This is a genomic window from Kineosporia succinea (assembly GCF_030811555.1).
Lineage (GTDB): Bacteria > Actinomycetota > Actinomycetes > Actinomycetales > Kineosporiaceae > Kineosporia > Kineosporia succinea.
This window is the reverse complement of record NZ_JAUSQZ010000001.1, coordinates 1,198,912-1,256,582: the sequence shown is the minus strand read 5'-3', so window position 1 is coordinate 1,256,582 and position 57,671 is coordinate 1,198,912. Positions and strand designations below refer to the sequence as shown.

At 69.1% G+C, this 57,671-nt stretch carries 50 protein-coding genes and 1 other RNA gene (2 of these 51 only partly in view); 35 read left to right on the top strand and 16 right to left on the bottom strand.

Going from position 1 to position 57,671, the window contains the following annotated elements; all coding sequences use genetic code 11:
- Positions 1 to 445 carry the 3' end of a winged helix-turn-helix domain-containing protein gene (locus J2S57_RS05680; protein WP_370882435.1) on the top strand. Its footprint begins 821 nt before the window's first position, so the window shows 445 of its 1,266 coding nt (coding positions 822-1,266); its start codon lies beyond the left edge, outside the window; the stop codon is at positions 443 to 445.
- A 46-nt stretch (positions 446 to 491) separates the two neighbouring features.
- Here the strand turns inward: J2S57_RS05680 and J2S57_RS05675 are convergent, their stop codons facing one another.
- Complete coding sequence (locus tag J2S57_RS05675; protein WP_307239098.1) at positions 492 to 1,043, bottom strand: GNAT family N-acetyltransferase; 552 nt, start codon at positions 1,041 to 1,043, stop codon at positions 492 to 494.
- Complete coding sequence (locus tag J2S57_RS05670; RefSeq protein WP_307239096.1) at positions 1,040 to 2,140, bottom strand: GNAT family N-acetyltransferase; 1,101 nt, start codon at positions 2,138 to 2,140, stop codon at positions 1,040 to 1,042. Before J2S57_RS05670 ends, J2S57_RS05675 begins: the two co-directional genes overlap by 4 nt.
- 218 nt (positions 2,141 to 2,358) lie before the next feature.
- Between J2S57_RS05670 and secA the strand changes: the two genes are divergently transcribed.
- Positions 2,359 to 5,091 (top strand): preprotein translocase subunit SecA, encoded by a 2,733-nt coding sequence (secA, locus tag J2S57_RS05665; protein WP_370882574.1) that lies wholly within the window; start codon positions 2,359 to 2,361, stop codon positions 5,089 to 5,091.
- Between the two features lie 640 nt (positions 5,092 to 5,731).
- Here secA and J2S57_RS05660 read toward each other — a convergent pair.
- Entirely contained in the window at positions 5,732 to 6,190 is a 459-nt protein-coding gene (locus J2S57_RS05660; protein ID WP_307239092.1) for an Rv3235 family protein, read from the bottom strand.
- 206 nt (positions 6,191 to 6,396) lie between these two features.
- Positions 6,397 to 7,458: a LysM peptidoglycan-binding domain-containing protein gene (locus J2S57_RS05655; protein ID WP_307239090.1), complete on the bottom strand. Its 1,062-nt coding sequence runs from the start codon at positions 7,456 to 7,458 to the stop codon at positions 6,397 to 6,399.
- Positions 7,459 to 7,622: 164 nt separating this feature from the next.
- Here J2S57_RS05655 and J2S57_RS05650 point away from each other — a divergent pair, with 164 nt between their 5' ends.
- Positions 7,623 to 8,165 (top strand): hypothetical protein, encoded by a 543-nt coding sequence (locus J2S57_RS05650; RefSeq protein ID WP_307239087.1) that lies wholly within the window; start codon positions 7,623 to 7,625, stop codon positions 8,163 to 8,165.
- A gap of 91 nt (positions 8,166 to 8,256) precedes the next feature.
- Here the strand turns inward: J2S57_RS05650 and J2S57_RS05645 are convergent, their stop codons facing one another.
- The gene (locus tag J2S57_RS05645; RefSeq protein ID WP_307239085.1) at positions 8,257 to 8,478 is read right to left on the bottom strand and encodes a helix-turn-helix domain-containing protein; all 222 of its coding nucleotides are present in this window, start codon (positions 8,476 to 8,478) and stop codon (positions 8,257 to 8,259) included.
- A 255-nt stretch (positions 8,479 to 8,733) separates the two neighbouring features.
- Here J2S57_RS05645 and J2S57_RS05640 point away from each other — a divergent pair, with 255 nt between their 5' ends.
- The 5 genes from J2S57_RS05640 to J2S57_RS05620 are packed head-to-tail and all read left to right on the top strand — an operon-like array spanning position 8,734 to position 13,043.
- Entirely contained in the window at positions 8,734 to 9,408 is a 675-nt protein-coding gene (locus tag J2S57_RS05640) for a CpaB family protein (protein ID WP_307239084.1), read from the top strand.
- Positions 9,405 to 10,730, top strand: coding sequence for a CpaE/TadZ family protein (locus J2S57_RS05635; RefSeq protein ID WP_307239082.1), 1,326 nt, complete (start codon positions 9,405 to 9,407; stop codon positions 10,728 to 10,730). The genes J2S57_RS05640 and J2S57_RS05635 overlap by 4 nt, the downstream gene beginning before the upstream one ends.
- 18 nt (positions 10,731 to 10,748) lie before the next feature.
- Complete coding sequence (locus tag J2S57_RS05630; RefSeq protein ID WP_307239080.1) at positions 10,749 to 11,381, top strand: HAD family hydrolase; 633 nt, start codon at positions 10,749 to 10,751, stop codon at positions 11,379 to 11,381.
- A 51-nt stretch (positions 11,382 to 11,432) separates the two neighbouring features.
- Positions 11,433 to 12,521, top strand: coding sequence for a patatin-like phospholipase family protein (locus J2S57_RS05625; RefSeq protein WP_307239078.1), 1,089 nt, complete (start codon positions 11,433 to 11,435; stop codon positions 12,519 to 12,521).
- Between the two features lie 15 nt (positions 12,522 to 12,536).
- A complete protein-coding gene (locus J2S57_RS05620) occupies positions 12,537 to 13,043 on the top strand; it encodes a DUF6912 family protein (protein WP_307239076.1) in 507 nt (168 codons plus the stop codon).
- A gap of 82 nt (positions 13,044 to 13,125) precedes the next feature.
- Here the strand turns inward: J2S57_RS05620 and J2S57_RS05615 are convergent, their stop codons facing one another.
- Complete coding sequence (locus tag J2S57_RS05615; protein WP_307239074.1) at positions 13,126 to 13,623, bottom strand: DUF2505 domain-containing protein; 498 nt, start codon at positions 13,621 to 13,623, stop codon at positions 13,126 to 13,128.
- 215 nt (positions 13,624 to 13,838) lie between these two features.
- On the opposite strand from J2S57_RS05615, the gene J2S57_RS05610 reads away from it, so the two are divergent.
- Positions 13,839 to 18,785: an NAD-glutamate dehydrogenase gene (locus J2S57_RS05610; RefSeq protein WP_307239072.1), complete on the top strand. Its 4,947-nt coding sequence runs from the start codon at positions 13,839 to 13,841 to the stop codon at positions 18,783 to 18,785.
- A 118-nt stretch (positions 18,786 to 18,903) separates the two neighbouring features.
- Positions 18,904 to 20,403 carry a sensor histidine kinase gene (locus J2S57_RS05605; protein WP_307239070.1) on the top strand — a complete coding sequence of 500 codons (1,500 nt, stop codon included), beginning with the start codon at positions 18,904 to 18,906 and terminating at the stop codon, positions 20,401 to 20,403.
- Positions 20,404 to 20,899: 496 nt separating this feature from the next.
- On the opposite strand, the gene J2S57_RS05600 is transcribed toward J2S57_RS05605, so the two are convergent.
- Positions 20,900 to 21,148 (bottom strand): WhiB family transcriptional regulator, encoded by a 249-nt coding sequence (locus J2S57_RS05600; RefSeq protein WP_052535954.1) that lies wholly within the window; start codon positions 21,146 to 21,148, stop codon positions 20,900 to 20,902.
- Between the two features lie 755 nt (positions 21,149 to 21,903).
- On the opposite strand from J2S57_RS05600, the gene J2S57_RS05595 reads away from it, so the two are divergent.
- The gene (locus J2S57_RS05595; protein WP_307239068.1) at positions 21,904 to 22,317 is read left to right on the top strand and encodes a hypothetical protein; all 414 of its coding nucleotides are present in this window, start codon (positions 21,904 to 21,906) and stop codon (positions 22,315 to 22,317) included.
- A gap of 84 nt (positions 22,318 to 22,401) precedes the next feature.
- On the opposite strand, the gene J2S57_RS05590 is transcribed toward J2S57_RS05595, so the two are convergent.
- The 4 genes from J2S57_RS05590 to J2S57_RS05575 form a co-directional block, all read right to left on the bottom strand.
- The gene (locus J2S57_RS05590; RefSeq protein WP_307239065.1) at positions 22,402 to 23,478 is read right to left on the bottom strand and encodes a SigB/SigF/SigG family RNA polymerase sigma factor; all 1,077 of its coding nucleotides are present in this window, start codon (positions 23,476 to 23,478) and stop codon (positions 22,402 to 22,404) included.
- Positions 23,475 to 23,897 (bottom strand): ATP-binding protein, encoded by a 423-nt coding sequence (locus J2S57_RS05585; protein WP_307239063.1) that lies wholly within the window; start codon positions 23,895 to 23,897, stop codon positions 23,475 to 23,477. The genes J2S57_RS05590 and J2S57_RS05585 overlap by 4 nt, the downstream gene beginning before the upstream one ends.
- A gap of 390 nt (positions 23,898 to 24,287) precedes the next feature.
- Positions 24,288 to 24,503: a hypothetical protein gene (locus J2S57_RS05580; RefSeq protein ID WP_307239061.1), complete on the bottom strand. Its 216-nt coding sequence runs from the start codon at positions 24,501 to 24,503 to the stop codon at positions 24,288 to 24,290.
- 12 nt (positions 24,504 to 24,515) lie between these two features.
- The gene (locus J2S57_RS05575) at positions 24,516 to 28,691 is read right to left on the bottom strand and encodes an FtsK/SpoIIIE domain-containing protein (RefSeq protein WP_307239060.1); all 4,176 of its coding nucleotides are present in this window, start codon (positions 28,689 to 28,691) and stop codon (positions 24,516 to 24,518) included.
- Positions 28,692 to 28,890: 199 nt separating this feature from the next.
- Between J2S57_RS05575 and J2S57_RS05570 the strand changes: the two genes are divergently transcribed.
- The 7 genes from J2S57_RS05570 to J2S57_RS05540 all read left to right on the top strand — a co-directional run bounded on the left by J2S57_RS05570 (position 28,891) and on the right by J2S57_RS05540 (position 33,723).
- On the top strand, positions 28,891 to 30,120 hold the full coding sequence (locus tag J2S57_RS05570; protein WP_307239058.1) for a TadA family conjugal transfer-associated ATPase: 1,230 nt from the start codon (positions 28,891 to 28,893) through the stop codon (positions 30,118 to 30,120).
- Between the two features lie 4 nt (positions 30,121 to 30,124).
- A complete protein-coding gene (locus tag J2S57_RS05565) occupies positions 30,125 to 30,988 on the top strand; it encodes a type II secretion system F family protein (RefSeq protein ID WP_307239056.1) in 864 nt (287 codons plus the stop codon).
- The gene (locus J2S57_RS05560) at positions 30,988 to 31,902 is read left to right on the top strand and encodes a type II secretion system F family protein (RefSeq protein ID WP_307239054.1); all 915 of its coding nucleotides are present in this window, start codon (positions 30,988 to 30,990) and stop codon (positions 31,900 to 31,902) included. The genes J2S57_RS05565 and J2S57_RS05560 overlap by 1 nt, the downstream gene beginning before the upstream one ends.
- A 259-nt stretch (positions 31,903 to 32,161) precedes the next feature.
- Positions 32,162 to 32,347 carry a hypothetical protein gene (locus tag J2S57_RS35290; protein WP_370882573.1) on the top strand — a complete coding sequence of 62 codons (186 nt, stop codon included), beginning with the start codon at positions 32,162 to 32,164 and terminating at the stop codon, positions 32,345 to 32,347.
- Between the two features lie 43 nt (positions 32,348 to 32,390).
- Complete coding sequence (locus J2S57_RS05550; protein WP_307239050.1) at positions 32,391 to 32,765, top strand: TadE family protein; 375 nt, start codon at positions 32,391 to 32,393, stop codon at positions 32,763 to 32,765.
- Positions 32,766 to 32,819: 54 nt separating this feature from the next.
- Entirely contained in the window at positions 32,820 to 33,254 is a 435-nt protein-coding gene (locus J2S57_RS05545; RefSeq protein WP_307239048.1) for a GNAT family protein, read from the top strand.
- Positions 33,232 to 33,723, top strand: coding sequence for a pilus assembly protein TadG-related protein (locus J2S57_RS05540; protein WP_307239046.1), 492 nt, complete (start codon positions 33,232 to 33,234; stop codon positions 33,721 to 33,723). Before J2S57_RS05545 ends, J2S57_RS05540 begins: the two co-directional genes overlap by 23 nt.
- Positions 33,724 to 33,726: 3 nt before the next feature.
- Here the strand turns inward: J2S57_RS05540 and J2S57_RS05535 are convergent, their stop codons facing one another.
- Positions 33,727 to 33,948, bottom strand: a complete 222-nt coding sequence (locus tag J2S57_RS05535; RefSeq protein WP_307239044.1) for a hypothetical protein — start codon at positions 33,946 to 33,948, stop codon at positions 33,727 to 33,729.
- Between the two features lie 920 nt (positions 33,949 to 34,868).
- Between J2S57_RS05535 and J2S57_RS05530 the strand changes: the two genes are divergently transcribed.
- From J2S57_RS05530 to J2S57_RS05485, 10 genes are all read left to right on the top strand, one after another.
- Positions 34,869 to 35,111, top strand: a complete 243-nt coding sequence (locus J2S57_RS05530; protein ID WP_307239042.1) for a helix-turn-helix domain-containing protein — start codon at positions 34,869 to 34,871, stop codon at positions 35,109 to 35,111.
- Between the two features lie 618 nt (positions 35,112 to 35,729).
- A complete protein-coding gene (gene prfB / locus J2S57_RS05525; protein WP_307239040.1) occupies positions 35,730 to 36,839 on the top strand; it encodes a peptide chain release factor 2 in 1,110 nt (369 codons plus the stop codon).
- A gap of 214 nt (positions 36,840 to 37,053) precedes the next feature.
- On the top strand, positions 37,054 to 37,743 hold the full coding sequence (gene ftsE / locus J2S57_RS05520) for a cell division ATP-binding protein FtsE (RefSeq protein ID WP_307239038.1): 690 nt from the start codon (positions 37,054 to 37,056) through the stop codon (positions 37,741 to 37,743).
- 51 nt (positions 37,744 to 37,794) lie between these two features.
- Positions 37,795 to 38,709, top strand: a complete 915-nt coding sequence (ftsX, locus tag J2S57_RS05515; RefSeq protein ID WP_307239036.1) for a permease-like cell division protein FtsX — start codon at positions 37,795 to 37,797, stop codon at positions 38,707 to 38,709.
- Positions 38,710 to 38,778: 69 nt separating this feature from the next.
- On the top strand, positions 38,779 to 40,110 hold the full coding sequence (locus tag J2S57_RS05510) for a M23 family metallopeptidase (RefSeq protein ID WP_307239034.1): 1,332 nt from the start codon (positions 38,779 to 38,781) through the stop codon (positions 40,108 to 40,110).
- Between the two features lie 104 nt (positions 40,111 to 40,214).
- On the top strand, positions 40,215 to 40,685 hold the full coding sequence (gene smpB / locus J2S57_RS05505) for an SsrA-binding protein SmpB (RefSeq protein ID WP_307239032.1): 471 nt from the start codon (positions 40,215 to 40,217) through the stop codon (positions 40,683 to 40,685).
- A gap of 97 nt (positions 40,686 to 40,782) precedes the next feature.
- Positions 40,783 to 42,597: a DUF2207 domain-containing protein gene (locus J2S57_RS05500; RefSeq protein WP_307239030.1), complete on the top strand. Its 1,815-nt coding sequence runs from the start codon at positions 40,783 to 40,785 to the stop codon at positions 42,595 to 42,597.
- Positions 42,598 to 42,743: 146 nt separating this feature from the next.
- Positions 42,744 to 43,118: a transfer-messenger RNA gene (gene ssrA / locus J2S57_RS05495) on the top strand.
- 185 nt (positions 43,119 to 43,303) lie between these two features.
- Positions 43,304 to 46,078, top strand: coding sequence for a DUF8616 domain-containing protein (locus J2S57_RS35505; protein ID WP_307239028.1), 2,775 nt, complete (start codon positions 43,304 to 43,306; stop codon positions 46,076 to 46,078).
- Positions 46,075 to 46,470: a hypothetical protein gene (locus J2S57_RS05485; RefSeq protein ID WP_307239026.1), complete on the top strand. Its 396-nt coding sequence runs from the start codon at positions 46,075 to 46,077 to the stop codon at positions 46,468 to 46,470. The genes J2S57_RS35505 and J2S57_RS05485 overlap by 4 nt, the downstream gene beginning before the upstream one ends.
- A 39-nt stretch (positions 46,471 to 46,509) precedes the next feature.
- On the opposite strand, the gene J2S57_RS05480 is transcribed toward J2S57_RS05485, so the two are convergent.
- A complete protein-coding gene (locus J2S57_RS05480; RefSeq protein ID WP_307239024.1) occupies positions 46,510 to 47,256 on the bottom strand; it encodes a hypothetical protein in 747 nt (248 codons plus the stop codon).
- Between the two features lie 364 nt (positions 47,257 to 47,620).
- On the opposite strand from J2S57_RS05480, the gene J2S57_RS05475 reads away from it, so the two are divergent.
- The 3 genes from J2S57_RS05475 to J2S57_RS05465 all read left to right on the top strand — a co-directional run bounded on the left by J2S57_RS05475 (position 47,621) and on the right by J2S57_RS05465 (position 49,837).
- Positions 47,621 to 48,088: a hypothetical protein gene (locus J2S57_RS05475; RefSeq protein ID WP_307239022.1), complete on the top strand. Its 468-nt coding sequence runs from the start codon at positions 47,621 to 47,623 to the stop codon at positions 48,086 to 48,088.
- A 121-nt stretch (positions 48,089 to 48,209) separates the two neighbouring features.
- A complete protein-coding gene (locus J2S57_RS05470; RefSeq protein WP_307239020.1) occupies positions 48,210 to 48,449 on the top strand; it encodes a hypothetical protein in 240 nt (79 codons plus the stop codon).
- Positions 48,450 to 48,598: 149 nt separating this feature from the next.
- The gene (locus tag J2S57_RS05465) at positions 48,599 to 49,837 is read left to right on the top strand and encodes a hypothetical protein (protein WP_307239018.1); all 1,239 of its coding nucleotides are present in this window, start codon (positions 48,599 to 48,601) and stop codon (positions 49,835 to 49,837) included.
- A gap of 99 nt (positions 49,838 to 49,936) precedes the next feature.
- Here the strand turns inward: J2S57_RS05465 and J2S57_RS05460 are convergent, their stop codons facing one another.
- A complete protein-coding gene (locus tag J2S57_RS05460) occupies positions 49,937 to 50,662 on the bottom strand; it encodes a hypothetical protein (protein ID WP_307239016.1) in 726 nt (241 codons plus the stop codon).
- 250 nt (positions 50,663 to 50,912) lie between these two features.
- Between J2S57_RS05460 and htpG the strand changes: the two genes are divergently transcribed.
- The 3 genes from htpG to J2S57_RS05445 are packed head-to-tail and all read left to right on the top strand — an operon-like array spanning position 50,913 to position 54,629.
- Positions 50,913 to 52,841: a molecular chaperone HtpG gene (gene htpG, locus J2S57_RS05455; protein WP_307239014.1), complete on the top strand. Its 1,929-nt coding sequence runs from the start codon at positions 50,913 to 50,915 to the stop codon at positions 52,839 to 52,841.
- The gene (locus tag J2S57_RS05450; RefSeq protein ID WP_307239012.1) at positions 52,838 to 53,446 is read left to right on the top strand and encodes a mycothiol transferase; all 609 of its coding nucleotides are present in this window, start codon (positions 52,838 to 52,840) and stop codon (positions 53,444 to 53,446) included. Before htpG ends, J2S57_RS05450 begins: the two co-directional genes overlap by 4 nt.
- Before the next feature lie 31 nt (positions 53,447 to 53,477).
- Positions 53,478 to 54,629, top strand: coding sequence for a D-alanyl-D-alanine carboxypeptidase family protein (locus J2S57_RS05445; RefSeq protein ID WP_307239010.1), 1,152 nt, complete (start codon positions 53,478 to 53,480; stop codon positions 54,627 to 54,629).
- Positions 54,630 to 54,710: 81 nt separating this feature from the next.
- Here J2S57_RS05445 and J2S57_RS05440 read toward each other — a convergent pair whose 3' ends face one another.
- A complete protein-coding gene (locus tag J2S57_RS05440) occupies positions 54,711 to 55,424 on the bottom strand; it encodes a dienelactone hydrolase family protein (RefSeq protein WP_307239008.1) in 714 nt (237 codons plus the stop codon).
- Between the two features lie 189 nt (positions 55,425 to 55,613).
- On the opposite strand from J2S57_RS05440, the gene J2S57_RS05435 reads away from it, so the two are divergent.
- Complete coding sequence (locus J2S57_RS05435) at positions 55,614 to 57,542, top strand: DUF6345 domain-containing protein (protein WP_307239006.1); 1,929 nt, start codon at positions 55,614 to 55,616, stop codon at positions 57,540 to 57,542.
- 45 nt (positions 57,543 to 57,587) lie between these two features.
- Here J2S57_RS05435 and J2S57_RS05430 read toward each other — a convergent pair whose 3' ends face one another.
- A protein-coding gene (locus tag J2S57_RS05430; protein WP_307239005.1) for a CG0192-related protein crosses the window boundary here: on the bottom strand, positions 57,588 to 57,671 show its 3' portion. The gene runs 552 nt beyond the window's last position; 84 of the gene's 636 nt are visible here — the last part of the coding sequence; its start codon lies beyond the right edge, outside the window — the gene reads right to left on this strand; the stop codon is at positions 57,588 to 57,590.

Sequence of the window (57,671 nt, the reverse complement as noted above, 5' to 3'; positions counted from 1 at the left end):
GGTCGACGGCTGGGGACGCCAGGCCTACCTGCACCCGGCCGCCCGGGTACCGCGCCGGATCACGGCGCGGGCGCTGCTCAGCCCGTTCGACTCGCTGGTCTGGGAACGGCCGCGCACCGAGGTGCTCTGGGACTTCCGGCTGCGGCTGGAGATCTACACCCCGGCCGCGAAACGCGAGTTCGGTTACTACGTACTGCCGTTCCTGCTCGGCGAGCAGCTGGTGGGCCGGGTCGACCTGAAGGCCGACCGGGCGACCGGTGGGGGAGGACGCCTGCTGGTGAAGGCGGCGTACGCCGAGCCCGGGGTGCCGGCGGCGGCCGTGCTCGGTGAGCTGGCCGACGAACTGCGCCTGATGGCCGCCTGGCTGGAGCTCGACGGGGTGACGGCCGAGCCGAAGGGTGACCTGGGCCCGGCCCTGGCCAAGGTGTTCCGCTCACCCCGGTGAGCCCGGGAGACCGACCCGACCGACGCGTCCTCAAGCCGGATCGGAATCAATCAGGGTCGGGATCGGACACCAGCCGCGCGTGCAGGTGCTCGTCGGACCGGCGCCCGTCGTCGGGGTAGCGCATGGCCTCACGCATGACGCCCTCGAGCGGGTAGCCGGACCGGCGGGCCACGCCACACGACCGCGTGTTCTCGACGGCGTGGTAGAGCTCGACCCGGTGCCAGCCCAGCCGCTGGAAGACGATGCCGGAGGCCCTGGCCACGGCCTGGGTGGCGAGGCCCCGGCCCCGCGCCTCGGGCAGCAGCCAGTAGCCGACCGAGGCGGTGCCCAGCCCGGAGTCGAACAGGCCGAAGCGGATCTGGCCGATCACCTCGTCGCCCGGCGTGGTGATCGCCCAGGCCGCCCCGGTGCCGTCCTGCCACTGGCCGTTCCAGTCGTGCACGGCGCCCAGCGCGGTGTCGCGGTCGTCGAGAAGGACGGACGCGTAGTGGCGCACCAGCGGGTCGCGCAGCGCCAGCACGAGTACCGGGGCGTCGGACGTCGTCCACGACCGCAGCCGGTGCCCGTACGCCAGCGACTGCCCGGGCTGACGGCTCATGACGGGTATCCGAGGGTGGCCAGGTCGGCCGGGGTCATGTCGTACTTCACCAGGTCGACGCGGGCGCTGCGGTCGGGCGGGAGCCGGATCCCGCGCTCGAGACCGGTGCGCCGGAAGCCCGCCTTCTCGGCCACCCGCTGCGAGGCCACGTTGTCAACGCTCGCCCGCAGACCCAGGTTGTTCCAGCCCAGCCCACCCTCTGCGAGGGGGAGCAGGGCGTGGCGGGCCGCCAGGAACGTCGCCTCGGTGGCGAGCCCCCGGCCCCGGCCCTCGGGATGCATCCAGTAGCCGATCTCGCCCTGACCGTCCCGCGCGCTGCGGACGAACACCAGCACCTCGCCGAGCATGACGTCGAGTTCGGGATCGGTGATCACCCACGACAGCGCCTCGCCGGAGGCGGCCTTCTCGGCGTCGCGGCGCAGCTGGTGACGGGCGTCCGCCTCGGTGTAGGTGGCCGGGAGCCCGGGCAGCCACCAGCGGTTGTGCGCGTCGGCCATGCCCTGCACGTAGCGCGGCACGTCGCTCTCGCGGGAGGTGCGCAGCCGCACCGAACGGCCGGTGAGCGTGACCGGGTCGAACCAGGGATGGGCGGGCGTGAAGACGGTGTCCGCGTTCAGGCGCATCGAGGCCAGCCAGCCGTCGACGATCCGGCCGCGGTGCTCGAGCAGCCCGGCGATCGGGCCCTCCACCGTGAAGCCGACCGACCAGGCGGCCCGGCGGCTGGCCCAGTTGCCGGCGTTGGCGCGCCACTGCACGACCTCGATGCCCTGGCGGGCGCCCCACGGGAGCACCAGGCGCAGGGCCCGGGACATCACCCCACGACCCCGGGCGGCGGGGGCGAGGGCGAAACCGACCTCGGCGAGGGCCGGCAGCACCGGCCGGCGCAGATCCACCGCCCCGACCAGGCGGCCCTCGTACTCGATGCCGAAGTCGAAGCGGGAGCCCTCGGCCCAGGCCCGGCGCCCGGCGTGCACGTACTCGAGGGCATGTTCGCGGCGATAGGGCCACGGAACCGTGGTCCAAACCTCCATGGCCGGGTCGTTGCAGTAGGAGACGATCGTGTCGACGTCGTCCTCACGAAGGTCGCGCAGGGTCACCAAACCGTCTGTGAGCTGCGGAACAAGGCTGCTGGACGACGACCCGGGACCCGACACACCAGCGAGCCTGACCGATAAGGCAAGGTGTAGCAAACACGTTTGGCCCTCCAGCCTGTCTACGATGGAGGGCACGGCGCGGTACTGCCGTTCGTCATGCCTAGAAGCGGCAACGTCGTTGCCTCACACAAGCACGGTTGAAGGATCTGGGAGAGCGCCCCGTGGTGAAGATCGTCGAGAAGCTGCTGCGAGCCGGTGAAGGCCGCACCCTGAAGCGGCTGCAGAACCAGGCCGCGCAGGTCAACGCGCTCGAGGATGACTTTGTCCGGCTGAGCGACACCGAGCTGCGGGAAGAGACCGAGCGCTTCAAGGCGCGGTTCGCCGACGGCGAGAGCCTCGACGCCCTGCTGCCCGAGGCGTTCGCCACCGTTCGCGAGGCGGCCAAGCGCACCCTCGGCCAGCGGCACTTCGACGTGCAGCTCGTCGGTGGCGCCGCGCTGCACTCCGGCAACATCGCCGAGATGAAGACCGGTGAGGGCAAGACGCTGGTGGCCACCGCCCCGGCCTACCTCAACGCGCTGGCCGGCGGCGGGGTGCACGTCGTCACGGTCAACGACTACCTCGCGGAGTACCAGTCCGACCTGATGGGCCGCGTCTACCGGTTCCTCGGGCTGACCACCGGCAACATCCTGTCGCAGATGACGCCCGCGCAGCGGCGCGAGTCGTACGCGTGCGACATCACCTACGGCACGAACAACGAGTTCGGCTTCGACTTCCTGCGTGACAACATGGCGTGGAACGGCGACGACCTGGTGCAGCGCGGCCGGCACGCGTTCGCCATCGTCGACGAGGTCGACTCCATCCTCATCGACGAGGCCCGCACGCCGCTGATCATCTCCGGCCCGGCCGACCAGCCCACCAAGTGGTACGTCGAGTTCGCCAAGCTGGCCAAGGTGCTCAAGCGCGACGAGGACTACGAGGTCGACGAGAAGAAGCGCACCGTCGGTGTCCTCGAGACCGGTATCGAGAAGATCGAAGACCACCTCGGCATCGACAACCTCTACGAGAGCGTCAACACGCCGCTGATCGGCTACCTGAACAACGCCGTCAAGGTGAAGGAGCTGTTCAAGCGCGACAAGGAGTACGTGGTCGCGAACGGTGAGGTGCTCATCGTCGACGAGCACACCGGCCGTATCCTCGCCGGCCGCCGCTACAACGAGGGTCTGCACCAGGCGATCGAGGCCAAGGAGGGCGTGGAGATCAAGAGCGAGAACCAGACGCTCGCCACGATCACCCTGCAGAACTACTTCCGCATGTACGACAAGCTCTCCGGCATGACGGGTACCGCCCAGACCGAGGCGGCCGAGCTGATGTCGATCTACAAGCTGGGCGTGGTCAGCATCCCGACCAACCGGTCGATGCAGCGTAAAGACCAGTCCGACCTGATCTACAAGACCGAGGAGGCGAAGTTCGAGGCGGTCGTCGAGGACATCGCCGAGAAGCACGCCACCGGTCAGCCTGTGCTCGTCGGCACCACCAGCGTCGAGAAGAGCGAGCACCTCTCCGAACTGCTGCGCAAGGCCGAGGTGCAGCACGAGGTGCTGAACGCCAAGCAGCACGAGCGTGAGGCCTCGATCGTGGCCCAGGCCGGCCGCAAGGGTTCGGTCACCGTGGCCACCAACATGGCCGGCCGCGGTACCGACATCATGCTCGGCGGCAACGCCGAGTTCACGGCGGTCGCGACGCTGAAGGCCCGTGGGCTCGACCCGGTCGAGACGCCGGAGGCCTACGAGGAGGCCTGGCCCCAGGCGCTCGAGGAGGCCAAGCAGTCCACCAAGGACGAGCACGAAGAGGTCATCGAGCTCGGCGGTCTGTACGTCCTCGGTACCGAGCGGCACGAGTCTCGCCGTATCGACAACCAGCTGCGTGGTCGTTCCGGCCGTCAGGGTGACCCGGGCGAGAGCCGCTTCTACCTGTCGCTGCAGGACGACCTGATGCGGATGTTCAACTCCGGCATGGTCGAGTCGTTCCTCACCGCGGCCAAGGTGCCCGACGACATCCCGATCGAGTCGCGCATGGTCACCCGCGCCATCCAGAGCGCGCAGAGCCAGGTCGAGGGCCGCAACTTCGAGATCCGCAAGAATGTGCTCAAGTACGACGACGTGCTGAACCGTCAGCGCGAGGTCATCTACGCCGAGCGCCGCCGCGTGCTGGAGGGCGCCGACCTGCACGAGCAGATCGGCCACTTCATCGACGACGTGCTGAAGAGCTACATCCAGGCCGCCACCGCCGAGGGCTTCGCCGAGGAGTGGGACCTGGAGCAGCTCTTCGTCGAGATGAACCGTCTCTACCCGGCCACGGTCTCGCTGTCCGACGTCATCGATGAGGCGGGCGACCGGGGTTCGGTCACGCAGGACATGCTGATCAAGGAGCTCACCGCCGACGCGCGGCTGGCCTACGAGAAGCGTGAGCAGGAGCTCGGCGAGGACACGCTGCGCGAGCTCGAGCGCCGGGTCGTGCTGTCGGTGCTCGACCGCAAGTGGCGTGAGCACCTGTACGAGATGGACTACCTGCAGGAGGGCATCCACCTGCGGGCCATGGCTCAGCGTGACCCGCTCGTGGAGTACCAGCGCGAGGGCTACCAGCTCTTCCAGGCCATGACCGAGGCCATCAAGGAAGAGTCGATCGCCTACCTGTTCCACGTCGAGGTCGAGGTGCAGCAGCCGGAAGACAACGGCCTCGCCGCCGATGCGCCCGTGCTCGTCGCCAAGGGGCTGGTCGCCGGGCAGCAGCGTCCGGCGCAGCTGCAGTACAGCGCTCCCAGCGAGGACGTCGGCGGTGGGGTCGAGGTGCACCAGGAGAACCCCAACGGCACGGTCACCCCGACCGACGAAGACGGCACGCCCGTCAACCGGGCTTCGCGGCGGGCGGCTCGTAAGAAGGGACGCCGCTGAGCTTCCTTCTCTTGCCCTCCTTTTCGGGTGGTCACCTGGTGGTCATCCGGAAGGGGCGGGCGAGGGTCTGGTCTCCTGGACGAGACAGGTTCCTTCTCGGCTCTTCTTGACGGAGCGCATGCTTGCGGCCCGCCACCGGTACTTTCCGGTGGCGGGCCGCGGCCGTTCTGTCGGCCGGTGGTCCGCGAACTGCTGGCTGTGGGCGGCGGTGCCTGGCCTGCCTGGCCTGCCTGGCCTGCCTGGTGGGCCCGACCGGCTGGCGTGCCTGGCCTGCCTGGCGTGCCCGACCTGCCTGGCGTGCCCGACCTGCCTGGCTTGCCTTGCGTGCCGCTGTCCGCCCCGGGCCTGCCCCGGCTCGGCCTCAAAGGCCGCCACCGCGGGGCAGTTCCGGCGTCTCCTCAGTCAGCTCCCCGTCTTGTTCGCGGTTACTCGTTCTTGTCGCCGGCCTTCGCCGCCGGGTTCTGCCGCCGGGCCTTTCGTGGTCGGGTTCTGCCGCCGGGTTCCACCACCGGGCCTTCGCCGCCGGGTTCCACCACCGGGCCTTCGCCGCCGGGTTCCACCGCCGGGCCTTCGCTGTCGGGCTCTGCCGCCCGGGCCTTCGCTGTCGGGGCTTTGTCGGCGGACTCGGGCGGACGGGCTCTCAGTTCTCGGCCCGTCCCTGCATCTCGAGTTCTGTCACCCGCCAGCGTCCGTGGAGCGCCTCCATTCGAAAGGCCACGGCGCGCACCCGTTCTGGGTCGGAGATTACCGCGCTCACCTCGTAGACCCCGGACCTCGGTGCGCAGAGCCGCAGCGCCCGCAGCTGGGGCTTGGCGCTCATACCGTTGTTGCTGCGGAGGGCCCGTGCGGCGAGAGTGCCTCTGCGCACGATCGTTCCGTGCACCTCGGGGGTGGTCCACCGCACCAGCTGAGCCGGAGGACGCAGCCCGCTCGTCACCTCCATCGCCGCCTGGATGAACGAGGCTGCCCACGAACGAGGTTCGGGAAGCGGGGACGCGTTGCCGGGTGCGACGTTGATGTCCGCCCGGTCCGGTCCTGCGTCGTCGCGCGCCGATGCAGGCGCGACGGGGACCGGCTCAGGCAGGACCAGGTGCAGCACCTCCTGGGCCGGCGCTACGTCCAGCCAGGGTTCGCGGCGGTGAACCCTGGCTGCGGGCCGAGGTTCATTGCGTGGAATGGGGGTGCAACGCAGGACGGGCAGCGGGGTCCCTGGCAGTCGCGGCGGCCCGTCGACCTTCGCCGTGCCGCGGGTGTGAGCGGTTCCTCGGCTCTTGCGTGGACTGCCGCTCTGATCCGTGGCGAGGGTCATCGGCCTGCCTCCTTCTGCTCGCTGGCCGACCGGGGCGTCGATAGGGAAGAGCTGTCCGAATGATGCTGCGGCGCTGCGGAATCCGGCGACCGAAGCCTTTCCCCGGGAAGCAGCCGATGCGGATCCGCGCCGATCAGGTGCCGGTTCACCCGATACCAGCGGGGCCACTCGTGGGCGATCTGTGTGTCCGTGGCTCCGGGACCGAGGTACTGCGCCGCGATCGACCACAACGTGTCTCCTCGCTTCACGACCACGTGCTGCCCGAGCGGTTGCCGCGTCGCCCGGCGTGGCGCCGCGGCCACGACCCCGACATCGGCCGCATGGCCTGAGGTGGCCGCCGTCGGGCGGGGACGGTCCGGTGTCCAGCCGGGGGAGAGCAACTGCAAGAGCTTCTCTCTGGCGGACGCGTCGGGTCCGGTGCCCGACCTCGTCTCGGTGCGTGAGTCCGTCGGGCGACTGGGTATCTGCCCCGGAGGCGTCACGACGTCAGCCGGACCACTCGCTCGGGTGCTCGCCCGACTTTCGACGAGAACGATGCCGGCGTTTTCGCCGGCCTGATGTGCCGCCCCGAGAAGCAGCGGGCTGGCTCGTTCCGCGACCGCGGGACTGTTCCTCGAGGTGGCCGCACGTTCTGAGCTTACCGAAAGGGTGCTCGCTGGAAGGGAACTCGCCTGAGCTGCGGCGGGCGTTGCGACCAGTGCCACGCCGAGCAGCGCGGCGACTGCGTTCCGCACCGTGGCGGGAGCGATCCTCCGGGCGGCCAGGGTGGCAGGCCGGACGAGCCGGGAGCCCGCGCGGGAGCGCCCGCCCCAGGCGGCCACCGCGCTCAAGGTCAGCGCCAGTAGGAGCCATGCGGTCGCACCGGTGGCCACCGTTCCGGCGAGGAAGCCGAAGATCGCATCGGCCGAAATGGCTTGAGCGACATGCAGTTCGGCCCATGACTCGATGGTGAGCCGGGCCAACTGCAGGGTTGCCCCGAAGGCCAGCGTCAGGCCGGCGAGCAGAACGGCTGCCCCCCGTGACGCCGGACAGGACGACGAAAGATGCGTTTGCGACATGAAGACCCCCCGTGGTCAACACTCAGCGCCAGAGCGTGCTGAGAACGACGTTTGATATCGTTTGATGCCTTCTAGTGTCGCTCAAGACCCGCCGAAGAGTCCAGCCAGTCCGGAAAATCCGATTCAGGTCTACATCCCGTATGGAGACGGGTACTGTCCGTCGGATGCGCTGGGAGGAGCTCTTCGACGACATCGAGGCCCAGTTCGACGAGCAGGAACGGGTCGCCGCCGCGACGGACCTGGTCGACCTGGTGCGGGGCGAGCGCGATCAGGTCGGCGTCGTCGATCGCTTGAGAGCGCATGTGAATGCCGTTCTCGCGCTTGACCTTCGGGACGGCAGTAACCGTCGCGGAACCCTTCTCGACGTCGGGCGGGACTGGCTGCTGCTGGAAGGGCGTTCCGGTCTACTGGTCCCGACGAGTGCCGTCCTGTCTGTCGGTGGTCTCTCCCGGCAGGCCCTCAAGGATGAGGGAAAGGTCGGCCGCAGACTGCGATTCGGCTGGGTGCTACGAGGTCTGGCTCGCGACCGCACCGCCGTTGCGATCGACTTCTGGCCGACCGGGCATCTCGACGGCACCATCGATCAGGTGGGTGCCGACCACCTCGACCTGGCGGTCCATCCACCGGACGTCGCACGCCGGGTCGGCGAGGTGCGCCAGGTGCGGACGATCCCGTTCGAGGCGGTGGCCGCGATCTCCGTGAGGTGATTCTCCGGGTTGCGCACCCGACCTGCGCTGTGGGCAGGTGCCGTTTGGTCGCCACGTCCTCAGGAGAGGGCTCCTGAGGTGACGGCCCGGTCTAGTCGGCCTCGGCGGCCGGGCGGTTGCGCACCATCTCGCGGGTCTCTGCGTACTTCTGCTGGATGTAGTCCTCGAGAACGCTCGTCTCGACCCGCCACTGACCTCGGCCACCCACCTGGATCGCCGGGAGTTCGCCGGAGCGCACCAGCGTGTAGGCCTGACGCACGGAGATGCTCAGCTCCTCCGCGACGTCGGCGAGTTCCAGGAAGCGGGGAGTCACGCAGCCCTCCTGCGGCAGTCACGGTCGGCCTTCGGGACCGGCCGACGATGCCGCCCAGTCTGTCATGTCCGTGCGCTCGACTCGGGAGTTATCCACAGGTCGGCACGAATCCGGCTTTGTCCACAGGTTGCCCGAATCGGACGAGCGCGGGTCGCTCCTTCTGCCACGATGGCGAGCACGCGGTAACCAGTCGGTCGCTCTCCGAGAGTGACGGTTGCCGTCGTGTTCCTACGGGGGAGAACTGAGGGGGACGGCATGGTGGTGTCCGAACTCGCGTCGGCGACAGCGCCCGCGCCGAGGCTGCGGCGTCCGGGCTGGCGTGATCCGCGGCTGATCGTCGGGCTGGTGCTGTTGTTCGGGTCGATCGTGGCCGGTGCCCGGCTGATGGCCGAGGCGGGGCAGACCCGGGCGGTCTTCGCCGCCCGGGGTGCGCTGCCGCCGGGCACGGCCCTGACGCCCGACGTCCTGCAGGTCGTCCGGGTGCGCGTCGAGGCTGCCTCGGCCGACTATCTCGACGCTGACAGTCCGTTGCCGGCCGGGGCCGTGCTCACTCGCACGATCGGCGACGGTGAACTGATCCCGGTGGCGGCCATCGGGTCCGAGGCCAGTCTCTCGGTGAGGCCGGTGACGATCCCGCTCGACGGGCCTCCGCCGGGTGGGTTGACGGCGGGCGGAAAGGCCGACGTCTGGGCCGCGCTGCCGCGTGAAGGGTCTCGGGGCGGGTATCAGGTGCCTCGCGAGATCGCGTCCAAGGTGGAGGTGTTCGCGGTCACCGGGCCCGGCACCGGTCTGAACTCCAGCCGGTCCGGCGCCCTGACGATTCTCGTTCCCGAGGCCAACCTGCCCGACGTCCTCGAGGCCCTGGCCGGTGACGCCCGGCTCAGCATCCTGCCGGTCCTCGGCACCCCACGTCCGGCTCCGCAGTCGTGACGCTGACGGTCCTCACGGCGCTCGTCGGAGACGGCGAGGCGCCACTAGTCTCAGGGCTGGAGCGCTCGTCGGCGGGCGTGACGGTGGTCCGGCGCTGTGTCGACGTGCTCGACCTGCTGTCCGCCGCCGCGGCGGGACTCGCCCGGGCCGCGGTGCTGTCCGCCGAGCTGCAGCGTCTCGACCGTGACGCCGTCACCCGGCTGAAGGTGGCCGGGCTGGCGGTCGTCGGGCTGGCCGAGCCCGGTGACCGCGTGGGTGCCGAGCGGCTCACCCGCCTCGGTGTCGATCCGGTGCTCGCGGCCGACGCCCCGGTCGAGGAGATCGCGAGGGCGGTCGCCGTCGCGGTGGCCGAACTGGCCGGGCAGAAGCCGCTGCTCGGGGACCTGGCCTTCGGTGATCCCGGTGCGGCGATGCCCGGGCCGCCTGGTGCCGGCGTCCCACCCGAGCCGGCGGAGATCACGCCGCCGCCGGGCCGGATGATTGCCGTGTGGGGGCCGGTCGGAGCACCGGGGCGCACCACCGTCGCCGTCACCCTGGCGTCCCAGCTGGTGCTGGCCGGGCAGCAGACCCTGCTGATCGACGCCGACACCCACGGCGCCGGCGTCGCCCAGACCCTGGGCCTGCTCGACGAGTCGGCCGGTGTGGCCGCCGCGGCCCGGGCGGCGAATCAGGGCACGCTCGATCTGCCGAAACTGGCTGAGCTGGCCCCACCGCTGGAGACCGGTCTCCGGGTGCTGACCGGGCTCCCGCAGTCGCGGCGCTGGCCGGAACTGAGGTCGTCAGCGCTCGAGGTGGTGTGGGACAAGGCCCGTCGGCTGGCGGGGTGGACGGTCGTGGACACCGGGTTCGGTCTCGAGGCGGAGGAGGAGCTGCTGTTCGACACGAGTGCCCCGCGCCGCAACGCCGCCACCCTCTCCGCCGTCGCGGCGGCCGACGTCGTGCTGGCCGTCGGGTCGGCGGAACCTCTCGGCCTGCAACGTCTCATCGCCGGGCTGCCCGAGGTCATCGACCTGGCCGGTGCGACCGCGGTGCGGGTCGTCGTGACACGGGTCCGGGACGCGGCGGTCGGTCCCCAGTCCGAGCAGCTGATCACCGAGGCGCTGCGACGCTACGCCGGCATCCTCGACCCCCTGCTGATTCCCGACGACCGGCCCGCGCTCGACGCCGCCATGCTGATGGGCCGTGCGCTGACCGAGCAGGCGCCCTCGTCGCCGGCGTGCCGTCCGTTCGAAGCGCTCGCGGCGTCACTCGTCGAGCAGTACGGCCTGGGCGCGGCCATGCCTCCTCAACGGCGTTCTCGCTGGGGGCGCCGTGGGGCCTGAGCGATCTACGATGCCCGGATGAGCGCTGATCTGCGTGGCCTGATCGTCGACTGGGGTGGGGTGCTGACGGCGCCGCTCGACGAGGCGGTGGATCGGTGGGCGCAGTCCGAGGGCATCGACCTGGAGACGTACAGCACAGTGATGAAGGGCCTGGTGGCTGAGGCGAACTCGCCCATCCACCGGCTGGAGCGGGGCGAGATCGGCCCGGTCGACTTCGAGCAGGTGCTGGCCGTCCGGTTCGAGGCGCAGGGCCTGCAGATCAGGTCGGAGGGCATCCTCGCGCGCATGCTCGAGGGGCTGCAGGCATTGTCCGAGGACATGGTCGGCCTGCTGCGTCGCGCCCGGGGGGCCGGGTTGCGCACGGCGTTGCTGTCCAACTCGTGGGGTGAGCACTACCCGGAGCACCTCTGGATCGGCGCGTTCGACCAGGTCGTGATCAGCGGGCGGGTCGGCATGCGCAAGCCCGAGCCGCAGATCTACCGGCACACGGCCGAGCTGCTCGAACTGCCGCCGCAGCAGTGCGTGTTCGTCGACGACCTGCGTCCCAACGTCGTCGCCGCGGCCGACGTCGGCATGGTCGGCGTCCACTTCAGCACCTACCCGGACACGGTCGACGAGCTGGAGATCCTGTTCGGCCTCGATCTGCGCTGAGCAACGACCGACCTGAAGATGTCGTGCGACCGGTTCGAGCGGGAGGTGTGGATGAAGCCGCGACCACGGGTGCCCTTCGCGATGCGTGCCGCGCACCGGGCCACCGGCCTCAATTACGACCCCGCGCACCCGCATCCCACTCTGTGCCTTCCCGCGCCGGGCACTACACCGGTCGCCGATGGTGGACGCTGGGGGCTGGTTCTCGGCGGCGGTGGAGTTCTCGGGGCGGCCTGGCTGATCGGGGCCCTGACCGCGCTGGAGGAGTCCCGGGGGCTCGACGCCCGCGACGCGGACCTGATTCTCGGGACGTCGGCGGGGTCGATCATCGGGGCACTGCTGGCCGCCGGGGTCTCGGTGACCGACCAGCGGGAGGAGCAGCTGGGGGCCGACACCGAGTTCGGGCGGCTGTTCCGTCATGCCCTCGACCTCGACCGGCCGGTCGGAGGAGCCTCCCCGCCGATGCCCCGGCTGCGCCCGGGGGGCGCCGCCATGCTGCGCAACAACCGGCGTGTGCTGCGAGACCTGCCGTTCATCACGGTCCTCGCCGGTCTGGCTCCGGTCGGCCGGCAGCAGATGAGCGGGGTGAGGGCACTCATCGAGGCCGCCGTCCCGGCGGGGGAGTGGGTGCCGCACAACCGGTACCGGGCTGTGGCGCTCGACTACAGCAGCGGGCGACGGGTGATGTTCGGGGCGCCGGGGGCACCGGAGGTCGGCCTGTCCGACGCGGTGCTGGCATCGTGTGCGATCCCGGGCTGGTTCGAGCCGGTGGAGCTCGCCGGCCGGCGCTTCGTCGACGGCGGGATGTGGTCGAACAGCAACGCCGATCTGGTCGCCGGCTCCGGGCTGGACGAGGTGTTCCTCCTGGCCCCGATGGTGTCGGCGGCGTACGACGAACCGGGCGACTGGCGGGTGCGGGCCGAGCGTCAGGTCCGTGTCCTGAGTACCCGCAGAGTGCTCGCCGAGGCCCGGCGCGTGCAACGTAGCGGCACGACGGTTACGGTTCTGGGTCCCGGCCCCGACGACCTGAGGCTGCTCGGGCACAATCTGATGGCTCCATCACGGCGAAGGATGGTGCTGCATAGGGCCATCCGATCCGGCCTGGGAGCCCTCGACGATCCGGCTGTCCTGCCGGACGAGTGAGACGAAAGTGGAGCAATGACCAGGGTGTACGTCCCGACCACGCTGTCCGCTCTGGCGGAGACGGCGAAACGTGGGGTGCTCAACCCGGGTGCGGCCGACAGCGCTCCGCTGCAGGCGCACGCCGTGACCGCCGCGATCCGTGAGTGGTACACCGACGACGACGTGGAGAGCCTCGAGTTCGCGGCCCTGACGGAGGCTGCCGAGGCGTCGCTGCGTCTGCTCGCCGCCGACCCGGCCAAACCCCGGCGCATCGTGCTGGCGCTCGACGTGCCCGCCAACTCCGTGAGTGCCGGTGGCTCCTACCGCTCGTCGATCACGCTCGACATCGAGGTGCCCCTGGCCGACGTGGTCAGCCTGCACGTCGACGAGCCGGAGTCCGAGGACATCGTGCTGGCGGCGATCGCGGCCCTGTCAGCGGCAGACGCCGGTGACGAGGACGCCCAGTTCGCGGTCGAGGAGGCCGGGGCGTGCGACCTGCTCTGGTACGACATCAGCGAGATCGACGACCTGATCGGCGACTGAGCCGAGGCCGCCGCGTCGGGACAGCGGCCGGCTGTGAGCCGTCGTGGCGCCGGGCGTTCGAAAGAGCCCGGCGCCGAACCGGTCACGCCTTCTCGGCGAGCCACTCCAGCCCGATGCGGCCCTCGGCGTCGATCGCGGCCCGCACCGCCGGCTCCGCGGCCTTCTCCACCTTGGCGCCGAACAGCGGCACCTTGGCCTTGAGATCACCCTCGACGCGTTCGGTGGTGCCGCCTGTCGCCGGGGCCAGCGCGAGCGTGCCGGTGAACCGCACCGGTGCCCCGCCGAGCTCCACGTCGATGCTGCCCGCACGGCTGCCGTCCGGTGCCGCCGGGCCCCACTTCTCGGTCTGGGTGACCGTGATGCTGGATCCCACGAATCCCCGGAAGGCCTCAGGGATGACGTCGGACGGAAGCGTACGGTGACTCACGATCACCGCTGAGTCGCCTTCCTGCTGCACCCGCACGTCCCAGGCGCCCTTGGAGATCTCCCCGGTCTTGCGCTCCTGGAAGGTCTGGTCCGTGAGCATGGCGTAGACCTCGCCCGGATCGGCGGGGTACTGCATGTCAGCGTTCACGCGCACGGGTGACACCCTTTCGGCTCATCCAGAAGATGGCCAGATCGAATCGACAACACTCCGGAGACGAGCGGACCGTGTAGTCGGCTGGTCGCCGTCGAAGGCAAGGGTAGGGTCACGGTCCGGGGGCCGCGCTTGCAGCGTGCCCACCGCGCACAGGGTTCTCTCTCACAGTTCTGGGGTGCCGCGTGATGTCGGGTCGAGCTACGACGCTGCCGACGATGGAAGGGGACAGGGAGGCGCTCCTCGCGGGCGCCCGCGAGGCCGGGCAGGAGCTGGCCTCGCAGGAACCACCAGGCGAGCAGCCACCGGACCCCGGTGAGTTCCTCCACCGCTACTACCGCAACGTGGCCGTCGACGACCTGCGTGCGCGTTCGTCGATCGACCTTGCCGGTCTGGCGTTCTCGCACCGCGACCTGGCTGGCGTTCGACCGCAGGGCACGGCTCTGGTGCGGGTGTTCACCCCGACCGCGGAGAACGAGGGCTGGTCGTGCGGGCACACCGTCATCGAGATCGTCGTCGAGGACATGCCGTTCCTCGTGGACTCGGTGAACGCGGAGCTCAACCGGCTCGGCTGCGAGCTCCAGATGACGATCCACCCGCAGTTCGTCGTGCGGCGTGACGTCACCGGCGCGATGCTCGAGATCCTCAGGGTCGAGCCGCACCTGGCTGCCTCCCGGGCCAACGGGGCCGCCGGCCCGACGTTGCCCCGTGACGCGCAGGCCGAGTCGTGGATCCACGTCGAGGTCGGACGCGAGACCGATCCGGAGCGGATCGCGGCCATGGAGCGTGGTCTGCGCCGGGTGCTCGACGACGTCCGCGTCGCGGTGGAGGACTGGCCCAAGATGCGGGCCACCGCCGACCGGATCGCCGCGCAGCTGCTGCAGACCGCGCCCGTCGGCCCGGCGCGTGCCGAGGTGGACGAGGGCGCGGAGCTGCTGCGCTGGCTCGCGGCCGGGCACTTCACGTTCATCGGCTACCGTGAGTACGACCTGGTCGAGCGGGACGGCGAGGACCTGCTGATCGCCCGCACCGGAACCGGTCTCGGGGTGCTGCGCCACGACCAGGACGCCCGCACGGCCGGTCGTCTGACCCCGAAGGCCCGGGTCAAGGCGCGGGAGAACTCGCTGCTGGTGCTGACCAAGGCCAACTCCCGGTCTACCGTTCACCGCGCCGGGTACCTCGACTACATCGGCGTGAAAGTGTTCGACGACCAGGGGCGGGTGACCGGCGAGCGGCGCTTCCTGGGCCTGTACGCCTCCACCGCCTACACGGCCGATGTGCGTGACGTGCCGGTGATCCGGCGCAAGGCCGAGGCCGTGCTGGCCGCCGGCGGATTCAGCGCGGACAGCCACTCGGGCAAGGATCTGCTGGAGATTCTCCAGGTCTACCCCCGCGACGAGCTGTTCGAGATCCACCCGGAGACGCTGGCCTGGGTCGCGATGACCGTGATGCAGCTGCAGGAGCGCCGCCGCACCCGTCTCTTCCTGCGGGTGGAGGACTACGGCCGCTACGTCTCCTGCCTGGTGTTCCTGCCGCGCGACCGTTACGTCACCTCCGTGCGCCTGGCCATCGAGCGGGTGCTGCGTGAGGCCATCGGGGCCAACACCGCCGACTACACCGCCCGCGTCACCGAGTCTGTGCTCGCGCGGCTGCACTTCGTGGTGCGGGTCGAACCCGGCGCCGCAGTACCCGAACTCGACCTGGCCGCGCTCGAGGAGCAGCTGGTCGAGCTGACCCGCAGCTGGGACGACGACTTCGCCGAGGCCGCCGCGCAGGAAGCCGGTGACATCGACGGCGCACGGCTGGTGCGGGAGTGGGGCGCCGGCATCGGCCAGGGTTACCGCGTCGACGTGGACCCCCGGACCGCGGTGGAGGACCTGCGCCGGCTGAACGGCATGCACTCCGCCGAGGGACGTTCCTCGGCGCTCGGGGTGAAGCTCTACGAGCCTCAGGACGCGGCGCCGGGCGAGCACCGATTCGTGCTCTACCGCAAGGAACCGCTGTCGCTCTCGGCCGTGCTGCCCTACCTCACGAACCTCGGCGTCGAGGTCGTGGACGAGCGCCCCTACGCGTTCAGCTCGGCCTCCGGCCGCAAGGGCTACATCTACGACTTCGGCCTGCGCGGTACCCGCCCGCCCGTGCCCGGGGCCCTGACCAGCTACGAGCGGCTGCACCGGCTCTTCTGCGAGGCCTTCGAGTCGGCCTGGTGGGGTGAGGCCGAGAGTGACGGCTTCGAGCGCCTCGTGCTCGCCGCCGGCCTCGACTGGCGTCAGGTCTCGGTGCTGCGCGGTTACGCCCGCTACCTGCGCCAGACCGGCTCGACGTTCGGTCAGGACTACATCGGCGACTGCCTGGTCTCGAACCCCGAGATCGCCGTGCTGCTGGTCGACCTCTTCGAGACCCGTTTCGATCCGGACCGGTTCGGGGGACAGGCCGCCAACGGCCTGGACACCGAAGGTCGCGGCACGGCCTCGGACGCCCTGGTCGCCAAGATCTCCGCGGCTCTGGACAACGTCTCCAGCCTGGACCAGGACCGCATCCTCCGGTCGTTCCTCGCTCTCGTGCAGGCGACCACCCGCACCAACCGCTACCTCCTCGAGGACGACGCCGAGCCCGCGACCGGCATCCGCCGGGCGCTCGCCTTCAAGCTGGACCCCCGTGCGGTGCCGGAACTCCCCGCCCCACGACCCGTGCACGAGATCTTCGTGTACTCGCCGTGGGTCGAGGGTGTGCATCTGCGCTTCGGTGCGGTCGCCCGTGGCGGCCTGCGCTGGAGCGACCGCCGCGAGGACTTCCGCACCGAGATCCTCGGACTGGTCAAGGCTCAGACGGTGAAGAACGCCGTGATCGTGCCGACCGGTGCCAAGGGCGGGTTCGTGGCCAAGCGGCTGCCCGACCCCTCGGTGGACCGCGACGCCTGGCTGGCCGAGGGCATCGCCTGCTACCGCAGTTTCATCGGCTCGCTGCTCGACGTCACCGACAACCGGGTGATGGAGAACGGCACCCAGCAGATCGTGCCCCCGCCCCGGGTGTTCCGCCACGACGGTGACGACAGCTACCTGGTCGTCGCGGCCGACAAGGGCACGGCCGCCTTCTCGGACCTGGCCAACGAGGTGGCCGCCGGTTACGGCTTCTGGCTCGGGGACGCCTTCGCCTCCGGAGGCTCGGTCGGCTACGACCACAAGGTCATGGGCATCACCGCCCGCGGCGCCTGGGAGAGCGTGGACCGGCACTTCCGCGAGATCGGCCACGACGTGGCCACGATGAGGACCACCGCGGTCGGTGTCGGCGACATGAGCGGCGACGTGTTCGGCAACGGCATGCTGCTGTCGAAGGCCCTCCAGCTCGTGGCGGCCTTCGACCACCGGCACATCTTCCTCGACCCCGATCCCGACCCGCAGGTCTCCTACGAGGAGCGCTCGCGGATGTTCCGCCTGCCCCGCTCCAGCTGGGCCGATTACGACACCTCGCTCATCAGTGAGGGCGGCGGCGTGCACCCCCGGACGGCCAAGTCGATCCCGATCAGCCCGCAGGTCGCGCAGCGCCTCGGGATCCCCGCCTCGCGCACCGCGATGCCCCCGAACGAGCTGATGAAGGCCATCCTGGCCGCCCCCGTCGACCTGCTCTGGAACGGCGGGATCGGTACCTACGTCAAGGCCTCCACCGAGAGCAACGGCGACGTGGGGGACAAGGCCAACGACGCCATCCGGCTGGACGGCCGTGACCTGCGGGCCCGGGTCGTGGGGGAGGGCGGCAACCTCGGTCTGACCCAGCTTGGCCGGGTGGAGGCGGCGCTCTGCGGCGTGCGCGTGAACACCGACGCCATCGACAACTCCGCCGGCGTGGACTGCTCCGACCACGAGGTCAACATCAAGATCCTGCTGGACGGGCTGGTCACCGCCGGGCGACTGGACGGGGCCCAGCGCAGCGAGCTGCTGGCCTCGATGACCGACGACGTGGCCCGGCTGGTGCTGCGCGACAACTACGAGCAGAACGTGCTGCTCGGCAACGCCCGCCGCCAGTCCCGTGGGATGCTGCCGGTGCACCAGCGCTTCATCCAGGCCCTCGAGGCCCGGGGCGCTCTGGACCGGGCCCTGGAGTACCTGCCGGACGACGCCACCATCGCTGAACGGCGTTCTGCCGAACTGGGTCTCACCTCGCCCGAGTTCTCGGTGCTCGTGGCCTACGCCAAGCTCACGCTCACCGAGGACATCGTCGACACCGACCTGCCCGACGACCCGTGGCTGGACCGGGTGCTCACCGGATACTTCCCGCCGCAGATCGGCAAGGCCTACGAGGACGCGCTCGCCGCGCACCCGCTGCGCCGCCAGATCGTGACCACCTGCCTGGTCAACGACATGGTCAACCGGGGCGGCATCACCTTCGCCTTCCGCTGCCAGGAGGAGACCGGCGCCGAGCCCGAGCAGATCGCCCGCGCCTACATCGTGGCCCGGGAGATCTTCGGGTTCGACGCCTTCGCCCGCTCGGTGGAGGCCCTCGACGGCCTGCTCTCCACCCACGACCAGGCCGGCCTCTACCTCGGCTTCCGCCGGTTGCTCGACCGGACGGTGCGCTGGTTCCTGCAGGCGGTGCCCGGCACGATCGACATCGCCGAGCAAGTGGCCCGGTTCGGCCCCGTGATCGCCGAACTGGCCCCGCAGATCCCCGAACTCGTGGCGGCCGAGCAGCGCACGGTACTGGGCGCGGAGATCGAGGAGTGGAAGCAGCGCGGCGTGCCCGAGCCCCTGGCCCGCCAGGCCGCCGGCCTGCTGACGCGCTACATGCTGCTGGACATCACCCAGATCGCGAACCGCCTGGGGACCGACCCCACGGAGGTGGCCCGGGTCTACCTCACCCTGTCGGAGCGCTACGACGGGCAGGCCCTGCTGCGCCGCATCTCGAGCCTGCCCCGGGGGGACCGCTGGCAGCTTCAGGCGCGTGCTTCGCTGCGGGCCGACCTCTACGCGGCGCTGGAGTCGCTGACCGTGGCCGTGCTCAGCAAGACCGGACCCGGGGAACCGGCCGACCGGATCGCGGAGTTCGACCGCGCGAACGGGGAGCGGGTGGCCCGGGTGCGCTCGACGCTCGACGACGTGGTGAGACTGCCCGCGGCGGACGTGGCGGCGCTCTCGGTGGTGCTGCGTTCGCTGCGAAGCGTCGTGTAGGCCCTTCATACACAGCAAACGCTCCGCGGGGCCCGGATGTGAGGTCCGCGACGGTACGACTTTCCCGTCGCGGCCTTCACGACCGGTGACCGGCAGCGCCGATGATTAGAGTGGCGCCATGCCCACGATGAAAGACCTGGTCGCGAAGCACACCGAACTCGGCCAGGCCGACCTCGAGTGGCTGCAGCTGCTCACCGGGGACTGGCAGCTGCTCTCCGACCTGTCCTTCGCCGACCTGGTGCTGTGGGTTCCCCGCAAGGGCGACGGCGGCTGGATCGCGGTGGCCCACTGCCGTCCCAGCACCGGTGTCACCGTCTACTACGACGACGTCGTCGGCATGGTGATCGACGCGGGCCGGCGTCCTCTGCTCGACCGGGCCTACGAGCAACTGCGCATCTGCCGGGAACGGGGCACGGACTACCAGGAAGACGTGACGGTGCGGGAGGAGACCGTGCCGGTGCTGCGCGCGGGCCGCGCCATCGCCGTCCTGGCCCGGCACACCAACCTCTCCGCCGCCCGGACCCCGAGCCGCCTCGAACTGACCTACCTGCAGTGCGCGGACGAGCTGACCCGGATGATCTGTGAAGGAGAGTTCCCGGCCCCCGGGGCTCCGAGCGGGCCCCGCCGCGGCGCTCCCCGCGTCGGTGACGGACTCATCCGCATGGACAAGGACGGCAAGGTCACCTACGCCAGTCCGAACGCCGTGTCCGCCCTGCACCGCCTCGGCCACTTCGGCGAGGTCGTCGACCACAGCCTCTCGGAGATCGTCACCTCGCTGCTCGACCAGCCTGGTCTGGTCGACGAGTCGCTGCCGCTGGTGCTCATGGGCCGCGCTCCCTGGCGCAGTCATATCGAGAACCACGGCGCCACGCTGTCGATGCGGGCGGTCCCGCTCAAGACGGCGGGAGAGCGCACGGGGGCGCTGCTCCTGGTACGGGAGATCTCCGAGCTGCGGCGTCGCGAGCAGGAACTGCTCACCAAGGATGCGACAATCCGCGAGGTCCACCACCGGGTCAAGAACAACCTGCAGACCGTCGCCGCCCTGCTGCGCCTGCAGGCCCGCCGTATCAAGTCGTCCGAGGGCCGAGACGCCCTGCAGGAGGCCATGCGCCGCGTCTCCACGATCGCCCTGGTGCACGAGACCTTGTCCGAAGGGTTCGGGGAGAAGGTCGACTTCGACGACGTCGTGGGCCGCACGCTGTCCCTGGCGGTCGAGCTGGCGTCCCCGTCGAACTCGGTGAAGATCCGCCGGGAGGGGCGTTTCGGCGAACTGTCGGCCGAGAACGCGACTCCGCTCGCCCTCGTCCTCACCGAGCTGGTGACCAACGCCGTGGAGCACGGCTTCCGCGACCGTGGGGGAACGGTCACGCTGATCGTGGAGCGCGACGGCGCCGAGCTGCGCACGACGATCCGCGACGACGGCAGTGGTCTGCCCGAGGAGTTCCGGGCCGGGCAGTCGGGTCTGGGCACCCAGATCGTGCAGGCCCTGGTGAGCGGGGAGATGCGGGGACGCATCACCTGGGAACGCGGGCCGGAGGGCGGCACCGACGTCGTCGTCGAGGTGACCTTGCGCAAGGTGAAGGCGAGCCTGTCCCCGGAGGACGCGGCGGAGGCCTGAAAGCCCTGGCAAACACACGATGTCCCGGGCATCCGTACGAGGATGCTCCGGGACATGCAGTGACCGGCAGGCCGGGTGACGATCGTTGCCCGGCTTCGGTTCCCGTTGATGAGCGGAAACCTGTTACGGACTAATAACGTTCGCGATGGTGCCGTGGGTGCCGGTGCTCGTTCACCGGGCGGGGCTGTAGCTCCCTGGTACAGGGGGACTTTCGCACCGTGATCGGCGTGATGCTGACCGTTGTTCTGGTTTGCATCACCTCAGTGCTTCTGTCGCGGGCTGTATGACTCAACCGCGGCAGTCGCCGGTTCGGCGGACGGAACGTGTGTTGCCTGGTGAAACCGATGTCGCCGAGAAACGGGCGACGGGTACTGCGATCGATCGACTGCTGACGTCCCGGTGGCCGAACGCCGATTGTGTCGGCAGATCGTCCGAACGTTCTTGAGTGACCGCAGTACCCGCGCCGGCCTGGTCTACGGTGCGCTGACCCTGGAGGTCAGCTGGCGCGACGGGCCCGAGCGTTGCGGCGCTTCAGCGCGCGGCGCTCGTCCTCCGAGAGGCCACCCCAGACACCGGCGTCCTGGCCGGAGTCGATGGCCCAACGAAGGCACGTCTCGACGACCTCACAGCGACGGCAAACAGCCTTGGCTTCCTCGATCTGAAGGATCGCGGGGCCAGTGTTCCCGATCGGGAAGAACAGCTCCGGGTCCTCCTCGAGGCAAGCAGCCTCATGGCGCCAATCCATGGGATCGTCCACTCCTCACGCCCGGGTGGGCGGTCGTATACGGTTGGAGGCACAGCGGCAGACGCTGTTCCTCTTTGGGTGTGTGGCCTGCCCCCGGTTTGCGGGATGTGGCCGGTGCGACCGAGTGACCCGGTCGTCGGTGTTCGCGATTCACTCGCTCCCACCGGATCTAACAACAAGCCTCACACGCTTGTGCCCGCGTTCACAAGGGTTTTCCCCGAGTGATCTGAGCTATGTGTCGTTGCCCTCGGTCACGATGCAGGACTGTAGTCGTTAGAACACGCTGCGTATATACATTGCTGGTCATTGCTCTCGGCAGAATCTGCCTGGTCGGACGCCGGTTCGCATCGGCTGTGTCCGTTCTGTGACCCACGGTGTGGGGCAAAGAACGCGTTTGGTGAACGTGTTCGCACGGCCCGTACATTCCTGAGTGCGCGCCGTGAAAGACCCAGAAGAGTGGTGTCAGGATTCTTCTGGGTGTTCAACGCAGAGTGATCCGTTGCCTTGTTCGACCCTTATATTGACGCACTCGCGCCGTGTTCGCAGGCCGAAGTGCCCAAAAGACCCCAATGGGGCCGACTGAGTGCATCGCCGCAAGAATGGCTTTCAAAGCCTTAAGTCTGGGCTGATGTGCCGCTGACATTCGTTGCTGCGCAACGAACCTCGGGCTCGGGGAACCGTGTCGGGTTCGGTTTTCAGCGTACCGGGTTTAATCGCTATCGGGTAAATGGATGATGAGAGGGAGGATGTGTCTGATGGCGAGCCAGGAAAGCCCGGCGGACCGCGGCGAGGTCGACGAGGGCCGGGACGGTCTGCGCCTGCTGGTGGCCGTGCTGGTCGGTGTCGAGGCGGTGGCACTGCTGGCCGGGGCCGTGGCCCTGGTGATCGAGGGGGTGGGGGCCGAGCGCCCGGCGAACGACATCGGGCTGGCCGTCGTGGCCGCCGTGATCGGCGTGGCCCTGGCCGGCTGCGCGCGGGCCATTCGTAGCGGCGCCCGCTGGACCAGGGGCCCGGTGATCACCTGGCAGCTGCTCCAGGCCGGGGTCGGCATGCCGGTGTCCGCGAGCAGCCTCTGGTACGTGGGGATCCCCATCCTGGCGGTGGCCGTCGTCGTGGGGTTCCTCGTCGCGGGGCGTCATGTGATCACGAGGGACGAGCAGCGCACCTGACGCACGGACGCACCCGTGCGGGGGTGCACGGGTGCGTCGGGTGTTTCGGGGCCTTACGGGGCTTCTGAGGGCATCGAGGGGCGCCTACAGCTCCTGGGTCAGCCCGCTGCGAAGGATGTTCAGGCTCTTGGTCAGGAGCCGGGACACGTGCATCTGGGAGACGCCCACCTCGGCGGCGATCTGGGACTGCGAGAGCCCCTTGCCGAACCGGAGCTCGAGGATGCGCTGTTCCCGCTCCGGCAGACGGGCCAGCAGGGGGCGCAGGGTCTCGCGCTGCTCGACCAGCTCCAGGCCGGCGTCCTCGAACGCCTTGCCCATCCGGTCCGATTCCTCGGCGGTCGTGGGCAGTGGCACCGTGATGTAGGCGCTCGCCGTGTCGAGCGCCTCGATCACCAGGTCGGCGTCGACGTCGAGGTAGTGGGCGATCTCCTGGACGGTGGGGGAGCGGTCGAGGGTGTGGGTGAGGGTTTCGCGGGCTTCGGAGACGCGGCGGCCGAGGTCTTGGATGCGGCGGGGGATGCGCATGGCCCAGCCGCGGTCGCGGAAGTGGCGGCGGATCTCTCCGACGATGGTGGGGACGGCGAAGGCGGCGAAGGCTCCGCGGGTGGGATCGAAGCGGTCGACGGCGTGCAGGAGGCCGATGGTTCCGACTTGTACGAGGTCGTCGTAGGGTTCGCCGCGGCCCTTGAAGCGCTGGGCGAGGTGGTGCACGAGGGGGAGGTGGGCCTCGATCACGGTGCGGCGCAGCTGCTGGTACTGCGGATCCGTCTTCGGCAGGGCGGACAGGCGCAGCAGATCGGGATCGGCTGGAGGGTCTTCGTCGCGCTCGTCGTCGCGGACGTGCCGCCCCCGTCGCCGGCCGGGGTCGTCGTCGGTCGGCTGGTCGGCGCCACTCTCGCGGAGCCGGGCGGCGACGGATCTTGCGGTGTCGGCCGGTCTCGCGGTGTCGGCCGGCTGGGCGGCAGATCTGCGGTGAGGGGCGGGGGCGGTCGGGGCCGGCTCCTGGCCGGTCAAGCTGTCTGCCTCGGGAAGGGCCTGGCCCTCCAGCGAGTCGGCGTCGGGCCCGGGGGCGGCGGCCACGGTCTCGACACCGGTCTCCGGGTCGTCTCGCCGTGGTGTTCGCTGCAGCACGCTGAGTTTCGTCTCCTGCTGCTGGATCACTGGTCTCCCCGTCCGACGTACGTCAGCTTGATCCACGCGCCGTTCTCCCCGGAGCCGGTGACGACCTTGCCGGCCAGGGCCTGCAGCACCGACCAGGCATAGCTGTTCCCTTCGGGGAGCCGGTCGAGCGGGCCGGTGATGAGGATCGACAGGGTGCCGCTCCCCGGCGGCCCCACCTCGAAACCGGCGTGGATCGCGCGGCCCGCGTGAGCCCGGCCCTGCAACAGGAGCGAGCACGCCTCGTCGACCGCGATGCGTAGGTCTTCGATCTCGTCCAGCGTCAGGTCGAGCCGCGTCGCCAGACCGGCGGTCGCCGTGCGGACCATCGCCAGGTAGGCGGGATCGGCGGGGACCCGCAGATCAACGGTGCCCGTGCACCGGAGGATCTCGGAGCGGCTGCCGAGCGAAATCGTGCCCACACCCTTCCTGGACCATGCGGAACGCGCAGCGCTGTAGCGGTGTGCGGTTCGTCCATTACTGAACGAGACCAATGTCACCATGCGGCAAGGATAGAACACACTGAGTTGTGCTTGTCGCGGTAACTGAAGCACTAGGCCGAGCCATTTCTGGCGCCAAGTAGCTCTATGTCACAACCTGCTGGACGTTGTTCGCTTACCGTCACAAGGGTCTCGTCGGCGGCCTGAGAGTGATGGGCCACGTGCGCGAGGTTGCGTCTTGTCGCTGTGCGGAACCGCCTGGAAATCCGCAGCGGTCCTTCCTCGAACGTGTCCCGCTCCGTCAGTGCATCACGCGTGGTGCCGGTCGGTGCACCCCCGCGCGGTGCGGAGCGGCGTGAGGGCAGTGAGGGATCAGCGCCGGCGACGGGACAGGAGGCGTCGGACCGCATCGATCAGCAGGTTGCCCTGACCGAACCCGGCTCCGAATCCCCTGCCGAAGCCCTGCCCGAACTTTTGGTGCGAAACCGCGTCCGCCGACTGCTGGGGGACGTAGGTGGGCATCCCGTGGTCGACGTGAGTGCTGTTCACATGGACGTGGGAACTCTCGGCCGATCCCTCGATCGTCATGCATCCACTTTCTCACCGGATCCCCTCTGCGCCACCTGTCGTCGGAAGCGCGATCTGCACGGAGGTCAGCTCCCCGTGCGTCACCAGAACGCCTCGTCCCGGCGGTCCGGGGGTGTACCGCTCGACGCGGACGCCGAGGACCTCACCGTCCGCCGGCGAGGGCGTTCCCAGGATGAGCCCCTGCTGTGACGCCCGGGCCAGAGTGAGCACGCCGCGGTAGGCGCCCGCGATCTCAAGCCCCGACGTGGTGACGACGAGGTGCCCTGCCTGATCGTGGGTTTCGCTCAGATGAGCGGCCAGGACTTCGAGCAGTTCTGTGTCGTCGCGCGTCGGGGGCGGTGACTCCATCAGGACCACACAATCGGGATGACGACGGAGGTGAGCCGCGAGTTCATCGACAGCCTGGGGCCGCTGTGCTGTGCGTCCGGTGACGAAACACGTCGGGACACCTGCCTCGCGGAGTCCCTCGGCCAGAGACAGCAGAGCCGTGGTGCGACCGGAACCTCGGGCGCCGAGAACCGGCGTCACCGGAGCGGCGCCGACGTCCAGCGTCACGGTGCGGGCCTGTTCGCCACCGATGCCGATGGGTACCCGCAAGCGCGAAGGACGGTCAGACCGGATCAGTGAGGCACGGGAGACACTCCTCGGAAGGGCGGGGACGGACCAGGCACTGTCTTCGGACGCACTCGAACATCTTTCGTGGGACGGGGGTCTGGCGACCTGCATGAGATGGAACCCGCTCCGGTCCGAAGCCAGCCAGGCGCCCCGGCCCGGGGGACCGGCGCCCCGCGCGAGTTCGGCGGGAACGCCGACCATCATCGCGTCGGCGGGATCCGGCAGGCCCAGGACGAGCCGGTGCGGGAAGAGCGACGAGTACGGGCCGGTGAGCAGTGAGACCGGGCCGATGACGGCGAGATGGATTCCCGACGCCGGTCCCTCGCGAAGCAGGGTCACCAGGGCGTCGAGCAGTGGTGCGTGGCCAGGATCGGACCAGGCCGAAATCATGCTGTCCCAGCCGTCGACGAGCAGGAGCAGCGGATCTGCAGAACGCTCGGCACCTCGCCGCCGGTGCAGTTCGCGCTGCAATCGCCGCATCATGCGCCCTGCCCGCTCGGCGTCGTCGGGACGTACGACAGCATGAGCCAGCCCGGTCCGTTCCAGATCCCCGAGGTGACCGGCGCCGTCGAGAACGTATGTGTGGACGCGCCTGGGCACCTCGCGAGTGAGGGAGTCGCGAGCCGCGACGGTACTCAGCGTGCGCAGAACACCGGAGCGACCGGAACGAGCCCCGCCCACGACGGCCAGGTGGCCGGCCTCGAGATCCCATCGGACGGGATCATGACACTGCCGATCGGGCAGATCCGCGAGGCCGAGGAGCAGGTGGCCGGGGTACAGGTGGCCGGGGTGCACGGCCGAAGCCAGATCATCCAGGGAGAGATCGGTCGGCAGCTCGGGCAACCATGGCGCCCGGGCGGGGACGAGGCCCGCCGCGGCCGCGGCGGATCGGGCTGCGGACACCAACCGCTCGAGGTCGCTCGTATCAGCGAGTGGTGCGTCGGGAATCGCAGACGAATCCTGCATCAGGCGGACCACCGGCACGGACAGGTCTGCGCCGGCCGGTGCGTGCCCGGTCGCCTGGGCGGTCTGGAACTCCACGGGCGCGTCCGCCCCGATCCTCAGCAAGGCTCGTCCCGGGACTGCGGGAAGCCGGGCAGCGGCCGCGTCGGCGATCAGGTCCTGCGAGTCGCCGGCGTCGCGCACTCGCAGGGCGATGCGCAGATTGACGTTCGCCGCGATGTCGGGTGAGACCACGCCCGCCGGGCGTTGCGTCGCCAGAACGAGGTGGACTCCCAGCGATCGACCGACCGTGGCGATCCGCACCAGTCCGCTGACGAACTCGGGCAGTTCTTCGGCCAGGACCCGGAACTCGTCGACGACCACCACGAGCCGCGGCATCGGTTCGAGAGTGGGGTCTGCGGTGCGGGTGCTCGCGTAACCGTCGATGTCGGCGCTGCCGGCCTGCAGGAGCAGCCGTTCGCGGCGCCGGAGTTCGGCGTCGAAGGACGACAAAGCGCGCCGCGCCGACCTTGGATCGAGATCGGTGAGTACAGCGCCCACGTGGGGGAGATCGGCGCAGGAGTGGAACGCGGCCCCGCCCTTGTAGTCGACGAGGAGAAGCGTGACGTGTTCAGGTGAGGATCCGGCGGCCAGCGATGCGATGAGCGTCTGCAGCAGTTCGGACTTGCCGGATCCGGTCGTCCCGCCGACGAGGACGTGGGGGCCGTCCTTGCGCAGATCGACGGTCACCGGACCCGCTGCGGCAAGGCCGAGAACCGCGACCGGAGCACGATTCGATCGCCAGATCCGGACGAGTGAAGCAGCCTCGAACGGATCTGGATGCTCGGTCGTCCGCAACAGCTCGGGCAGCCGAACCCGGGCGGGGACGTCATGCCGTTGATCGGGTGTCGCGTCTCGCAGTGGGGCGAGGTCCCGGGCCAGACGAGCAGCCCAGTCCGGGCCGGCCAGGTCGGGGGCGAAGGAGAGAGGGGACGATCCCGCTCGGTCCAGCGTCGCGGTGAGCAGGACGCCGAAGGGCTCCGCGCCGGTGAGCGCGACAGTGGCCGAGCATTCGAGCGGCAGGGATGACTCGTCGTGTTCCAGGCAGATCACGATGACCCGGTGCTCGTGATGGCCGTGCGGTACGCCGGCCATTTCCGGCCGAGCCTCTTCACGGGCCGAGGTGAGGAGCGCTGCCACATCGGCTCGGCGGCGCAGGCGAAAGGCGCCGTCGAGGATGACGATCCGAAATCTGTGGAGCGCGAGAAGGTCATCGGTATCACCGGGTGAGTGGTGCGGTAGCCAGCTCAGCCATTCCCAGTCGGACACCGCGTTCTTCGTGGGGTGGCCCTGCTGCAACGAGATCATGAGATCGAGCGGTGAGTGCAGCACCGCCAGCTGGCCGATGATCGCCCGGGCCATCCCCAGGACGACCGCCCTCGGGCCGCTGACCCCGAGCACCGGGAAGTCCAGGAGACTGATGGCCACGGGCACGTCCGGATGCAGGGGCTCGGTGTCGTCGGCGCGTGAGGAAGCCAGGTCTCGCACCCTCACCCCGGACACCTCGGCGCCACGCCCCAACCTCACGGTCAGTGCGGCGGGATCGTCGTGGGTGCGCATCCACAGCTCGTCGGTGGGGACTCGAGCGGTGGTGGCCATGCGGGCCAGATCCGGACGGGTGCGTTCCAGATATTCGGAGTCGTCGAGAACGGCCGCAGCCAAGGCTTGCTCGGCCTTCTGCAGAGCCGATCGGTGGAGCTCGAGTTCGTGCCGTCGCTCCCGGGATGTGCGCCGCCCGTCTGACAGGTACTGAGCCAGCATCAGGGCCGGACTCATGACGGCGATCAACAGGTAGACGGGTTGCCGCCAGACGAGTGCCAGAGGAGTCGCGATGAGGAGCGGCGCGAGCGTCATCAGCCAGGGAAGTCTCTGACGAGGCGCCTGCGGAGGAAGGGCTGGAAGGTCAATCACCGCACGTGGTCTCGGAGGCGATATGGACGAGCGCCTGTTCACCAGAAGGTGTCCCTGTCCGTCCGGGGAGCTCGTCGCGGTTGGCCGGGTAGGTCCTCTCAAAGCGAGAGTCGTGGCGCCCAGGTGGATCGGACGATCGAGCTCCAGAGGCTGCGCGTGCGGGCCGGCGGGTTCCTGATCGACCCGAGTGCCGTTGACGGAGGTCAGATCCCGGACATGCACGCCCGTCTCGCTGATGGATATTTCGGCATGGCGTCGGGAAAGAGTGGGGTCACAGATGGACAGGCCCTCGGGGGAGTGGCGGCCGATCGCGAGAGGACGGCCGGGGACGATGGGGTGGATGACACCTGCGTCAGGCCCAGCGGTCACGTGGATCTCAAGAACCCCAGAAGGTCTGTCTGATGGCTGGTCTCGTGGAGCGAGGACGAGCGTCGCGCCCTGGATCAGGGGTGGGAGTCCCAAGGGCTGGCTCGCCGGAACCATGTGGCCGTTGCACCGGAACTGAGATGAGGAGGTAGGAACTGGGTGAGCCGGAAGTGTGGCCAGGAGCTGCTGGGTCACCTTGCCCAGCGCAAGGCCCGGCCTTCCTTCGATCTCGATATTCACTGCCGTCACCTCAATCTCGGAGAGCATCACCGTGAGCCGGAGTCGCATGTCCATGATTGTGCGTCCTTGGCCAGGAGGTGCCTGACCGCCTGTGGATAACTTGTTGCAGAACTTCCCGATTCGGCCTTCTGCGTTAAAACTGTGGATAACTCACGCGAGGTCTGTACGGGTTTCGTATGCTGCCGCTCATGGGTCGGTGTGACGCGGTCGCGCCGGGGGAGATTCGGCCCAGGCAATCGGGGGAGGGGAGACGGTGGATGCTGTCTCGATCGTGTCAGGTGAGGTCCGTGAGTACATCCGGCGGGAAGGCATTGACCCGAGCCGGGATTCGGCTACCTTGCGGCGTCTGGTCGAGTCCATGGTGGCGGCCTACGACGAGCGCTCACTGACCCGGGCGCTGCCTCCGTTGGCCGATGCCGGGGTGGCGGTCAAGCGGGTGCTCGACGAATTTGCCGGATTCGGTGCGCTGCAGCGCTATCTCGATGATCCGTCGGTCGAGGAGATCTGGGTCAACGATCCCGGCCGGGTGTTCGTTGCACGGTCGGGTGTTAGCGAACTGACCACCACGATCTTCACCGAGCAGGAAGTGCGCGACCTTGTCGAGCGCATGCTGAAACACTCCGGCCGCCGGGTTGACCTCGCCAGTCCGTTCGTCGATGCGATGCTGCCCGACGGATCGCGTCTGCATGTGGTGATACCGGACATCACCCGGAACTCCTATGCGGTGAACATCCGCAAGTTCACGGTGGTCTCGAACCGGCTCGATGATCTGGTGGCCCTGGGAACACTGCCGCCACAGGCCGCCGAGTTCCTGGCCGCCTCGGTTCTGGCGGGGCTGAACATCCTGGTCAGCGGGGGCACCCAGGCCGGTAAGACCACGCTCCTCAACTGTCTCCTCGGCGCCGTGCCGTCGCACGAGCGGGTCATCACCTGCGAAGAGGTGTTCGAGCTCAAAGTGCCACTCAGAGACGCGGTGGCGATGCAGTGCCGCCAGCCCAGTCTCGAGGGAACCGGAGAAATTCCCCTGCGGAGACTCGTGAAGGAGGCGCTGCGGATGCGGCCCAGCCGACTCGTGGTCGGTGAGGTGCGCCAGGCCGAGAGCCTCGATCTCTTGCTCGCCCTGAACAGTGGACTCCCCGGAATGGCCACGGTCCATGCCAATTCGGCGCGGGAGGCGGTGATGAAGATGTGCACGCTCCCGCTGCTGGCCGGTGAGAACGTCAGCGCGCGCTTCATCGTGCCGACGGTGGCGAGCTCCGTGGACCTGGTGGTGCAGATTCGTCTGGACCTGGACGGCCGACGTCGCGTGACCGAGATCGTGGGAGTTCCGGGCCGGGTCGAGGGTGACGTCATCGAGACGACCGAGATCTTCGGCCGGCGTGACGATCGACTGGTGCGGGCTGAGGGGTACCCGCCCCATCAGGACAGGTACACCCGTGCCGGCGTCGACCTCGCCGGGGTGCTGCGTGGGGGCTGGAGGTGATCGCATGGGCGCGCTGCTCGGTATGACCGCAGGTGTGGGGCTGTTCCTGATCTGGTGGTCCTGCTGGCAGGCAGAACCGCGAAAGCGCTCGGGAGAAGTCGGCCTCGGGTTCCGGCGTCTGCGGGAGCTTCTCAAAGAGGCTGATCTGTCGTCGGTCTCGGTCACGGCCTTTCTGGCGCTGTGCGCAGTAGCCGGAATCGGAACCGGTCTCGCGGTGCTGGCAGTCACCGGGGTGCTCTCGGTTGCCACCTGCTTCGCGATGATTGCTGGTTGGGCGCCCTGGGCCGCGGTACGTGGACGGGCCCGCCGTCGTCGGCAGAGGTTTCGCGAGCTCTGGCCCGACGTCGTCGACAACCTTGCCTCGGGCGTTCGGGCCGGGCTCTCCCTTCCTGAGGCGCTGGGTGCCCTCGGGGAGCGTGGGCCGGAACCACTTCGTCCGCCATTTCGATCGTTCGCTCGGGATTACCGCCTGACCGGTAGCTTCGCCGACTCGCTGGAAGGACTCAAAGCCCGGCTGGCCGACCCGGTCGGAGACCGGCTCTGTGAGGCGCTGCGCATCACCCGGGAGGTTGGCGGTTCTGATCTGGGGCGGCTCCTGCGCAACCTGTCGACATTCATGCGTGACGACGCACGGGTGCGTTCGGAGCTCGAGGCCAGGCAGAGCTGGACCGTCTCGGCGGCCCGGCTGGCAGTCTCCGCTCCGTGGCTGGTGCTGGCGCTTCTCTCGACAAAACCCGAGTCGGTGCAGGCTTACGAGAGCGCGACCGGAACGCTGGTGCTCGTCGTCGGCGCGGCCGTTTCCGTGGTGGCCTACCGGCTGATGACCGTGATCGGCCGGATCCCGGAAGAACGACGGGTGCTGCGCTGATGTCCGCGCTGGGAGCGCTGGTCGGGGCCTCGGTCGGCCTCGGTGCGTGGTTGGTGCTGCTGGGGGTGCCGTGGCGCCGTCGTCCGACGCTCGACCAGCGTCTGGCTCCCTACCTGCGGGGCGGGCCGCTGGCCATCGTCGAATTGAGGCATTCGGGAACGGCGTTCGGCGAGCTGGCGGTTCTCGCGCTGGACCGGGCACAGCGGGGCGTAGCGCGGATCAGTGGGGGCAACGCGTCGGTAGAGAGACGTCTTCAGCAACTGGGGACGAGCCTGTCGGTCGAACAGTTCCGGGCCCAGCAGGTCCTGGCGGGCGCGGTGGGCACCGGTGCCGGGGCGGGTGCCGCTGCGCTGCTGGCTACCGGGAACGGTCTGAGCGTGGTGTCGCTCGTGGGTCTCGTGGTGATCGGCATGCTACTCGGTGTGCTCGGGAGGGACCAGGCGCTGGACTGGCAAGTGCGTCGCCGGAAACAGCGGATCCTGACAGAGTTTCCCGCCGTGGCCGAGATTCTTGCCCTGGCCGTCGGAGCCGGGGAGGGGCCGCTCGGTGCGCTCGACCGGGTAGCGCGCACCTGCAATGGCGACCTACCGGCTGAGATCCGCCGGACTCTGGCCGATGCTCGCACGGGGCGGTCGCTGAGCGAGGCGCTGAACGATCTGGCGGACCGCACGTCGATACCGAGTCTCGCGCGTTTCGTGGACGGAATTGTCGTCGCTGTCGAGAGGGGGACGCCCCTGGCCGACGTGCTGCGGGCACAAGCGCAAGACGTCCGGGAGCTGACCCGGCGCCGTCTCATGGAGTCGGGCGGACGGCGGGAAATTGGCGCCATGGTGCCGGTCGTGTTCCTGATCTTGCCGGTCACGGTGTTGTTCGCTCTGTACCCCGGTCTGGCGGTACTGGAGCTCACAGTCTGATCCACCCTGGGCGAGAAGTGCTCGGGTGACAAAGGAAACGGGGGATCCACAGGTGAAGATCGGTCTGCACGGTGCAACAAACCCGGCGCGGGAAGCGCGGGCGGCTCCAGGGCCGGTGACAGTCCTGGCCGCGAACCAGACGGGGACAAACACAGTGACGAGGAGGCATAAGGGGAGACCAGCAGGCCGGCTGTGGAATGGCGAGGAGGCGGGCCCCGGAGCGGTCCGGAATCTGCCGCACCACTGTGCTGCCTGGAGCGTGACCCGTCTGCATCTGATCCGCACGCGCTGGCCACGTGCCGATGACGATCGCGGTGATGTGCCGGGCTGGGTGCTGGTCACTCTCATGACGGCCGGACTGGTCGTCGCGCTGTGGGGTGCGGCGGGTCAGCGGCTCGTGCAGGTTTTCAACGACTCCGTGGACAACGTCGTCGGTGGCCCCTGAAGTGACGCGACGGTCCTGGTCCGGGCCCTGTGGAATGCGTCGGATGCGTGACGAGTCCGGCTCCGCCGTCGTTGATTTCGTGCTGGTCGGATCGTTTCTCGTGTTCGTGTTCCTCGCGCTGGTGCAGTTGGCGCTGACCGTCTACGTCAGGAACGTGCTCATCGACTGTGCGGCACAGGGGGCGCGATTCGGGGCGCTGTCCGATGAGGATCCGGCAGCGGGAGCGTCACGAGCCCGCGGTCTGATCTCTGAGCAACTGTCGCCGGGGTACGCACGGGATGTAGAGGCGCGGTTGGTCGAGGTCGGAGGGGTGGCGACCGTGGAGGTGAGGGTGCGGGCGCCGCTTCCGGTGGTGGGGCTGATCGGGGTAGGGCGGAGTGTGGATGTGACGGGGCACGCCCTGGCCGAATCCGAGTAGGGAGGGCAGGCATGGTCCACAAAGACCGACAACGGGAGAGCCGGGCGATGCGCAATGACTGACACACGCGACGAACAAGGCTCGGCCGTCATCGAGTTCATCACGCTAGGAATGCTTCTCCTGCTGCCGGTGGCCTACCTCGTGCTCATTCTCGGCCGGGTACAGGCCGCCACGTTCGCCGCGAACGGTGCGGCGAGAGAGGCGACGCGCTCGTACGTCACGGCCGCGAATTCGGGCGAGGGGCAGGTGCGGGCAGCTGCATCTGCCGAACTGGCCCTCCAGGATCAAGGATTCGGATCAGAGGAGGGAGAGCTGCAGATCGTGTGCTCGCGAGCATTGTGCCTGACCCCGGGAGAACGTGTGAGGGCGGAGGTCCGCGTCACTGCGGACTTCCCCTGGCTCCCGGCCGGTCTGGCCGAAACCCTGCGTGCGCATGTCGTGGTGACGGCGAGTCAGGTCGAGACGGTTGACCGGTTCCGTGCACCGTGAAGCACGGCTGCCGACCCCGGCCGTCCGTGATGCCGGCCAAATCATGCCTCTGATCACCGGGTTCGTGGTGGTGGCCCTGCTCCTGGTCATCGTGACGGTCGACATCACCGCCCTGCACCTACAACGTCAGGAACTGCACGCCCTTACCGACGCTGCCACCCTCGACGCCGCCGATGCACTCGATGAAGGGGCGTTCTACGAGGACGGGGCGGGGGAGCGGCCGGTGGCGTTGTCCGACCGGAGCGTGCATGAGAGCGTGCGGCGGTACCTGGGCGAAAAACCCGAGAGCGCAGAAGAACTGGATGTCTCGATCTCGGCTCCGACAGGTGCCGTGAACGGGACGACGGCTGAGGTCACCCTGACCGGCCGTGGCCGAATCCCCCTGATCGGCTTGGTGGTACGCCGCTGGGCCGAGGGAGTCCGCCTTACCGCGACAAGTCGCGCGACGGCACGAGAGGGCGTGCCCTGAGGGTCAGGCCGCCTGACGGTAGTAGGCAGTGGGCTCGAAGCGGGTCGTTTCCGCCACCACATACATGATCGCCCGGCTGAACGAGGAGAAGGACACCTCCACCACGCCGGGCATCCCCAGGGCGCAGGCCTGAGCCGGCTCGTGCTGTTGCAGCGCCTCCTCGAGGAACACGACGATGCCGAAGGCCCGCCCGGCCAGCCCGGATACGCCGGTGACCAGGTGCACGACGATTCCCCGGTTCCGAAGGTGGGCTTGGACAGTCTGCGCAAATTCCTCTACCTGCACGGCACTCCTCATACGAGACAACGGGGCAACGGGGGCAACGGGGGCCACGGGACAACGGGACAGGGGCTGAGGGACGGGAGGGGCGAGAAAGGACAGGAGGGATGGGAGGAAAAGGGATGGGAGGAAAAGGGATGGGAGGAAAAGGGATGGGAGGGATAGGAGGAATGGGAAGAAGGGGGATGTGAACAAGGGGGGATGTGAAGAGGGATAGAGGGGTGATGGAAAGAGGAGGAGGGGTAGAGGGGCGATGGAAAGAGGGGAGGGGAAGGGGGAAGAGGGGGGCTGGGCAGGTGAAGGACGCGAGAGATGGGGAGCGGAGGACGAGGAGAGGGGCGAGGAGGGGAGGACGGGAGGAGGGGGGCAGGAAGTGGAGGGCAGGAAGTGGAGGGCAGGAAGTGGAGGACAGGAAGTGGAGGACAGGAAGTGGAGGACAGGAAGTGGAGGACAGGAAGTGGAGGACAGGAAGAGGGGGACAGGAAGAGGGGGACAGGAAGAGGGGGACAGGAAGAGGGGGACAGGAAGAGGGGGACAGGAAGAGGGGGACAGGAAGAGGGGGACAGGAAGAGGGGGACAGGAAGAGGGGGACAGGAAGAGGGGGACAGGAAGCGAAGCGGGAGCGCGCGGCAGCACCACAGTCCAGCCTGCGGGAGCGGTGGTAGGCCCCGACCCGCCAGGACGGAGGGAGGTCAACTGGCGAGCCGGAGCCGGTTCGGGAAGGCGGTGAACTACACCCGGACGGCCTAAAACGACTTTGCCATTTCCCGGGCCTGCTTGCTTATTCACCGTACCGTTTGGGGAATCCCGGAATCAAGCCGCTTTCTGCTACTCCCTCGTTGGGATGGCCGCCTACGGTCGGGCTCGTGGCGGACCTGGGGCGGATCGTGGCGCGGAACATCCGCGGTGAGCGTTCACGTCTCGGGCTGACCCAGGAGGAGTTCGGCAAGCTCGTCGGCTGGTCGTTGAGCCAGGCTCGCGACGCCGAGAAGGGCAATCGACGCATCCTGGTGCAGGAGATCCCGATGATCTGCCGCGCCCTCCAGGTCACCTTCGCCGACCTCTGCCGGGGTGCCGAACCCGGCGACCTCGACGCGCTCGGCCTCTGACCGCTTGTTGATCGGACCCACGTTCCAAAGGTCCGGGCCCGCGTCTCCACATGCCCCGGGCCGGCGTCCTCAAGAGCCCAGACCCGCGTCCCCAAGCGCCGGCACCCACGTAGTCAGGCACTGAAACGCCCGGACCCGCGTCCCAACGGCCATGCCCGCGCCCCGAAAACCCAGGTCAACCGTCCCCCACTGCTTCAAGATGCGGGACCCGCCGGACGGGTGCACGCTTCTCCCGTGAACCGGGGAGTGTGAGAGCGAGCCGGGGATCGGGGAATGGGAGCCCCTGTGGGAGTTGGAGCCCAGCCGCGCGTCCGGATTCAGTTCAGGACGCGCGGCCGGGAGCCCGCGGTAACGCCGCACCACGGTGAAGAGCCCCGCCCACTGCGAAGAATCGCAGGTCAGGAGCCACATCCAGGTTCAGCGCCCTGATTCACTGTAAATCGGGCATTACGATCCCAATGGGTAAAATATGTGACGCCTGCAACAACAGTGCACTGTCACCGCCAGGTAACGCACGGATTGCGCCAGGGGCCGTTCGTCCCCGGAAGGCCCGTCCACCGGCCCCGATCGCAGCGCCGACTCTCTGTTTGGGGCCGACAGCGCGTAACCTCGATCAACGTGGCCACCGACTTCCCTAGTGAGATCCGCGCTCTGCGCACCACCCTGGAATCCATCCTCAAGGTGAGCGACCTGGACCAGCTGCGCTCCCAGATCGCCGACCTGTCCGAACAGGCCGCGGCCCCCGACCTGTGGGACGACCCGGACAAGGCCCAGGGCGTCACCTCGAAGCTCTCCCACGCCCAGTCCGAGCTCGAGCGCCTCGAGAAGATGAGCGCCCGCGTCGATGACCTCGAGGTCCTCGTCGAGCTCGCCCAGGAGGCCGACGACGCCGACACCCTGGTCGAGGCCGAGACCGAGCTGGCCGCCACCCGCAAGGCCCTCGGTGAGCTCGAGGTCCGCACCCTTCTCTCCGGCGAGTACGACTCACGCGAGGCCGTGGTCACGATCCGCTCCGAGGCCGGTGGCGTCGACGCGGCCGACTTCGCCGAGATGCTTCTGCGGATGTACCTGCGCTGGGCCGAGCGTCACCAGTACAAGACCGAGGTCTACGACACCTCGTACGCCGAGGAGGCCGGCCTGAAGTCGGCGACGTTCCGGGTGGACGCGCCGTACGCCTACGGCACGCTCTCGGTCGAGCAGGGCACCCACCGTCTGGTGCGCATCAGCCCGTTCGACAACCAGGGGCGCCGCCAGACGTCCTTCGCCGGCGTCGAGGTCCTGCCGGTCGTGGCAGAAACTGACCACATCGAGGTCCCGGAGAACGACGTCCGGGTCGACGTCTACCGGTCCTCGGGTCCGGGTGGTCAGTCGGTCAACACCACCGACTCCGCGGTCCGCCTCACGCACCTTCCCACCGGCATCGTCGTCACCTGCCAGAACGAGAAGTCGCAGCTCCAGAACAAGGCGTCGGCCATGCGCGTGCTGCAGGCCAAGCTGCTCGAGAAGGCCCGGCAGGACCGCCAGGCCGAGCTCGACGGGCTGAAGGGCGACGGCGGCTCGAGCTGGGGCAATCAGATGCGCTCCTACGTGCTGCACCCCTACCAGATGGTCAAGGACCTGCGCACCGAGTACGAGTCGGGCAACCCCTCAGCCGTGTTCGACGGGGCCATCGACGAGTTCCTGGAGTCGGGCATCCGCTGGCGCAAGTCGACCGAGCAGAACGCCTAACTGCCGACCAGAGCAACAACGATGGACGACGTGCGCACCGACGGTGCCCACGTCGTCCATCATTTTTTGCCCCTTAAAACCACAGGACCTGCACGGCTTCACATCCGCAACGCACTGAGACCCATTACATCCCCCTTGGCACTCCCGTAGCCCCCTAGACTTCGACCGGCCGCGAGCACCTTCCCCAGTCCCCGACGGCGGCCGAGGTCTGACCGTGATCCGATTCGACGACGTCACCAAGGTTTACCCGGGCTCCAAGCACCCCGCCCTCAACTCGATCAACCTCGAGGTGAGCAAGGGCGAATTCGTGTTCATGGTGGGGGCTTCCGGGTCGGGCAAGTCCACGTTCCTGCGTCTTGCGCTGCGTGAGGAGAAGGCCACCAAGGGTGTGGTCCGGGTCTCCGGCAAGGACGTGGCGAAGCTGTCCAGCTGGAAGGTTCCGCACCTGCGCCGCACCATTGGCGCGGTGTTCCAGGACTTCCGCCTGCTGCCGAACAAGACCGTGTTCGAGAACGTGGCCTTCGCCCTCCAGGTGATCGGCAAGCCGCGTCACGCCATCGCGCACACCGTGCCCGAGGTGCTCGAGCTGGTCGGTCTGGCCGGCAAGGAACAGCGGTTCCCGCACGAGCTGTCCGGTGGTGAGCAGCAGCGCGTGGCCATCGCGCGCGCGTTCGTGAACCGGCCGTCGATCCTGCTGGCCGACGAGCCGACCGGAAACCTCGACCCGAACACGAGCGTCGGCATCATGCGGCTGCTCGACCGGATCAACAAGACCGGCACCACGATCGTCATGGCCACGCACGACCACGAGATCGTCAACCAGATGCGCAAGCGCGTGATCGAGCTCGAGCACGGCAACATGCTGCGCGACGAGGTCAGCGGCGTCTACGGGTACTCCCGGTAGGTCGAACCGCCCTCCTGGTAAGACAACCGGCCCAGAGCAACTGAGAAGGACATGCGTTTCCAGTTCATCGTCGACGAGATCGTCATCGGCCTTCGCCGCAACATCGCCATGGCCGTCTCGGTCGTGCTCGTGACCGTCGTGTCGCTGTTCCTCGTGGGGCTCGGATTCCTGGCCCAGCGGCAGGTCGACACCATGAAGGACTACTGGTACGACCGCGTCCAGGTCTCCATCTTCCTGTGCGGTGACGTCTCCACCGCGGCCAGCTGTGCCGACGGCGCGGTGACGGACGCGCAGAAGGAGCAGATCCAGGCCGACCTCAACGCGCCCTCGCTGCAGCCGTACGTGAAGCAGGTCTACTTCGAGTCGAAGCAGCAGGCCTACGACCGGTTCAAGGAGCAGTACAAGGACAGCGCGCTGTCCGAGAACGTCACGGCCGACCAGATGCCCGAGTCGTACCGCGTCGACCTGAAGAACCCCGAGCAGTACAAGGTGGTCTCCGACGTCTTCACCGACCGCCCCGGGGTGGAGTCGGTGGAGAGCCAGAACCAGGTGCTGGACCGGCTGTTCGCCCTGCTGAACCAGCTCAAGCTGGGTGCCTGGCTGCTCGCCGCGGTGACCCTGCTGTGCTCGGTGCTGCTGGTGGCGACCACGATCCGGCTGACGGCCTTCACCCGCCGCCGTGAGACCGGCATCATGCGCCTGGTCGGTGCGTCGAACTTCTTCATCCAGCTGCCGTTCATCCTGGAGAGCATGATCGCGGCCGCGGTCGGCGCGGTCCTGGCCTCCGGTGCTCTGGTGGCCGTGACGCACTTCCAGATCCAGGGGCGTCTGGCCAAGTCGCTGACCTTCACGAACTACGTCGGCGTGGGCGACGCCCTGTCGATCGTGCCGTGGCTGTTCATCATCGGCTTGGGCATCGCTGGCGTGTCGGCCTTCCTGGCGCTGCAGAGATACCTCAAGGTGTAGTTACCCCTGCACCGTGTGTGACCGTTGTTGCCACCTCTACGGGGGTGACCGGCGACTGGGAGCATGCGGATGAAGCGAGCGACATTCAACCGGCGGACGGCCCGAACGGGCCGTCCGGCCCGGTTTCTCGCGGCTTTGATGGTGGCCGGGTCGGCTCTCGCGGTCGGTGTCACGAACGTGGCGCAGACCGCGCAGCCGGCGGCGGCCGACGACGTCAAGGACAAGCAGAAGAAGCTCGACGCCGAGCTCAAGGAACTGCGCGAGACCCTCGAGGGCACCTCGGACGACCTGGTCGAGGCCGCGGTGCGGCTGAGGACGGCGGAGTCCAGGCTGTCCGACGCGAACGCCCGGCTGAAGTCCGCGCAGACCGCGCTGGACCAGGCGAACGCCCGCGACAAGGAACTGGCCGACGAGCTCGAGCTGGCCGAGGCCGCGGTCGAGAAGGCGCAGCGGGACCTCGAGGAACGGGCCGCGCAGGAACGCGAGACGAAGGACCGGCTGGGCAGTATCGCCCGCGAGGCCTACGTCAGCTCGGGGATGACCGGGCTCTCCATCGCCCTCGACGCGCAGACGCCGGAGCAGTTCACCGACCGGCTCGGGGTCGCCGACAACGTGCTGCGGGCGCAGAGCGATGTCATCGACCGGCTCGGTGTGCAGCAGGCGGAGACCCGGGCCCGGGAGGCGAAGCTCGACGCCGGTCGCGAGCACGTCGCCGACCTGAAGAAGCAGTCCGAGCAGGTCGTCGAGCAGCGACGCACGGCCACGGCCGAGGCGAAGTCGGCGACCGAGGAGATCGGGGAGCTGGTCGACGAGCGCGAGGCCGCGGTCGACAGCATCGCGGCGAAGAAGGCGTCCGAGCAGAAGCGGGTGGACGAGCTCGAGACCGAGCAGGAGAAGCTGGCGAAGATTCTTCGGGACCGGGCGGAGAAGGCCCGGCGCCAGGCCTCGGGCTCGGGCGGGTCGGGCGGTTCCGGCTCGGGGTCGGGTTCGGGGGGCTCGAGCGGTGGGGGGACGCTGACCTATCCGGTGAACGCCCCGGTCACCTCCAGCTACGGCTGGCGTTACCACCCGATCCTGAACTACCGGAAGCTGCACAGCGGCACCGATTTCGGTGCTCCCTGCGGTACCCCGGTGAAGGCCGCCGCGTCCGGCACGATCGTCACGGCCGGCTGGTCGTCCGGTGGTTACGGCAACCACATCGTGGTCGACAACGGCAATCTGCGGGGCTCGGGGGTGGCCACGACCTACAACCACCTCAGCCGGATCACCGTGCGCTCGGGGCACGTCAACCGCGGTCAGGTGATCGGCTACTCCGGCACCACGGGCCTGTCGACCGGCTGCCACCTGCACTTCGAGGTCTGGGTGAACGGCTCGACGACCGATCCGATGGGCTGGCTCTAGCCGTCGGCGCCTAATCGGGTGGGCGCCGCTTCCGACTGCTCGTAGACTTGCTCTTCGGCGTTGATCGGCATGACGCGGTATCAGGCAGAAGAGGTGAGGTAGACGTGCCCAGGGAGACCGGACTCAAGGTCGTCGCGTCCAACCGTAAGGCGCGGCACGACTACCACATCGAAGACACCTTCGAGGCGGGCCTCGTGCTGATGGGCACCGAGGTGAAGGCGCTGCGCATGGGGCGGGCGTCGCTGGTCGACGGGTTCGCGCAGATCGACCGCGGTGAGGCCTGGCTCGAGCATGTGCACATCCCGGAGTACGTGCAGGGCACGTGGACGAACCACACCCCGCGCCGCCGCCGCAAGCTGCTGCTCAACCGCTACGAGATCGACAAGCTGGCCGGCGCCACCCGTGAGGGCGGGTACACGCTGGTGCCGCTGCAGCTGTACTTCAAGGACGGCCGGGCCAAGGTCGAGATCGCGTTGGCCCGCGGTAAGAAGCACTGGGACAAGCGGCAGACCCTGCGCGAACGGCAGGACAAGCGCGAGTCCGACCGGGCGATGTCGCAGCGCACCAACCGCTGATCTTCCGCCGGTGGCCGCCCCGGCCGGGCAAACTGTCACACCCCGTGCGTAGGGTGGACGCGTGGGTTGGGGAACGCCGCGTCGCGCGGCTCGAGTCGTGGCGGTCGTCCTGCTGGGCGCCGCCGCTGTCCTGGCGTCGTCCGGTGTGGCCCGGGCGGCGGGAGGCGAGTCGATCACGTCGTACGACGTGACGATGACGCTCCGCGCCGACGACTCGATGCGGGTCGAGGAGAAGATCACCTACGACTTCGGTGACGCCGACGACAAGCACGGCATCACGCGCGACATCCCGATCGAGTTCGACTACGACTCCGACCACACCCGGCAGTACCCGCTGAGCGACCTCTCGGTGAGTGTCGACGGTGCCGCGAGCGAGCCCGAGGAGGACAGGGGCAAGCAGGTCTCGCTGCGCATCGGCGATCCCGGCGAAACCGTCTCCGGCACGCACGAGTACACGATCGCCTACACGCTCCGTGGCGTCGTCAACGACATCGACGACGCGACCGACGAGCACCAGGAGCTGTACTGGAACGCGATCGGCTCGGAGTGGGACGTGCCGATCGCCCGGGCCACGGCCACGGTCAAGGGGCCGGCGGCGGTGCAGGAGGCGCTCTGCTTCCGAGGGCAGACCGGGAGCACGGCCACCTGCCGGGTCACGGTGACCCAGGGGCAGGCCCGTTTCGACAGCAGCGGTGCTCTGGACGCCGGGTCGGGTCTGACCGTCGTCGCGGCCTTCCCGGCCGGCACGTTTCCCGACGCGGCGCCGATCCTGGCCGAGAAGTGGAAGATCGGAAACGCGTTCGAGCTCTCGCCGCTCTCGGGCGCGGGCTCGGCCGGGGCCCTGGCCCTGATCGGCGGGGGCGCCCTCTGGCTGGCATCACGCCGGGGGCGCGACGAGAAGTACCTCGGCCTGACGCCCGGTCTGGAACCCGGCTACCAGCAGGAGCAGCGGGTCGGGCTCGTCTCCCGTCGGCGGGCGCCGGTGGCCGTGCAGTTCCAGCCACCGAGAGACATGCGCCCCGGTGAGCTGGGCACGCTGATCGACGAGCGGGCCAATGTCGTCGACGTCACGGCCACCATCATCGATCTGGCGGTGCGCGGCTACCTGCGCATCGAGGAGGTCGAGCAGGAGGGCCGCTTCCGCAAGGGCGACTGGAAGCTCGTGGCGCTGCAGCCGCCGCCCGGGCGTCTGGCCGACTACGAGCAGTTCCTGCTCGACAAGCTCTTCGGCGGCCGGGGGCAGGTGCTGCTGTCCCAGCTGAAACAGACCTTCCGCAGCGACCTGCAGAAGGTGCAGTCGATGCTCTACAGCGAGGTCACCCGGCAGGGCTGGTTCCGCGGCAACCCCTCGCACGTGCGCATCCGCTGGACCGTTCTCGGTGTCCTGGCGCTGCTGGCCTCCATCGCCGCGGCCGTGCTGCTCACCGTCTTCACCCACTTCGCCCTGGTCGGCGTCGCCCTGGTGCTGGGCTCGATCGTGCTGCTGGTCTGCGCTCAGAGGATGCCGGCCCGCACGGCCAGGGGCACGGCCCTGCTGGCCCAGGCCAAGGGGTTCGAGCTCTACCTGACCAAGGCCGAGGCCGACGAGATCCGGTGGCAGGAGCAGCAAGACATCTTCAGCCGCTACCTGCCCTTCGCCATCGTGTTCGGGGTGGCCGAGCGCTGGGCACAGGTCTTCGACCGGCTCGCGGCCTCGGGCGCCCAGTTCGACCCGCCCGACTGGTACATCGGCTCGATGTACGGCTACTACGGTTTCAACTACGCGGCGTTCGGTGCGTCCGTCGACAGCTTCAGCACCACCACCTCCGGCTCGCTGAGCGCGGCCACCCCCTCGTCGTCGGGTGGTTCCGGCTTCGGGGGCGGGGGCTTCTCCGGAGGCGGCGGAGGCGGTGGCGGTGGTGGCTCGTGGTGAGCCCGGCAGTCCGCGCGCGGCGGGCCGATCAACCGGGAGGCGGGAACACCACGTCAGGCTGTAGAGTTGTACAGCTGTGTGAGGCCGGAGACGGTCTTGATTGACAACTGAATGCGCAACACCTGGCAAGTTCCGCATCACCCCTCGGGGATGATCGGTTTCGACGTTGGTCGTCTTACCAGGGGAAGCGGGCCGAGTACGCGATGTGATCTCGTAAATCCTCGTCGCAAAACAATAGTTGCCGATACTAAGCGCAACGACCTCACCCTCGCTGCCTAAGCAGCAGGGCCTATAGGTCCGTCAGTCCGGGAGTGCCTTCGGCCCGGGTCCTGGCGTCGACAAGAAGGCCACTGCCCAAGGGACCGGTCACGGGGCCCGCGGGAACACTTACTGTGACTGAGCCCGGCTCGACGACCCGCCTGCGGGATTGTCGGGGCTGAGAAATGCCGTAGCAGGCTGCGCCCGGAGAAGCCCTGGTTCTGCGCTGACGGACGGGGGTTCGATTCCCCCCATCTCCACACAGCAGCACCACCGAACGCGCCCCTCGCTCCTGGAGCGAGGGGCGCGTTCGTTTGCCGTTCGACGGGGCCCGGACGTTAAGTCTTGAGCAGGACATACCCCTGCTACAGCACACAGATAACACCCAGGGCGGCAGCATCGCCTGGTTCGCTGCACCGGATGGCGGCGTCCCTCACAGGAACCAGGAATGGCGACACAGACTCTGGAGAACGACAAGACCACGCCGGCTCACGACGAGGCCGCCGACGACGGGCCGTCCCGCCGGAGGGGCAGGCCCCGTTCGTCGTTGCGGCACCGTCTGAGCGGAGCGTCCGCACCCGCCCTCTGGGTGGCGCTGGCCTGGCTGGTCGTGACCCTGGCCCTGGTGCCCGTGACGAGTTCCGCGGTCGCGGCGCACGTCCGGGAACTGCTTCTGCTCCTTCTCGGATTCCTGGTGCTGGTCCCGCGCACGCTGCGCTGGGCGAGCGTGGCCGGGATGTTCGCGGCGAGCCTGCTCTGGGCGATCGTGGTGGGCGCCGACCTTCTCGTACTGGTGCCCGGCGCGGGGCTGAAGCCCGTCGAGATCGTCGGCGTCGGCGTCGGGCAGGCCGCGCTCGCGCTCGTTCCGCTGGTCGTGATGGCTCTGGCCGCGCCGCAGCGGGTGCGCCGGTTCGCCGTCAGCGACTGGCTTCTCATGGGGCTGGCGGTGTCGCTGGCGTTCCAGACCGTGCAGGAGGTGATGCGGGCGCTCTTCTCCGCGCCGCCTCCGAGTGCGCCGATGTCGGGCACCGTGCTGGTCGCCGGGGTGATCGGGCTGGCCGTCACCGGCTGGCGTCGGGCCGGGCGTTCGCTGAACCCGCCGGACGGGGCCGATCCGGAGAACGCCGGAGACGCCGAAGAGGGGGAACGCGGACCCTTGTCCGACGGTGCGCGGTGGCCGGGCCTGCTGGGCGTAGGACTGTTGCGCGCGCTGTGTGTGCTGGTGCCAGTGCTGGTCTGGTGGTTCACGGTGGCGGTTCCGATGGTGGACGCGGATCCCGACGTCGTGGGGGCCCTTCCGCTTCCGTTGCGGCTGGGGGAGCAGGTGGTGCCGGTCGTTCCGTCGCTGGTGCTGCTCGCCCTGGTGGGGTTGCTCGGGCTCCTGGTCGACGCCCGTCATCTGCTCGCCGCCGACGAGGTACGCAACAACCTGACGATCCTGCCTGCCCCCTGGTCGGCCGCGACCTGGACCTGGACCTGGCGTTCACGTATCGCCCGGGAACCGGTGAGGCCCGTGGCCGGGCGGTCCGACGACCGTGCCGAGCCGGACCCGGCATCCTCTGACGGCCCCGGCGCCCCCAGCACCGACCGAGGCGCCGAACGAGGCAGGGATCGAGGCACCGGCCGAAGCACGGACCGAGGCACCGACGAAGACGGGCAGACCTCTGCGTCCACCTCGGCCTTCGCCGCCCCGGCACCGGATGCCGCTCCGACCGCCGCCTGGCCCACCTTCTCCGTCCCGTCGACCGGTGGCCTGCCCACCACCCAGTCCTGGGCGGTGCAACCCGGTGCTGCACAGGCCAGCCCCGCGCAGCGTGTTGAAGGCCGGCCCGACGAAAACCGTCCCCCGGAAGCGCGACCCGGCGAAGGCCGGCCCTCCGGCGCGCGGCCCGACGACGCACAGCCCCGTGAAGCCTGGCCCCGGACAGGGCAACCGCACTCCTCCGCCCCTGCGACCGGCCCCGTGCCCAACCCTGCGACCGGCCCCGTGCCCAACCCCGTGCCCAACCCCGTGCCCAACCCCGTGCCCAACCCCGCGCCCAACCCCGCGCCCGGCACCGACAACCCCACTCGACCCCGCGCGTCCCGTAAGCAAACCCGCGCCGCCGAGAACCCGTCCGCGTTCAAGCACGCCCTGCACGTCGTCCTCTGGCTACTCACCCTGCTCTGGTGGACCCTGACCACCGCCGTCTGCGCCCTCGCGGCCTACGCCGCCCGGGACAAGACCGTGATCCTCGCCGCCCACGCCGGCGTGAACGGCGAGTCCCGCGTGACCCGGATCGTGCGTGGCCGTGCCGCTCTCGAGATGACGCGTCACGCCCGTAAAGAGGCCTACAGCAAACGGATCCAGTCCGACGGCCGGGCCTCGACCATCACCTGGCGCCTGACGGCAGGCACGGTTCTGGTGGTGCTGGCCGCCACGCTGTGGCTGGCCTACAGCGCCGCCCAGGACGCCACCAACGTCGACTCCGCCCTCGATCTCGTCTGGCTGACCGGCTATCTCCACGCCCTCGGGGCCTGGTGGTCCGCCCTCGGCCTGGGGCAGCAGGTGCTCCTGGCCGGCGGCGTCGTGGCCCTGATCGTGCTCTCCTCGGCCTCGCTCGGAGCCTTCTTCGGAGTGTCCGGAACCGCGAGGTTCCTGGCCTCCACCGGTTTCGGTGCCGCCGCGTTCGTGCGCGACCCCCGGGCGGCAACCGGCGTGTACCTGCGCAACGTCACCCCCGCAGGACTGCTCGCCGACGGGGCCGGATTCGTGACCACCTTCGTGCCGGTCACTTTCGCCGGGGCCGTCGAAGGGCGGGAGGTGCGGGCCACGGCCGGCGACTACCTGCAGGCCTTCGACCTCGGCGGGGTCTCGTCCTACCTGGCCAAGGCCGAGACGTTCACCGAGTTCGCGGCCAGCGTGATCCCGCCGATCGGCTACCACGACATCATCGTGCAGGCCCACGCCGCCACCCGGGCAACGGGTTTCAGTCACCACGCCCTGGCCCGGCTGATCCTGCGCGACCCGGCCTACAACGGCGGCCCGGTCCGGCTCATCCTCGCTGCGGCAGGCGGGGCCGAGCCCGGCACCGCCCAGGCCCTCGCCGACAAGCTCGGCGCCGAGGTCCTGGCTCCTGACGGCACCGTGCACGTGTTCGACTCCGGCCGCGTGCTGATCGGCCCGTCACCCCTGAACGCGACCGGCAACTGGGTCGCGTACCGGCCGGGAGGCTCCGCATGATCATCAGTCGCGCCGGGTTCTTCCGGGAGCTGCCGCACGGCCTGCCCGACGGTGAAAGCCTGCACCAGGCCCTGCCTTCGGCCGATCCGCGCTCCGCCGACCAGGAGGAGAAGCTGCTCGAGTACCTGTGGGGCAACACGGTTCTGGTGGCGACGGCGTCCATGGCCGACGACGTGCTCGACCCCTCGGCCACGGCCGTCTGCCCCCTCGAGTTCGTCACCGACGGGGCCTGGGTGTGGCCGCGCGACCTGGCCTACTACGTGGAGCGGTACCACGTGGCCGTGCCCGTCTCGTTCGTGCTGCACCTGGAACTGCGCAACTGGGAACAGCCCCAGCTGACCCCCTACGAACTGCTCCAGGTCGAGAACGGTTTCCTCGACCCGGCGAGATGACCACATCGTCCTGACCGTCAGGAGGTGCTGAGGGGCGGTTCAGGACTGACGGCGTCGACGCCGCAAGAGCTCCCGCGCGCAGCCCGCGGTGGCGAATCCGCAGAGCAGTGCGGGCACGAGCGCGGCGGTGCTGACGGTGAGGGCGACGAGCAGATTGAGGACGACGAGCACGGCGAACGCGGTCAGGGCGGCTCCGAGGGTTGCGGGTCCCGAGCGGGCCAGGACCGAGGTGATCCGCACACCCGCCTGCCCGCGGACCGCGGCCTGCTCACGCCACCGGCGCGGTACGCGCATGCGCACGAACAGCGCGTGGGCCGGGGGGACGGCGCCGGCCAGGAAGACCGTGCCGACGGCGGTGGCCGAGAGCGACCGGTCCATCGCGCCGATCACGAGGCCGAGCAGCCCGACCACGGCCGCGGACAGGGCCATGACCGCCAGCAGGGCTCCCGAGCCGGCGGCCAGGCCGGGCAGCCGGTAGGTCTCGGGCTGGGGCTCGTCGTCGGCCAGCATCGTGACCAGCACGTCGGTGGGCAGTCGCTGCGAGATCGCCCGCATGGCCTGGTCGCCGTGGTGCCAGTCGGCTGCCCGCACGACCAGACTCGCGGCGCCCTCCCCGCCCTCGCCCCGCAGGACCAGCTCGGCGCGGTCGGGCCAGACCATGACGGCGGCACAGTCGGCCCAGGCGTAGTTCTGCCGTAGGCCGAGTCCGAACTCGACGGTCAGGCCCGAGGCGTCGACAAGGAGGCGCAGGTCACGAGGACGATGCGCTTCCGGGGCAAAAACCACGGGTCCCAGTTCGGCTCTGGGCTGAGACTCGCTCCGGTTCCGGTGACGCACAGGCTCTCTGTCGTCCGCCGGGCGGCATTTCTTTATCCCTGGCCATGAATGGGAATCGCATTCGGTGAACGGAAAATGGCGGGGAGTGGACCGGATACGTCGCCGCTGCGCAGTTTGGTGACGATTCGGTGTTCCGTAAGGCGCGAGTGGGGGTAAACCGGTGCGCATCGGACGGCGACTCCTGGCAGAGTGGAAGTCACAGACCTCTGCCAGGTTCGACGACGCCCTGGCATCGCCCTTCGCGGTGCGCGTGACTCGCGTGGCACCGCGTCCGACAACGACCGACATCGACTCGGATCGGAGCCCCGGTTCCATGGCCAGCCGCAGCCTTCCGCTGACGCTCGGCGGAAAGATCGTCGCCGCCACCGGCATCCTCTACCTGCTCGACTCGTTCGCGCCCTGGCACCGCAACTGTTTCGGGCTGTTCGGCACTCAGGTGTGTGACTCCGAGATGGCCTGGGGCACACCGTTCTCGGCCCTGTCGATGCTGCTCGTGCTGGCCCTCGTCGCCGAAGTCGTGGTGGTGCAGGTGTTCCGGGTGCGTCCGCCGATGCTCGGTGACCTGGCCGCCGCCTGGCTTCGCCTGGGGCTGGCCGGAACTGCCACCGCACTCGTGGTGCTGCAGCTGGTCGTCGGTCACGAACGGATGGGGCCCAGTTACGGCATCGCGGTCGGGCTTGCGCTGGTGATCGCGCTCACCTACGGCAGCTATCTGCGAGGTGTCGAGGCGGAGAACGGGGCGGCCGTGCCGGTTCCCGTCGGTGCCGCCCCTCTGCGCTGATCTTTCGCGCTGACCTTGATTGCCCCGATCGTCACGCTGATACCGTGATGAACACATGTCATGGGGATCGAGGTGACATGGGCCGGCGGAGGGGCTGTCCGGCACCTGGGGAGGGGCTTCGATGGGGCGTTTCATCACGGAGACGACACGCTGGCTGCTGACCGGGACGATCGGTTTCCTGGTCGCGCTGGCCACGTTGGCGGCGATGGCCGGGCTGCTCTCGCTGTTCGCGCTGACGTCACCCGTCGGCTGGGTCTTCTTCCTTCCGGCCCTGGCAATGGCCTGGGGCGTCGGCATTTTCGTCACCCGCCGGCTCGACGCCGCGTGGGTGACGCTGAAGGAGCAGCCGGCTCACCGCTGAGCCGGTTCCGCCAGTTCTGAACCGGCCGGTGACGCCGTGGCCCCGCGCCCGGATCCCCGGCCGGTGCCGTGCAACGCCAGAGGCGGTGCACGCGTCCTGCCTGCGGTTGATCAGCAGGACGCACCGGATCGAGAAGGAGTTCCCCGTTCATGCCCAGCAGTAGATTCCCCCTCACCCTCGGCGGGAAGATCGTCGCCGCGGGTGGCGTGCTCTTCGTGCTCGACACGTTCCTGCCCTGGTACAAGATGTCGCAGCAGATCCTGGGCACCTCGATCGACTACTCGGCCGACGGCTGGGCGCTGACCCTGCCGACCCTGGCCTCCCTGGTCGCTCTCGTGCTGGTGGCCGAGGTCGTCGCCGTGCAGCTGGGCAACGCCCGCATCCCGGCGCTCGACGGCGTCCGGGGCTGGGTGCGTCTGGGCCTGTCCGGGCTGGTGCTCGCGCTGCTCCTGCTGCAGCTCATCAAGGGGCAGGAGGGGTTCGGCATCTCGATCGGCTTCTTCCTCGGGCTGCTGCTCGCCCTGGTGATCATCGCGGGCAACTTCCTTCGCAAGGACGAGGGGATGCCGGCTTCGGCGGGACGGCGCCCGGGATCGTCGGCGCAGGGCGGCCCGGGTCACGCGGGTGCGGGGCACGCGGGTTCGGGGCAGGCGGGTGCGGGGCAGGCGGGTTCGGGACAGTGGGGGCAGGACTCCCAGGGGCACAACCAGTTCGGGGGCCAGGGGCAGTACGGGAACCAGTACGCGGCTCCGGGGCAGTTCGAGCAGCCGGGCCAGTTCGAGCAGCCGGGCCAGTTCGGGCAGCCGGGCCAGTTCGGGCAGCCGGGCCAGTTTGAGCAGCCGGGCCAGTTCGGGCCGGGCGGTCAGCCGGGCCAGTTCGGGCAGCCGGGGCAGTTCGAGCAGCCCGCCCAGTTCAGCCAGGCGGGCCAGTTCGGGCAGAGCCAGTACGGGCAGGACCAGTACGGGCAGGACCAGTACGGGCAGGACCAGTACGGGCAGGACCAGTACGGCCGGAGCCAGAACGGTCAGGGCCAGAACAACCAGGGTCAGAACAACCAGGGCCGGCCGACTGAGCAGAGCCAGTGGGGCGCCCAGAGCCAGTGGAACCAGTCCGGCCAGTTCGGCGCCCACCAGGACCAGTTCAGCTCACCCGAACAGTTCAGCCAGGCCGACCACAACCAGGCCAACCACAACCAGGCCAACCACAACCAGGCCAACCACAACCAGGCCAACCACAACCAGGCCAACCAGGCCGATCAGTGGGGCCAGGGCTCGTCCAACCGTCCCGCCGCGCAGAACTCGTACGACGGCTACGGCGAGGAGACCCGTTTCAACCCGGACGGTTACGGCCGCCCGCGCCGTGAGTCCGACCAGAACGGCCAGCAGTAGAAACCCAGCCCAGAACCCACGGACGCCCGGACCGGCTCAGGCCGTTCCGGGCGTCCGTCGTTGGTGGGGGCCCGTGAAAAACTCGGACCCGCAACGGGATCAGAGCGACGTGGGCAGGAACACGTACTCGTCGAGCGCCGGGATGCGCCGGCCCAGCGTGGCCCGTGAGTGCATGGTGTGCCGCTCGAGGAAGGCGGCCTTGGCGTTCTGGTCGACCTCGAACTTCAGCAGCTCGGTGCCCGCCGGCGCCGGGATGTCACCCTCGAGCTTCTGCGCGTCGGGCTGGTCGGCGTAGTAGCCCACCGTGCGGTGCCGGGCCATGCGCTTGCCCAGTTCGTGCACCAGCACCCGGTCGACGTGACGGGTGATGCCGAGCGGAGCCAGGATCACCGTGTCGTCGTCCGTGGTGAAGAGCAGGCGCTGCTCCAGGTCGGACAGCGTCTTGGCGTCGTGCGGGCTCAGCTTGCCCTTGGAGATGTGCCAGCGGTAGGTCGGGTACATGACGCCGGTCTCGGGCACCAGGTTGCGCACGAACGGCGGGATCCGGTCGGCCGGGCGCGGGCGGAACAACGCGTCGGGCAGCCCGAGGTGCACGCCGGTCACGCCGATGGAACGCAGGGCCAGCTGGTCTTCGGTGCGGCGCTGGTTGTACAGCGTCGGCGCCTTGATCGCGTTGCGCTTCTGCAGGTAGTTGCGCGCCGTGCGGGTCGGGTTGCCCTGGGTGTGCGTGAACGGGGTCATCACCGTCACCGGCGTCGACTTCGCCAGCTGGGACATGAGATAGCCGACGGAGAGGGCCGCGTCGCCCAGGTGGGAACTGAGCACGACGAGGGGACGGTCTGAGAGGGACTCCGGTGCGGCCACAGGGCCATCCTTTCGCATGTACGGGTGGTGCGTGGTGCGCGGGTCGACAAACCCAAGCACACGAATCACCGTGCTCCGTGCGAAGCCGACAGCCGCGTTCGACACATGTGACGACGCGACTACGCAGCGCGGATCACGAAGAAACCGGCCGGGGCGGATAATCTTTGCCCGCAACGCGACGCAGAAGCGAAAGAACGTGGGGAAAGGTGCCATGACGACCCAGGCCGAGAGTTACGAGTTCCAGGTCGAGACCCGTCAGCTGCTCCAGCTGATGATCAACTCGATCTACTCGGACAAGGATCTGTTCCTGCGCGAGCTGATCTCCAACGCCTCGGACGCCCTGGACAAGCTGAGGCTGGAGCGGTTCAACGACGACACCCTCGACGTCGACACCTCCGACCTGCACATCCGGATCGACCTCGACGCCACCGAGCGCACGCTGACCATCAGCGACAACGGCATCGGGATGTCGCGCGACGAGGTCGTGAACCTGATCGGCAAGATCGCCAACTCCGGCACCGCCGAGTTCGTGCGGCAGCTGAAGGAGGCGCAGAAGGAGGCCGAGGGCGAGGGTGCCACCGAGGAGCTCATCGGCCGCTTCGGTGTCGGCTTCTACTCCAGCTTCATGGTCGCCGACCGGGTCACCCTGATCACCCGCCGTGCGGGCCAGGCCGAGGCGACCCGCTGGGAGTCCGCGGGTGAGGCGACCTACACGATCGAGGCGCTCGAGGAGGCCCCGCAGGGCACCTCGATCACGCTGCACCTCAAGCCGGCCGACCCCGAGGACCGGCTCTTCGACTACACCGACCCCCGGAAAGTTCGGGAGATCGTCACCCGGTATTCAGACTTCATCACCTGGCCGATCCGGATGGAGGCCCTCCAGGTCCCCACGCCGGAGGAGGGTGAGGAACCGCCGGCCCCCGAGTTCGAGACCGTCAACTCGCGCAAGGCCCTCTGGACGCGTCCCGCCTCCGAGGTGACCGACGAGGAGTACGCCGAGCTCTACAAGCGCATCAGCCACGACTGGAACGACCCGCTGGAGACGATCCGGCTCAACATCGAGGGCACGCTGCAGTACCAGGCGCTGCTGTTCCTGCCCGAGCGCGCCACGGCCAACCTGTTCAGCCCCGACGCCAAGCACGGCGTGCAGCTCTATGTGAACCGCGTGTTCGTGATGGACGACGCGGAGGAGCTGCTGCCGCCGTACCTGCGCTTCGTCAAGGGTGTCGTGGACTCACAGGACCTCGCGCTCAACGTGTCCCGCGAGATCCTGCAGCAGGACCGGCAGATCGAGTCGATGCGCAAGCGCCTCACCAAGCGTGTGCTGCAGTCGGTCAAGGGCCTGGCCGCGAACGAGCCGGAGAAGTACACCAAGTTCTGGGACGAGTTCGGCCGCGTGCTGAAGGAGGGCCTGCTGCAGGACTTCGCCAACCGCGACGCGATCCTCGAGGTCAGCTCCTTCCTGACGACCCACGACCCGGAGAAGCGCACCAGCCTCCGCGACTACGTCGAGCGCATGCAGGAGGGCCAGGACAAGATCTACTTCCTCACCGGCGACTCCCGTCAGGCGATCGAGAACTCGCCCTACATGGAGGCGTTCCGGGCCAAGGAGCTCGAGGTCCTGCTGCTCACCGATCCGATCGACGAGGTCTGGGTCGACGGCATGCCGGAGTTCGACGGCAAGCAGTTCCAGTCCGTGGCCAAGGGCGAGATCGACCTCGACGAGAAGGAGGAGGCCGAGCGCGAGGAGCAGAAGGAACAGTTCTCCGGCCTCCTCACCTGGATGAGCGGGGTGCTGACCGAGGACGTCAAGGAGGTCCGGCTCTCCAACCGCCTGACCACCTCGCCGGCCTGCGTCGTCAGTGACGAGAACGACGCCACGCCGACCCTGGTCAACCTCTACCGGGCGATGGGGCAGCCGATCCCGCAGGAACGCCGCATCCTCGAGCTCAACCCCAAGCACGCCCTGGTCGAGGGGCTGCGCACGGCGCACGAGGCCCGTCCCGAAGACCCCAAGCTGGCCGAGACCGTGGAGCTGGTGCACGGCATGGCCCTGCTCGCCGAGGGCACCCAGCCCGACGACCCGGCGCGCTTCGTGAACCTGCTCGCCACGCAGCTCGGGGAGTCGCTGAACAAGTGAGCGACGACGCGGGAGAACTGGCCGGGTTGCCGCTGTCCCCGGGGCATTCGGTGCCTTCGGGGCAGCCGATGGTGGACGAGCAGGGTCGCCCCCAGCCGCCGGTGGCCGGCGGCGAGGTGGAGACACAGATCGGCTACCTCGAGTTCTTCCGCGCCAGCTTCCGCTGGAAGACGGGTGATCTGGACGCGGCCGAGCTGAACCTGACGCTCGGCCCGTCGTCGATGACCCTCGGCGGCATGATGAAACACCTGGCCTTCGTCGAAGACCACTGGTTCCGCTACTACCTCCAGGGGGCCGAGCGCTCGGCCCCCTGGAACGGTGTCGACTGGGACTCCGACCGCGACTGGGACTGGAACTCCGCGGCGTCCGACAGCCCGGACCAGATCCGCACCCTCTGGGAGACGTCGGTCGCCCGCTCCCGGGAGGCGACGAACGCCGCACTCGCCGACGGTGGCCTCGACCACCTGGCCCGGCGCATCATCCGGCAGGACAACGAGGAACCGAACCTGCGCTGGATCGTGGCGCACATGAACGAGGAGTACGCCCGGCACCTCGGGCACGCCGACCTGATCCGTGAGTCGATCGACGGGCTGGTCGGGGAGTAACCTTCAGCACGCTCCGGGGGGAGCCGACGTCATGCTGTTCCAAACCGTCGTTCTGAGCCTGACTTTCGCCCTGACCGGGCCGGGTGGACCGGTCGCGCCGACCACCACGTCCACCATGGGGAGTGCGGCACCGACGATCGAGTGGCTGGTGCCGCAGAGCGGTGCCGTGCCCGGGGGCACGCCCAAGGTGACCTGGCCGGTGAAGGGGAGGGCCCGTCTGGTCGTGCCCGGGGTCGGCACGATGGGCAGCCGGCGCGACGGAACCGTCGCGGTGCCGATCGCCAGCATCACGAAAGTGATGACGGCGTACACCATCCTGAAAGATCACCCGCTGGCGCCGGGCGAGAGCGGGCCGGTGATCACGGTGACGCGTGCCGAGGCGGCCTCGTACCCGAAACGCAAGGCGGACGGCGAGACTATGGTCAAGGTGCGGGCGGGGATGCGGCTGACTCAGCGAGAGGCCCTGCAGGGCATGCTCATCCGCTCGGGCAACAACATGGCTGACCTGCTCGCCCGCTGGGACGCCGGGTCCCGCAAGAAGTTCGTCGCCCGGATGAACCGGAACGCGGCCGAGCTGGGACTCACCGAAACGTCTTTCGCCGACATGTCGGGGATGAGCGCGAAATCCCGCAGCAGCACCATCGATCTGATCGACCTGGCGCTCGTGGCGATGAAGAACGAGACGTTCGCGCAGATCGTGGGCACCCCGAAGGCGAAGATCCCGATGAACACCCTGACCACCACGAACAAACTGCTGGGGCGTAACGGGGTGATCGGGATCAAGACCGGTTCCACCGAAAAGGCCGGCGGATGCCTGCTCTTCGCAGCGACGGACACGATCGACGGTGAGACCTACACGATCTACGGGGTCATGCTCGGGGCACCCGGCCCGCTGATCCTCACGAACGCGTTCAGGGCCAGCGAGAAGATGGTGATCTCGGCCCGAAAGGCGCTCCGCAAGGTCACTCTGGTGAAGCGAGGGGTGCCGGTGCTGCGAAGAGTGGACGCGGGAGGTGCGGTGACCGAGTACGGGGTCGCCTCTTCGGTGGCGGTCGCGGGATGGTCGGGGATGAAGTTCCGCCTCGGGCTCCCGGTCGGCCCCGAACCCGGTGCGGTGCCGGGCTCGATCACGGTGAAGACGAGCGGTGACGCGATCGGCGTACCCCTGGTGCCGCTGACGTGACGACCGGTCTTCGGGTGGCACAGGCTCGGCCGGACGCGGGGACGACATTGGCCCGGACGTCCAGCCGGCCGGTTCCGTACGCTATGAACGCCCCGTGAAGAACGAAACCGCCTCCCGCAGGGCCAGATCCGTCAGCTCCGGGTCGTGCCGCGCCCCGATGTCCCGCATGAACGCGTGCTCACCCCCCGCGTAGACATGCAGCTCGGCGTGCTCGTGCCCCGCCGCGTACAGCGCCGACAGGATCTGCAGCCGCGCATCCGCCGGCACATGGGGGTCGGCCGAACCGAAGATCATCAGCAGCCGGCCCTGGATGTCCGAAGCCCGCGACAGTGAATCCGCGACATCCGCGCCGAGTTTCCCGTCCTGCAGCCCGGTCGCGTAGAAGCACACCGTCGCCGAGACGCGGGAGTCGAAGGCGCCGCGGAAGGCCAGGTGGCCACCGATGCAGAAGCCGGTCACGAAGAGGTCCGTGACGTCGGGCCGGGCGGCGAGGTAGTCCAGGGCACTGACGCGGTCTTCGTCGAACGCCGCCGTCGGCATCGACGCGGCCCCCGACAGGCCGGCGGCCTTGCCCGCGTCGTCGAATTCCAGCGCCTTCCCGGCCAGTTCACCACGCGGGTAGATCTCCGGCACCAGCACCACGAAGCCGGAGGCGGCCAGGCGTCTCGCCGTGCGCAACGTGGACTCGGTCAGCTGGAAGATGTCCGTGTAGAGAAGGACACCGGGGCGGGGGACGCCGTCGACGGGGGCGATGACGACCGACTTGATCTCGTGGCCGGCTCCGGGCACAGACACGCGTTCTTCACGAAGCTTCACACCGAGCGACCCTATCCCCAGGGGCAAGGGAAGCCATGGAGCTACTCAAGCGTAACGCAAAGTGGCCGGAGAACTGCGCGGCGTTGTATCTGGTGAGCGGGCGACCAGCTCCTTGACTGGTGCCGGGCCTGCCCGCCCGAATCCAACGTCCACCATGGAGTTTCCGAGATGTCCAGAACCACCGTAGGAGTGCTCGCGGTCTCGCTCGCCGCCGCCGGCATCGTGCCGGTCGTGACCGGCGCCGGTGCCCACGCGGCCACCGCCAACGCAAGCACCAGCACCAGCGCCACACTCAGCGCCTTCCTCCCCACCGCCCCCGTCTACACCGTGGTGCGGGAAGGACTCAGCACCGACCAGGCCAAGCGCCTCGCCCGCAGCGCCGGCATCGAGAATGCCCTGCGCGCCGACGGCTCCTTCTCCTTCACCGACGCCGACCGTTTCGCCCGCGTGCCGACCGTCAAGCCCGGGAGCGACGACGAGAACAGGAGCAAGGACGAGGAGGGCAACGAGACGGTCGCCGAGGCCGTGGACATCCGTGCCCTCGAGAACACCCGCACCCTGTCGCGCACCGCCGCCCTGCGCCGCGCCAAGGCGCTGCTCCCCGTTCCCGACGGCTACGGCATCCTGCCCGTCGTCGACCACACCACCGTCGGGCAGAGCGACGCCGAGGGCAGGCCCGGCCGCACGTACAACCTCGACACCACCGTCACGTATCAGCTGACGCTGGGCGGCGTGCCGGTGGTCGGGCCCGGCGCCAAGGCCCGGGCCTCGTTCGCCGGTGACGGCAGCGTGGTGCAGCTCGGTCAGTCGGTGCGCGAGGTGAAGCCGGACGGAACGGTGCCGATCGTCAGCCCGGCCGTGGCCCAGCGTTCCTGCACCGCGCTCTACGGTGACAGGATCCGGCAGGACACACCGGTTCTCGGCTACTACGCCCCGCCGCTGACGGCTGATCGCAAGACGCCTGTCAGCCAGCTGCTGCCGCACTACATCTGCCGCCCGGTCGACGGCGTGAACGAGGAGAGCACGTACAGCGGCAAGCTCGTCGCCGCCTCACCGTTCACGGCTCCGAAGGTCGAGCTGCAGGCCTCGGGTGACGGCCGCACGATCACCGCGGGCGCCGACGCGACCGGTGGCCGGGCTCCCTACGCCTACAACTGGAGCTCGAGCTCCACCGCCCTGGACTGGGGGCGGCCGAAGATCTCCTACGCCGGCGAGCACCGCACCGACCCGCTGGCCCTGGAGCGGCAGTTCACCGAGACGCTGACCGTCACGGTGACCGATGCCGACGGTCTCACCACCACCGCCCACGTCGACCTGGTGAACGCCGAGGGCGAGGCGACGGCCAAGGGGATCTCGGGCGGCGCCGGTGGCGCGCTGGCCACCAACGGCATCGAGCAGACCGTCGACGAGTGGCAGTGCGCCCAGGACAGCGCCAACGGCTTCAGGTCGGTGATGCAGAACAAGAACCAGAGCGTGAAATTCGACTTCCGTGGGACCGGGGCCTGGGAGAAGGACTTCAAGGACAAGGCCCAGAACGGCCTGGACCAGTCCTACGTGGACTCGGTGGACGCCCAGTGGTACACCGGCCACGGCTGGTCGGGCGGCTTCACCTTCAAGGGCAACCACGACGACGGCACCATCACCCCGGCCGACGCCCGCTGGGGCGACGACAACCTGGAGTGGCTGCAGCTCGAGAGCTGCCAGGTGCTGAAGGACATCAATGGCAAGCTGGACTACTTCGGCCGCTGGGCCCAGTCCTTCCAGGGCCTGCATCTGCTCAACGGCTTCGACACCACCGCCTACTGCCTCGACGGGGGCACGGGCCGGCGCTTCGCGAGCTACCTCTTCACGGAGGACTACCTGTTCTGGACGCGCAAGGCCCTCACCGTGCAGCAGGCCTGGGGCACGATGGCCAACGACCTGGAACCGGCCGGTGTGCGCTGGCGTTCGGTGAGCCCGGCCACCCTGAAGAACGGCCACTGGGTCACCAACCTGGGCGACTTCTACTGGGGCCAGGGCACGACCGGCCCGGACATCAGCCCGGCCAGCACCTCCAACCCGCTCCAGGGCTTCTTCTCGGTCAGCGGCGTGAGCTGAGAAGAGCCGGCCCGCTCCCCGGAACCATCCGGGGGGCGGGCTTTCTCACGCCCGCACCCCGGCCACCACCACCGGCTCCGAGGTGGCGAACCGCACCGTCAGCGTCTGGGTCAGCCCGGTCAGCTCGCG

Coding starts and splice junctions, on each gene's coding strand:
- J2S57_RS05625 (WP_307239078.1), top strand. CDS start 11,433: ATGAAGCCGCGACCACGGGTGCCCTTCGCGATGCGTGCCGCGCACCGG.
- J2S57_RS05600 (WP_052535954.1), bottom strand. CDS start 21,148: ATGGATTGGCGCCATGAGGCTGCTTGCCTCGAGGAGGACCCGGAGCTG.
- J2S57_RS35505 (WP_307239028.1), top strand. CDS start 43,304: ATGGCGACACAGACTCTGGAGAACGACAAGACCACGCCGGCTCACGAC.
- J2S57_RS05470 (WP_307239020.1), top strand. CDS start 48,210: ATGGGGCGTTTCATCACGGAGACGACACGCTGGCTGCTGACCGGGACG.
- J2S57_RS05575 (WP_307239060.1), bottom strand. CDS start 28,691: ATGGACATGCGACTCCGGCTCACGGTGATGCTCTCCGAGATTGAGGTG.
- J2S57_RS05510 (WP_307239034.1), top strand. CDS start 38,779: ATGAAGCGAGCGACATTCAACCGGCGGACGGCCCGAACGGGCCGTCCG.
- J2S57_RS05655 (WP_307239090.1), bottom strand. CDS start 7,458: ATGTCGCAAACGCATCTTTCGTCGTCCTGTCCGGCGTCACGGGGGGCA.
- htpG (WP_307239014.1), top strand. CDS start 50,913: ATGACGACCCAGGCCGAGAGTTACGAGTTCCAGGTCGAGACCCGTCAG.
- J2S57_RS05485 (WP_307239026.1), top strand. CDS start 46,075: ATGATCATCAGTCGCGCCGGGTTCTTCCGGGAGCTGCCGCACGGCCTG.
- J2S57_RS05620 (WP_307239076.1), top strand. CDS start 12,537: ATGACCAGGGTGTACGTCCCGACCACGCTGTCCGCTCTGGCGGAGACG.
- J2S57_RS05605 (WP_307239070.1), top strand. CDS start 18,904: ATGCCCACGATGAAAGACCTGGTCGCGAAGCACACCGAACTCGGCCAG.
- J2S57_RS05610 (WP_307239072.1), top strand. CDS start 13,839: ATGGAAGGGGACAGGGAGGCGCTCCTCGCGGGCGCCCGCGAGGCCGGG.
- J2S57_RS05595 (WP_307239068.1), top strand. CDS start 21,904: ATGGCGAGCCAGGAAAGCCCGGCGGACCGCGGCGAGGTCGACGAGGGC.
- J2S57_RS05445 (WP_307239010.1), top strand. CDS start 53,478: ATGCTGTTCCAAACCGTCGTTCTGAGCCTGACTTTCGCCCTGACCGGG.
- ftsX (WP_307239036.1), top strand. CDS start 37,795: ATGCGTTTCCAGTTCATCGTCGACGAGATCGTCATCGGCCTTCGCCGC.
- J2S57_RS05565 (WP_307239056.1), top strand. CDS start 30,125: ATGGGCGCGCTGCTCGGTATGACCGCAGGTGTGGGGCTGTTCCTGATC.
- J2S57_RS05640 (WP_307239084.1), top strand. CDS start 8,734: ATGGTGGTGTCCGAACTCGCGTCGGCGACAGCGCCCGCGCCGAGGCTG.
- J2S57_RS05650 (WP_307239087.1), top strand. CDS start 7,623: ATGCGCTGGGAGGAGCTCTTCGACGACATCGAGGCCCAGTTCGACGAG.
- J2S57_RS05630 (WP_307239080.1), top strand. CDS start 10,749: ATGAGCGCTGATCTGCGTGGCCTGATCGTCGACTGGGGTGGGGTGCTG.
- J2S57_RS05465 (WP_307239018.1), top strand. CDS start 48,599: ATGCCCAGCAGTAGATTCCCCCTCACCCTCGGCGGGAAGATCGTCGCC.
- J2S57_RS05550 (WP_307239050.1), top strand. CDS start 32,391: ATGCGTGACGAGTCCGGCTCCGCCGTCGTTGATTTCGTGCTGGTCGGA.
- J2S57_RS05580 (WP_307239061.1), bottom strand. CDS start 24,503: ATGACGATCGAGGGATCGGCCGAGAGTTCCCACGTCCATGTGAACAGC.
- J2S57_RS05545 (WP_307239048.1), top strand. CDS start 32,820: ATGACTGACACACGCGACGAACAAGGCTCGGCCGTCATCGAGTTCATC.
- J2S57_RS05675 (WP_307239098.1), bottom strand. CDS start 1,043: ATGAGCCGTCAGCCCGGGCAGTCGCTGGCGTACGGGCACCGGCTGCGG.
- J2S57_RS05560 (WP_307239054.1), top strand. CDS start 30,988: ATGTCCGCGCTGGGAGCGCTGGTCGGGGCCTCGGTCGGCCTCGGTGCG.
- J2S57_RS05435 (WP_307239006.1), top strand. CDS start 55,614: ATGTCCAGAACCACCGTAGGAGTGCTCGCGGTCTCGCTCGCCGCCGCC.
- J2S57_RS05475 (WP_307239022.1), top strand. CDS start 47,621: ATGGCCAGCCGCAGCCTTCCGCTGACGCTCGGCGGAAAGATCGTCGCC.